Consider the following 51,917-nt stretch of genomic DNA (forward strand, 5'->3'; position numbering starts at 1 on the left):
CGTGACGCATGGCGCGCAAGGCGGCAGCCGCTTCGCCGTCGATGGCCGACAGCGCGACGCCCGCCTCCGCCGCCGCTTCGACACGCGCTTCGACGTGCCGCCGCGCCGTTGCCGCGATCGACACCTGCGCCTGGCCGTCCTCGCCGGTCTGCACCGACCAGTCCACGGCAAGTGCCGCGCGCTCGACGCCTGTCGCACGTTCGGCCTCCGCGAGCACAGCCGGCTCCAGCACGCCGTGCGGGTCGCTGCCGGCGCCCGCGGGCAAGGGTTCACGCGCTTCCATCAGACGCGCCAGCGGCACCTGCGTGGTGACCGTGGCCGACGCGGGCAAACCCATCGCGCAACGCAGCGCCCGCCACGCGCCGCCGCTCGGCAAGCACGTGAAGGCCTCGCGCAAGGCCGAGACGATTGCCGCGCGGTCGATGAAATCCCCGTCGATCACCGCGCCCGAGGGCAGCGGCACGAACGCCAACTGCTCCACGCACACCGCCGCATTCGCCCGCAACCGTTTGCTCATGACCACGAGACGCACGCCGTCCTCGCCTACGTCGATACCCGCCGCATAGCGCCGCGTCACCGTCAACATCGTGCCGCGCAGCGCACTTTCCTTGCCCATGTCCTGCTCCTTCCATTCACTTGCGCGCCCGAACCGTTCGAGCGCCTGAGGTGGAAGAATTGTCGCGAGCAGGGACGACGGCGAACATTCAGCCGAACGGCCAGCGTGCACGATAAGAAGGTGCTTCCGCGCGTGATCGCGCGTATTGTCGAAACAGCAGCGGGCGAGCGTCACGGCCGGCGGCGCTGTAAGCGTCCAGAAAAGTCCCGAATGCGGGCGGCTATAATCGCGTCACTGTTTCTGGTGGTGCCATGCAATCCTCTTCCCCGAACAACCCTTCATCCACGCCGCCCGAGGGGCACAAGAAAGCCAGGCGCCCATGGTGGGCGCGGCTGCTGCTGGGCTTCGGCGTCAGCATGTTCGCGCTCGTCGTCTGCGCGGGTCTGGTGCTCGGTTACGCGCTCGTCGTCGCGCTGCCGAACCTGCCCTCGCTCGAAGCCCTGACGGACTACAAGCCCAAGGTGCCGCTGCGGATCTATACGGCGGATCACGTGCTGATCGGCGAATTCGGCGAGGAGCGGCGCCGCGTCGTGCGCATCCAGGATGTGCCCGACTACATGAAGAAAGCCGTGCTCGCCATCGAGGACGCGCGCTTCTACGATCACGGCGGCGTCGATCTCACCGGCATCCTGCGCGCGGGCACGGTCGCGCTGACCAACGGCCATGCCTCGCAGGGCGCGAGCACCATCACCATGCAGGTCGCGCGCAATTTCTTCCTGTCGAGCGAAAAGACCTACACCCGCAAGATCTACGAGATGCTGCTCGCGTACAAGATCGAGCGCGCGCTGACGAAGGATCAGATTCTCGAGGTCTATATGAATCAGATCTATCTCGGGCAGCGCGCCTATGGTTTCGCCAGCGCGGCGCGGGTGTACTTCGGCAAGGACCTGAAGGACGTCTCGCTCGCCGAGGCCGCGATGCTCGCGGGTCTGCCGAAGGCGCCGTCGGCCTACAACCCGGTCGTCAATCCGAAGCGCGCCAAGGTGCGTCAGGAATACATCCTGCAGCGCATGCTGGAGCTGGGCTTCATCACGCGCGACCAGTACGAGCAGGCCATCGCCCAGCCGCTCGTGGTCAAGGGGCAAGGCCGTGAATTCAGCGTGCATGCCGAATACGTCGCGGAAATGGTGCGCCAGATGATGTACGCGCAATACCGCGAGGAAGCCTATACGCGCGGCCTGAATGTCGTGACCACGATCGACTCCGCCGACCAGGACGCCGCCTATCGCGCGGTGCGCCGCGGCCTGATGGACTATGAGCATCGGCACGGCTATCGCGGGCCGGAAGGCTATATCGACCTGCCGGCCAATCCGGACGATCGCGAACAGGCCATCGACGACGCCCTCGCCGAGCATCCGGACAACGGTGAAATTGTCGCGGCGGTGGTGACGTCGGCAAGTCCGAAGGAAGTGAAGGCGAGCTTCCTCGACGGCAACACGGTGACCATCAGCGGCGCCGACCTGCGCTTCGTGCAGTTCGCGCTCAGCACGCGCGCGCAGCCGAACGCGCGCATCCGTCCGGGCGCGATCGTGCGCCTCATGAAGAACGACGACGGCGACTGGACCATCACGCAACTGCCGCAGGTGGAAGGCGCACTGATCTCGATGGTGCCGCAGGACGGCGCGATCCGCGCGCTGGTCGGCGGCTTCGACTTCAACAAGAACAAGTTCAACCACGTGACGCAGGCCTGGCGTCAGCCGGGTTCGAGCTTCAAGCCGTTCATCTATTCGGCCTCGCTCGAAAAGGGCCTGTCGCCCGCGACCATCATCAACGACGGTCCGCTCTTCTTCAGCGCCGCCGAAACCGGCGGCCAGGCGTGGGAGCCGAAAAACTACGGCGGCGGCTTCGACGGCCCGATGACCATGCGCTCGGCATTGCAGCGCTCGAAGAACATGGTGTCGATCCGCATCCTCAATCACATCGGCACGAAGTACGCGCAGAACTACATCACGCGCTTCGGCTTCGACGCCGACCGCAATCCCGCCTATCTGCCGATGGCGCTCGGCGCCGGGCTCGTCACGCCCTTGCAGATGGCCGCCGGCTACGCGGTCTTCGCGAACGGCGGCTATCGCGTGAATCCGTATCTGATCGCGGACATCACGGACCCATACGGCCGCGTGGTCTCGCACCCGCAGCCGCTCATCGCGCAGCAGAGCGCGCCGCTCGCCATCACGCCGCGCAATGCGTACGTGATGAACAGCCTGTTGCAGAGCGTCGCGCAGCGCGGCACCGGCGCGAAGACGAATCAGCTGAAGCGCACCGATCTTGCCGGCAAGACCGGCACGACCAACGATTCGCGCGACGCCTGGTTCGCCGGCTATCAACGCTCGCTGGTGGCGATCGCGTGGATCGGCTATGACAACCCGCGCAGCCTCGGCGACAAGGAAACCGGCGGCGGCCTCGCGCTGCCGGTCTGGATGGACTACATGGGCCGTGCGTTGAAGGGCGTGCCCGAGTACAAGCCGATGATGCCGCCCGATGTCACGTCGCTCGGCGGCGAACTGTACTTCGACGACATGACGCCGGGCCACGGCTTTATCGCGACGGTTGGCGTGAGCCAGGCGCCGCCGCAGGACGGCGTGTCCGGCGTGACTGCGCCCGCGCCCGAAGTGGGCGAGCAGGAGAAGCAGGACATCATGAATCTGTTCAAGGGGCAATAGAGGCAGCAGGCGCGCCCTTTCAATCGATGAAGCGAGCGGATCGCACGACCCGCTCGCTTTTTTTTACGCCTTGAAGCGGACGGGTTCGCCGGCTTGCTCGGTCGAATACTTGCTCAGGGTCTCGAAGAATTCACTGTTGTCGCGGGTGTCGCGCCACGCGCCATCGACGTATTTGTAGTGAAAGCCGCCCGCTTTCGCAGCGAGCCAGATCTCGTGTTTCGGCGGCTGCAAATTGACGATGACCTTCGTGCGGTTCTCGAATTCGAGCGTCAGCACATTGCCGCTGCGTTCGAATTCGATGTCGGCGTCGGCCTCGTCCACCGCGCGCTCGATGGCGCTCAGCGCGGCCTCCGCCAAGGTCAGGTATTCCTGGTCTGTCATGCTAAACTCCGGCGATTAATCGTATAGGGACGGTCATGCGAGTCGTATTCAGGATGAGCGCGATTGTAGCGGCTTTGAGCATGAGCGCCGCTGCCACATTGGCGCTCGGCGGGTGTGGTCAACGCGGTCCGCTGTATCTGCCAACCGTGCCGCCGCTGCCGCAACGTCCCGGCGATCTCCAGAATACCCCGCCTTCGGACACGACTCCGGACAGTGAAAGCGCAGCGCGTCGCGGCACCGTGCCGGACACGTCGGGCGAGCCGCTCTCGCTCTCGCCCGAAACGGATCTCAAGTCCGGCGGCAGCAACGCTGCCTCGGCGCCGAAAGCCGCATCGTCCGCTTACTGAACACCCGCCTGAAACACGCGCCATTCGGCTTCGGGCGCATTTTCGATTCCACGCATGAGTGATTCCGCATTCCATTACGTCGACGGCGTGTTGCACGCCGAAGGCGTCTCAGCCGCGTCGCTCGCGGAACAGTTCGGCACGCCGCTGTATGTCTATTCGCGCGACGCCCTGACGCAAGCCTATCGCGCCTACGCCGATGCCTGCGCGGGACGCAACGCAACGGTCCACGTCGCCGTGAAGGCCAACAGCAATCTCGCCGTGTTGAACGTGTTCGCGCGCATGGGCGCGGGCTTCGACATCGTGTCGTCGGGCGAGCTCGCGCGCGTGATCGCGGCAGGCGGCCGCGCGGAGCACACCGTGTTTTCGGGCGTCGGCAAATCGGCGGCGGAGATGCGCGAAGGGCTGGAAGCCGGCGTGAAGTGCTTCAACGTCGAATCGATTCCCGAACTGCATGCGCTGAACGAAGTGGCGAAGTCGCTCGGCAAGAAGGCGCCGGTGTCGCTGCGCGTGAATCCGGATGTCGATGCCAAGACGCATCCGTACATCTCCACCGGTCTCAAGTCGAACAAGTTCGGCGTGGCCTTCAGCGACGCCCGCGCCACCTACGCGCAGGCGCAAGCGATGGATCATCTCGATGTCGTCGGCATCGACTGCCATATCGGCTCGCAGATCACCGAGATCAGCCCGTATCTCGACGCGCTCGACAAGCTGCTCGAACTCGTCGGGCAGATCGAAGCCGACGGCATGCGCATCCGCCACATCGACGTCGGCGGCGGCCTCGGCATCACCTACGACGACGAAACCCCGCCGGCCATCGGCGACTTCGTGACGACGCTGCTCGATCACATCGGGAAGCGCGGTCATGGCGCCCGCGAAGTGTATTTCGAACCGGGGCGCTCGCTCGTCGGCAATGCCGGCGTGCTGCTCACGCGGGTCGAATATCTGAAGCCGGGCGAGGAAAAGAACTTCGCCATCGTCGACGCCGCCATGAACGATCTCGCGCGCCCCGCCATGTACGAGGCGTTTCACCGCATCGTGCCGGTCGTGAAGCGCGACGCCGCCGCGCAGACCTACGACGTCGTCGGTCCGGTCTGCGAAAGCGGCGACTGGCTCGGGCGCGACCGCGAACTGGCGCTCGTGCCGGGCGACCTGCTCGCGATCTGCTCGGCGGGTGCGTATGGCTTCGTGATGAGCTCGAACTACAACACGCGTCCGCGCGCCGCCGAAATCATGGTCGATGGCGAGCGCGCGCGTCTCGTGCGCGAGCGTGAAGAGGTGAAGCAGTTGTTCGCCGGGGAATCGATTCTGCCGGACTGATGAGCTCCAAGACCCGATGAAAAATGCGATGCCTCGGCATCGCTTTTTTCATGCGCGCCGGTAACGCGTCCCGAGCGACGCGATCACGCGCCAGCCGAGCAGCACGATCACGATCGCGCCATAGATCTTCGGCAATTCGAGGTCGTGCTTGCCCGCCTTCATCCACCAGAAATGCAGGATGGCGAGCGTGGCGACCAGATAGATGATCCGGTGCAGTGCCTGCCAGCGCCGCCCGAGCTTGCGCACCATCGCTTTCGGCGACGTCACCGCGAGCGGGATCAACAGCACGAACGCTGCGAATCCCACCGTGATGAACGGCCGCTTGCCGATGTCCTTCAGCATCTCGGCGACATCGAACCATTTGTCGAACCAGATGTACGTCGTGAAGTGCAGCACGGCAAAGAAGAACGCGTACAGCCCGATCATGCGCCGGAAACGCAGCAGCGCCGCGACGCCGGTGAGCCGCCGCAGCGGCGTGACCGCCAGCGTGATGCACAGATACACGAGCGTCCAGAGTCCGGTCGAACGCGTGATGAATTCGATCGGATTCGCGCCCAGTCCGCCGGTCACGCCGAGCAGGATCAGGCGCGCCAGCGGAAACAGCATCGCGACGAACACCACGACCTTGACCGGCACGATCCATCTCGGACCGGCCGCGGCGCGCGTGCTCTTGATCTGGGAAGCCGACGACATCGTTCAGAAGTTCTTCTTCAGGTCCATGCCCGTGTACAGCGAGGCGACCTGATCGCCGTAGCCGTTGAACATGAGCGTCTTGCGCTTGGGCGTGAAGAACCCGTCTTCGCCGATGCGCCGCTCGGTGGCCTGGCTCCAGCGCGGATGATCGACGTTCGGATTCACGTTCGAGTAGAAGCCATATTCGCTCGATGCGTAAAGATTCCAGCTCGTGGGCGGCTGCTTCTCGACGAAGCGGATTTTCACCAGCGACTTCGCACTCTTGAAGCCGTACTTCCACGGCACGACCACGCGCACCGGCGCGCCGTTCTGGTTCGGCAAGACCTGTCCATACAGGCCGACGGTCAGCAGGGTGAGCGGGTTCATCGCCTCGTCCATGCGCAGGCCCTCGGAGTAGGGCCATTCGAGGATCGGCGTCGAGAGGCCCGGCATCTGCGACGGATCCGCCAGCGTGATGAACTGCACGTACTTCGCGTTGCCCGTCGGCTCGGCGCGCTTGATGAGTTCCGAGAGCGACACGCCGATCCACGGAATCACCATCGACCAGCCTTCGACGCAGCGCAGCCGGTACACGCGCTCTTCGAGCGGCGCGAGCTTGAGCAGGTCATCGATGTCGTACACCTTCGGGTTCTTGATCGCCCCCTCCACCGACACCTTCCACGGCCGCGGACGCAGCGTGCCCGCATGTTCGGCGGGATCGCCCTTGTCGGTGCCGAACTCGTAGAAGTTGTTGTAGCTCGTGATGTCCTTGAACGGGGTGGCCTTGTCGAGCGCGACGAACTTCGGAATGGTCGTCGCGGCGAGCTTCTGGCCGCGCGCATCGGGCGATGTGAGCGTCGCGTGCGCGGTGCTGCTCACGCCACTCATGCCGGCGAGGCCCGTCGCGGCGAATGCGCCGATCGAGCGCAGCGCGCGCCGCCGGTTCTCGAACACCGCTTGCGGCGTGATTTCATGCCGCGCGATGTCGTCGCCATAAAGACTGCGGTTTCGTTTGATCCACATCCCGATTGCTCCTGAACGGCCGCGCAGACATCGCAGCCCATGCATTCATATACGGTGAAACAGCAGTTTGGATGCCCGTATTCCAGCGTCGCATAAAAAAACCGCCAGCGAAATGCATGGCGGTTTTCTTCTCGCTTCACGGCCCGACGGATCAGAGCTTGCCGTAGCTGTGCAGGCCGGACAGGAACATGTTCACGCCGAGGAACGCGAACGTCGTGACGACCAGACCCGTCAGCGCCCACCATGCGGCGGCGGCGCCGCGCAGGCCCTTCATCAGGCGCATGTGCAGCCAGGCCGCGTAGTTCAGCCAGACGATCAGCGCCCAGGTTTCCTTCGGATCCCAGCTCCAGTAGCCGCCCCAGGCTTCCGCGGCCCACAGCGCGCCGAGAATCGTCGCGATGGTGAAGAACGCGAAGCCGACGGCGATCGACTTGTACATCACGTCGTCGAGCACTTCGAGCGGCGGCAGGCGGTCCGCCAGGAAGCCGCGCTGCTTGGCGAGATAGGCCACCGAGACCATCGCCGACAGCGCGAAGCTGCCGTAGCCGATGAAGTTCGCCGGCACGTGGATCTTCATCCACCAGCTTTGCAGCGCGGGCACGAGCGGCTGGATCTGCTGCGCGTCGCGGGCGATCGAATACCACATCAGGAAGCCCACCGCCGCGCTGATCACGAGCAGCACGAATGCGCCCATTTGCCGCGTCGAATAATGCTGCTCGTAGTAGAGATAGAACAGCGCCGTGATCAAGCAGAACAGCACGAACACTTCGTACAGGTTCGAGATGGGAATATGACCGACATCCGTGCCAATCAGGTACGACTCGTACCAGCGCACCATCAGCCCGGTGAAGCCCATCAGCACCGCGAACCAGGTCATGCGCGAACCGATCGCGCCGCCCGTCTGCGAGCGCGTCACGAGGCCGATCCAGTAGAACAGCGTCGCCAGCACGAACAGTGCGCTCATCCACAGGATCGCCGACTGGCTCGACAGGAAATACTTGAGGAAGAAGTTGGTGTCGGCGCGCGCGAGATCGTGCTGGTAGAGCTGGATCGAGAACAGCGCCAGCACGGCGATCATCGCGATCAGCAGTCGCACCGGTTTCCAGCGCCAGCCGAGCGTAACGAAGGTCGGCACGGCGGCCACCAGCACCGCCATGTCATACACGTCCATGTGCGCGTGATAGCGGTTCAGCGCGAAACCCGCGCCCGCGACCATGGCGAGCGCAAACAGCCAGTCGATGACGGTGAGCCTGCGGAGAAACGGGCGATCGTCGAAAGCGGCGACGTCGGGGAGACCCGAAGCCGGACGATCGGTCTTGAGAGGAGCGTGGGAGGAAGACTGTGTGAGGTCCATGATCTTACCGTGTTGAAACTTCCGAGCTCGATGTCTCGGATTGCGAATGCCCGGACGCATCCGATGGCGGGGCCGCGTCAGCCGGCGCGGCGGGTTGGGCGTCGAGCGCTGCGGCAATGCGCGCGCGGGTGCGCACGAATTCCTTCTCGAAATCGAACGTGCGGCGCGCCGTGGACATCGCCATCAGCACGCTAGCGCCGCCCTGGCCTGAGTCTTTGAGCCAGAACCACAGGCGCCGTTCGCGCACGTAAAACATCGAGAAAATGCCGACTACCAGCAGAAGGCTGCCAAGATACACCAGATTTTTACCCGGCGCGCGCGTCAACTGGAATACCGAAGCTTGCACCTGCTTGAAGGTGTCCAGTTGCAGGAAGACCGGAGAACCGTACAGAAAGCTGTCGGAAAGCGCATTGATCGACGACTGTATGAATGCGCTGTTCTTCTCGTCTACCTTGGCGGCCGGTTCACCGTTCTGCTCGCGGGAGATCTGCCAGACGTCCCACATCGCGCCTTCGAGCATGCGCATCAGCAGGCCCGCGGCTTTCTCTTGTTCAGCCTTCGGCACCGATTTGTCGATGAAGCCCGCGATGCTCTGGAAACCGCCAACCATCTGCGGATTCGGAGCAGCCTTGCCGGATTCATCCGCACCCGCGAACAGGTTCAGCACGCGAATCGCGCTTTCCTCGAGATGCTTCTGCAACTCGACATTTTCCTGCGGCACCGAACGCTGCGCGAAGCGGTGCGCCGCCTCGGTGCGCGTCGCCGGATTCGCGAGCGCCGCGCGCAAGTCCATCCATTGCTTGACGGTGCCCTGCTCGTCGGCGGGAATGCGCAGGTAGCGGAACGGGTCGTTCGGGCTCAGGCGCATGCCGGCAAGAAACATCTGCTGGCCGCTGACATCGACCGGCAGCATGTAGTTGCTGTACTCGCGCGCCTGGCCATCCGTGCCGCGCACCTTGTACTGCACCGACGGACCGATGTTGCGCAGGTCGGTCGGCCGGGACGTCTTTGCGCCGGAGCCCAGGCGTTCGTCGAAGGCATCGCGCAGCGTTTCCTTCTTGCCGACACCGCGCGCGTCCGGAGCGCCGTTGCCGTCCGTCATGTTCTCGACGTTGATGGCGCGGAAATCCGTGAACTCGACCGTTTCACCCTGCGCGCCCTTGAACTGCGTGCCGATGGGCGCCGTGCCGCCGATCGTGCCCGTGAACGGCTCGGTCTTCGCGCTGCTGCCGGTCATCGGCCACGCGGTCATGTCGAGCTTCGAGCCGCCGTCCTGGAAGCTCGACTGGTAGATCGAGATGCCGTCGTAGGTGAAGGGCTTGTTCACCTCGACGCGCGCCGGGATGCGCTTGCCCGTCTTGTGATCGATCACGACGATGTCGCTCGCGAACAGCTTCGGCATGCCGGTCGAGTAGTAATCGACGATGAACTTGTTCAGCTGGATGGAGAACGGCAGGTCCTGGATGACCGAGCCTTCCGGCTGGTTCAGGATGGCCGTGCCGACATACTGCCCTTCCGGCACCCACGCGTAGCCGCGGAAGGTCGGGTTCGACGTGGACAGGCGATGTTCGGGGGGAATGTCGTTGATGACTGCGTTGCTGTTGATCGGCGACTTGTTGAACATCCACATTTGCAGGCGGATGGGCAGGTTGCTGTCGAGCAGGCCGCCGAGACAGATCACCACGATCGCGAGGTGCGCTGAAATGTAGCCGATCTTCGTCATCGCGCCGCGCTTGCCGGCGATGAGCGTGGCGCCCGTGTCGGTCTGGCGCGTGACGGTGCGGTAGCCCATCTTCGCCGCGAGGCGTTCGAGCGTGGCCGCCGTGTGCACGCGATCCGCCCGCACCGTGAATTCGCCCTTGTGATGGAACGCGCGCAGGCCGCCTTCGTGCACGCGGTCCTTCCAGCTCTTGATGTCCGCGATCATCTTCGGGCCGTTGCGGATCACGCACAGCGACACCGAGATCACGAGGAAGATCAGGATCAGCATGAACCACCATGCGCTGTACACGGTATAGATGCTGAGGCCGCGGAAGATGTCCGCCCAGAACGGGCCGAACTGATTGACGTAGTTGGGATACGGGTCGTCCTGCGTGAGCACCGTGCCGATGATGCTCGCAATGGCCAGGATGACCAGCAAGGCGATGGCGAAGCGCATCGAACTCACGAGTTCGACGAAATGCCTGACGGCGCGGCGACTCGACTTCGACTGCATTCCCGATGTGGTGACGCTCATTCAAACTCCGGCTGGACAGCAAAAAAGGGTGGAGACGCTGACGGTCTGTCAGACCGACGTCCCACCCTTTTTCTTGTTTTCGCGCCGGTCTTCTCGGACGTGTCCGGGACCGGCTTCGTAGTATGGGCGATTCCCGTGTTGCGCGCTGGGAACCGCTGGACGCTGACTGCTGCGCGTTCAGTGGCGATCGCGTCTCGCGATCAATGCAATCCGGCGATGTAGTCCGCCACCGCCTTCATCTCCGCTTCATTCAGGCGCGAGGAGATCTGATGCATGGGCTCGCTGTTGTTGCGTTGTCCCGATGCGAACGCGTTCAACTGCGCGACCGTGTAATCGCCCCACTGCCACGACAGCCGCGGATACTGCACCGGAATGCCCATGCCCGTGGCGCCATGACACGCGGCGCAGGCCGGTACGCCCTTGTCCGCAATGCCGCCGCGATAGATCTTCTGACCCAGCGCGACGTCGTTCTTGTCGCGAGCGTAATTGGGCTTGGCCTTCTGTTGCGAGAAGTAGGCTGCGACGTTCAACATGTCCTGATCCGACAGCGCGCCTGCAATGCCTGCCATGATCGGGTTGTTACGCGCCGGCGCCTTCGCGCCCGGCTGCGTCTTGTAATCCTTCAACTGCTTGACGATGTACTCGGCGTGCTGCCCCGCGAGCTTCGGGAACGCCGCGCCGGCGCTGTTGCCGTCAGCTCCGTGACATGCCGCGCACACCTGCGTGGCGATGGCCTGCCCCCTCGTGACATCCGGCTTGGCCGGCTGCGCGGGCTCCGCCGCGTTCACTGACATCGATACCGCCAGACCACTCAAACCTGCACCGAAAGCCGCCGCTGCCCGAATCACCACCAGAGACCTGTACAGTCGGTTCATTCGCGTACCCTGTTTTTCGTCTTGTGAGAATGTGAGGTTCTGCAAAAAACGACGGCGATCAATGGTCGCCGCAAGAGTCCCGAACTCGCCGAACGATGAGGCGCCAGAACGCCTCCAGTGTGTCTCGCTCCGATCCCATGAAAGCTGTGGGTGCCGCTTGCGGCTTGGGTCTTGCGTGCCCGTGCTGATCTTCAAAAATCCGTCGTATTGTACAATAACCCGCTGCACGCAAAGACGCCAGTCGGGGCATGCCCAGTATTTGCCGGGTTCTCAAGGCTTTGGTTTTCGCAGCTTCTTCGATGGAACCCGCCCATGTCATTCCTGCTTCACCAATCCCGCTTCTTTACCACCGTCAATCATCTGCGCGATCTGCCGCCCACGCCGCAGCCTGAAATCGCGTTCGGCGGACGCTCGAACGCCGGTAAATCGACGGCCATCAACATCCTGTGCAACCAGAAGCGGCTCGCCTTCGCGAGCAAGACCCCAGGGCGCACGCAGCATATCAACTACTTCGCCATCGGGCCGCAGGCCGAGCCGGTCGCCTATCTGGTCGATCTCCCCGGCTACGGCTATGCCGAAGTGCCCGGCGCCGCGAAGGAACACTGGCAACGCCTGCTTTCCACCTATCTGCAAAGCCGCGCGCAGCTGCGCGGCATGATCCTGATGATGGACTCGCGCCGTCCGCTGACCGAGCTGGACCGCATCATGATCGACTGGTTTGCACCCACTGGAAAGCCGATCCACGCCCTGCTCACGAAATGCGACAAATTGACGCGACAGGAGATGACCAATACGCTGCGCGCCACCAAGAAGGCGTTTGCGGAGTATCGGGACGCGGGCTATCGCGGCGAGTTGAGCGTCCAGCTTTTCTCCGCGCTCAAGCGCACCGGCCTCGATGAAGCGCATGAACTGATCGAAAGCTGGCTGATGCCCGATGAAGCGGGTGAGAACGCGCAGGACAGCACCCCTGAATGATGGAACGGGCGCCGCCCGAACATAAAAAAACCCGCCGCATGACGGCGGGTTAACAGCCTGATCGAATCTCGACAGGCGCCCGCTCAGGGAGGAGAAGCGGGGAGTCCAGCGACAAGCGCCTCGCTCGATCGGTATGATATACCATTGACCGGCGACGGTTTCAGACGTGCCCAAGTGCTTGTTTGACAAGGATTTACACGTTTTCGAAGCCGCTTTTTGGCATCCTCTGCAGATCACTCACTCGAGTCAAGACATGAGCTTCTATCCCCATCATCGCCCGCGCCGCATGCGCCGCGATGACTTCTCGCGCCGCATGATGCGCGAGAACATCCTCACCACGAACGACCTCATCTATCCCGTATTCATCGTCGAAGGCGCGAACGAGCGTCAGGCCGTGCCGTCGATGCCCGGCGTCGAACGCACATCCGTCGATCTGCTGATGAAGGTCGCGGAGCAATGCGTCGAACTGGGCGTGCCGGTGCTGTCGCTGTTTCCGGCGATCGAGCCATCGCTCAAGACGCCCGACGGCCGCGAGGCCACCAATCCCCAAGGCCTGATCCCGCGCGCCGTCCGTGAACTGAAGAAGAACTTCCCGATGCTCGGCGTGCTCACCGACGTCGCGCTGGACCCGTACACGAGCCACGGCCAGGACGGCGTGCTCGACGAAGAAGGCTATGTGAAGAACGACGAGACCAGCGAGATTCTCGTCGAGCAGGCGCGCACGCAGGCTGAGGCAGGCGTGGACATCGTGGCGCCGTCGGACATGATGGACGGCCGCATCGGCGCGATTCGCGAGATGCTCGAAAGCGATGGCCACATTCACACGCGCATCATGGCCTACGCCGCGAAGTACGCGTCGGCGTTCTATGGTCCGTTCCGCGACGCGGTGGGCTCCGCCGCGAATCTCGGCAAGAGCAACAAGATGACGTATCAGATGGATCCGGCCAACACCGACGAAGCCATGCGCGAAGTGCGCATGGACATCGAGGAAGGCGCGGACATGGTGATGGTCAAGCCGGGCATGCCGTATCTGGATATCGTGCGTCGCGTGAAAGACGAGTTCCGCTTCCCGACGTATGCGTATCAGGTGAGCGGCGAGTACGCGATGATCAAGGCCGCCGCGCAGAACGGCTGGATCGATCACGACAAGGTCATGATGGAAGCGCTGCTCGCGTTCAAGCGCGCCGGCGCCGATGGCGTGCTGACCTACTTCGCGCTCGATGCTGCGAGGATTCTGCGGGCGTCGAAGTAACGCCGTGCTGACGCGATGAAAGAAGGGCGATGCTTGATGGCATCGCCCTTCTTTTTTATCCGTTCGCCGGACCGAGCTTGTCGAGGCTCTTCAGGAACGTGTCCGCCGATTCGTAGCCCACTACACGCGCGACTTCGTTGCCTTGTGCGTCGAAGAAGATGATGCCCGGCGGCCCGAACAAGCCGAAGCGCTTGAGCAAGGTCTGATCGTCGGCGTTGTTGGCGGTCACGTCGGCCCGCAGCAGGTTGAGTTGTGCGAGGCGCGCCTGCACGCGGGCATCGGAGAAGGTCAGCTTCTCCATTTCCTTGCAGGACACGCACCAGTCGGCATAGAAATCGAGCATGGCAGGCCGCGCCGCCGCTTTCACTGCCGTATCCAGTTGCGCCGACGAACGCACGGGCGCGAAGATCGGTCCCGGCGTTTGCGCGCTCGTGGCGGCGGAAGCGTCGCCGCGCGCGGCCAGTATGGCGAGCGGGCGCAGCGGATCGGTCGAACCGGCGGCGAGGCCGACGATCAACGTCGCTGCCCAGATCGCCAACGCTGCGCCCAGGCCGCGTCCAAGCCGCTTCCAGATGCCGGACGGGACATTGCCGCCCGGTGAGAACAGTCCAAGCGCCGCCGCGGCGATCAACAGCCACAGCGCGGCCAGCAACATCTGCACGGCACCGCCGAGCACCGGCCAGACGATCCACAGCGCAGCCGCCAGCAGCACGACGCCGAAGAACACCTTCACGCCGTCCATCCAGACGCCGGCGCGCGGCAGGATCGAACCCGCGCCGAGCCCGATGACGAGCAAGGGCACGCCGAGCCCGATGCCCATCGCGAACAGCGCCGCGCCGCCGAGCAGCGCGTTGCCCGTATGCGCGATGAAGGCGAGCACGGCGAACAGCGGCGCCGTCATGCACGCGCCGACGACCAGCGCGGACAGCGCGCCCATCACGGCCACGGCTGCGAACTTGCCGCCGCTGCGCTTCTGCGACGCCTGGTTCACGCCGCTCTGCCAGCGTTCGGGCAGCGCGATGTCCATTCCGGAGATGAGCGCCAATGCAAATGCTGCGAGCAGCACACCGAACGCGCCGAGCACCCACGGATTCTGCAGCCACGCACCCAGACTCTGACCGACCAGCGCGGCCGCGATGCCGAGCACGGTATAGACGAGCGCCATGCCGATCACATACGACACCGACAGCGCGAAGCCGCGTCCCCGCGTCACGCGCGCGCCCTCGCCGACAATGATGGCCGAGAGAATCGGGATCATCGGATACGAGCACGGCAGGAGGCTCAGCACCATGCCCGCCAGGAAGTACAAGCCAACGACCATGAAAAAGCCACCGCCCTCCAGCATCGACTGCGCATAGTCGGCGCTCGTCGCGCGTTCGAACCAGGAGGTGTGGGTGTCCGTGGACGGTGCGTTGGCGGTTGCGGCCGGCTGGAGCGCTTCGCCTTTCACGCGATACGTTTTCTCCATCGGCGGATAGCAGATGCCCTGGTCCGCGCATCCCTGCGAGGTCACCGCGAGCTCGAATGGCCCTTTCGCCTGCGTGACGGGAATGCGGATCGACAGCTCGCCGCGATACGTCTCGACGTCCTTGTTGAACGTCTGGTCGAAGTGGACTTTTCCAGGCGGGAGTTGCGCAGTGCCGATCGTCGCGTCGCCGCTCTTCACGGCGAACGCGAACCGCTCGCGGTACATGTAGTAGCCGTCCGCGATCTTGTAGCGCACGTCGACCTCACCGGGCTTCTCGGAAGCGCTGAACTTGAAGGCGACGGAGGGATCGAGGAAGTCGTCAGCGGCGTGAGCACCTGCCGACAGCAGCACGAACGCGGTGAGAAGCATGAACGCGGCGAGGATCCGGCGCGCGACGAAACGAGGAAACTCAAACATGAATAGGGCGCTGCGTTTCTGCGTTGACCCATCGGCCATAATCCGGCGATGCATCGACCTGCCAGACCAGGATTTCGGGTGTTTCATAAGGATGATGGGCGCTCACGAAGCGCTGCAGTTCATCTGCCCGCGCGACGCTCGTCTTGAACAGCAACTGAACCTCGTGCGCGGTTTCCAGCGCATTCTTCCAGTGATAGTGCGAGACCACGACGCCGAGATTCGTTACGCACGCTGCGAGACGCGCCCCAAGTACTGCTTGCGCCAGCGTGTCCGCGGCGGCGGCATCGGGCAGCGTCGACAGCATCAAGACGACGGGAACGTTCACTCGGCAACTCCAGGACGGCGGCGCGGCATCTTGCGTATCGTAGCATCGGGAGGAAAGGCTCACCTCGAACGTCCGGCGCGCCGAAAAGCCGCAGCCGGGACGAACCAGCCAGGGGGAAGCAGCCGAAAAGCAAAAAGGCCAAGCTGCGAGCCTGGCCTTTTCGTGTGACTACGTGCTGCAGCGAAACTTACTCCGCTTCTTGCACGTCGTCCGCTTCTTCGACTTCCGGACGATCCATCAGCTGGATCAGTGCCATCGGTGCGTTGTCGCCGACGCGGAAACCGAACTTCAGGATGCTGAGGTAGCCGCCCGGACGGTTTGCGTAGCGCGGACCGAGGACGTCGAACAGCTTCGTGACCGAATCGCGATCGCGCAGGCGGTTGAACGCCAGGCGACGGTTCGCGAGCGACGGCTTCTTGCCCAGCGTGATGAGGGGCTCGACGACCTTGCGCAGTTCCTTGGCCTTCGGGAGCGTCGTCTTGATGACTTCGTGCTCGATGAGCGAGTTCGACATATTGCGGAGCATTGCCAGACGATGGCTGCTCGTGCGGTTCAGTTTCCGCAGACCATGCTTATGACGCATTTGAGTTCCTTAACGAGTTTAGAGCCAGCTCTTCTATTGCGCCCCGATAGATCGAATGGGGTGCACGGGCCGGTCGGACAAAAAAGCAAGACGCGGATTTTAAAGGAAAATCCGCGTCCTTGCCAGTAACGCTTGAGACTTCGTACTTACTTGTCGAGACCAGCCGGCGGCCAGTTTTCGAGCTTCATGCCGAGCGTCAGACCACGCGAAGCCAGAACTTCCTTGATTTCGTTCAGCGACTTGCGGCCCAGGTTCGGCGTCTTCAGCAGCTCGTTTTCCGTGCGCTGGATCAGGTCGCCGATGTAGTAGATGTTCTCGGCCTTCAGGCAGTTCGCCGAGCGGACCGTGAGTTCGAGGTCGTCCACCGGACGCAGCAGGATCGGATCGATCTGCGGTGCACGCGACGGCGCTTCCGCAGCCGCTTCCGTGCCTTCCAGCGCCGCGAACACCGACAGCTGATCGACCAGAATGCGCGCCGACTGGCGGATCGCTTCTTCCGGCGAGATCACGCCATTGGTTTCGATGTTCATGACGAGCTTGTCGAGGTCGGTACGCTGCTCGACACGCGCGCTTTCCACTGCGTAGCTCACGCGGCGAACCGGCGAGAACGAAGCATCCAGCACGATACGGCCGATGATCTTGGCCGACTCTTCGCCGTAGCGGCGCACGTTGCCCGGCACATAGCCGCGACCTTTCTCGATCTTGATCTGAACGTCGAGCTTGCCGCCCTTCGACAGGTGAGCGATCACGTGCCCGGGATTGATGACCTCGCAGTCGTGCGCGAGCTCGATGTCCCCGGCCGTAACAACGCCTTCGCCTTCCTTGCGCAGCGTCACCGTGACTTCGTCGCGGTTATGCAGCTTGAAGACCACACCCTTCAGGTTCAACAGCAGGTTGACCACATCCTCTTGCACACCGTCGAGCGTCGAGTATTCGTGCACGACGCCTGCGATCGTCACTTCGGTCGGCGCGTAGCCGATCATCGACGACAGCAGCACACGCCGAAGCGCATTACCCAAGGTGTGGCCATAGCCGCGTTCGAACGGCTCCATAACCACTTTCGCGTGGTTCTCACCAAGCGATTCAACTGCAATGATCTTGGGCTTCAACAAACTGGTTTGCATAGGTTTTCCTTTTCAATACCCTCGGCTCGTTACACCGATAAGGCTGACCGGTGACAACCTGAAAATAAACAGCCGAGGCCACCTCTTGCCACGAGCAATCAGGCTCCCCGGCTGTCCATCCGTTACCGCCGCGATTAACGCGAATACAATTCGACGATCAGGCTTTCGTTGATGTCACCGGCGATGTCGCTACGCTCGGGCATCGACTTGAACGTGCCTTCGAACTTCTTTGCATCGACCGAGACCCAGCTCGCCATGCCGCCTTGCTCTGCCAGCGACAGGGCTTCGACGATGCGAGCCTGCTTGCGCGACTGTTCGCGCACGGACACGACGTCGCCCGACTTCACTTGCAGCGACGGGATGTTCGCGACCTGGCCGTTCACCATGATCGACTTGTGGCTGACCAGCTGACGTGCTTCTGCGCGCGTCGAGCCGAAGCCCATGCGATACACCACGTTGTCGAGACGCGACTCGAGCAACTGCAGCAGGTTTTCGCCCGTCGGGCCCTTGCGGCGGTCGGCTTCAGCGAAGTAGCGGCGGAACTGACGTTCCAGCACGCCGTAGATACGCTTCACTTTCTGCTTTTCGCGCAACTGGGTGCCGTAGTCGGACGTACGTGCGCCCGAGGTGCGGCCGTGCTGGCCGGGCTTGCTGTCGAGCTTGCACTTGTCGGCGAGCGAACGGCGTGCGCTCTTCAGGAACAGATCGGTGCCTTCACGGCGGGAGAGCTTGGCTTTGGGACCGGTATAGCGTGCCACTTTGCATCCTTAAAATTTGATCACGCAGATGTCACTGCAACGTCCATCTGCGCTAGTCCGAACCCTTTGGGTCGAACGGTGGGCTTAGTCAAACTTCATAACGCACGAAACCCGCCGATACTCGCGCATCGACAGGAAACATGCGGTCGCGTCGTCGACTTAGATACGACGGCGCTTCGGCGGACGGCAACCGTTGTGCGGGACCGGCGTCACGTCGGAGATCGCGGTGATCTTGATGCCAAGACCATGCAACGCGCGCACCGCCGATTCACGGCCAGGACCGGGGCCCTTGATCCGCACTTCGAGGTTCTTCACGCCGTATTCCATTGCCACACGGCCTGCCGATTCGGCTGCGACCTGGGCTGCAAACGGGGTCGACTTGCGCGAGCCCTTGAAGCCCTGACCACCGGAGGTTGCCCATGCAAGCGCATTACCTTGACGGTCGGTGATCGTGATAATGGTGTTGTTGAACGACGCGTGAACGTGAACCACGCCCTCGGCGACGTTCTTCTTGACCTTCTTGCGAACGCGTTGCGCCGCGGAGTTGTTCGAAGCCTTAGCCATTACGTTTTCCTGTAACTGTCAGTTCCGCTTACTTCTTCAGCGATTGCGCTGCACGACGCGGACCCTTGCGGGTACGGGCATTCGTGCGCGTACGCTGGCCACGCAGGGGCAGACCCTTGCGATGGCGCATGCCGCGGTAGCAACCCAAGTCCATCAGGCGCTTGATGTTCATCGTCACTTCACGGCGGAGGTCGCCTTCGACGATGAACTTGCCCACTTCGTCACGCAGCTTTTCGAGGTCTGCGTCAGTGAGGTCCTTGACCTTCTTCGAAAATTCAACACCAGCGGCGGTGCAGATGCCGCGCGAACGCGTGCGACCGATGCCGAAGATTGCCGTCAGGCCGATCTCGGTATGCTGGTGATTCGGGATGTTAACCCCTGCGATACGAGCCATTGTTTTTCCTCAAACAAAAAGCGCAAGCAAAAGCGCGGCGTTCAGCCTTGACGCTGTTTGTGGCGCGGATCAGAGCTGCAAATCACGCGCACAACGCCCTTGCGCTTGATGATCTTGCAATTGCGGCAAATGCGCTTAACCGATGCCATCACTTTCATGATATTACCCTTTTTTCAAATCACTTCGCCCGGAACACGATCCGCGCACGAGACAGATCGTAAGGCGTCAATTCAACCGTAACCTTGTCGCCCGGCAGGATGCGGATGTAGTGCATCCGCATCTTTCCGGAAATATGACCCAGGACGACATGGCCATTTTCCAATTTCACCCGGAAAGTAGCGTTGGGAAGGTTTTCGATGACCTCACCCTGCATCTGGATAACATCGTCTTTGGCCATGGTCCTAATCAACGCATCGGGACGTTGCCACCCTTGAAGTTGGCCTTCTTGAGCAGCGATTCATATTGTTGCGACATAACGTACGACTGCACCTGAGCCATGAAGTCCATCGTGACGACGACAATGATCAGCAGCGACGTTCCACCAAAATAAAACGGCACGTTCCAGCGCAACACCAGAAACTCAGGCAGCAGGCACACGAATACGATGTAGATCGCCCCCGCCAGCGTCAGACGCGTGAGGATGCGGTCGATATATCGTGCAGTCTGATCGCCCGGACGGATACCCGGAACGAAAGCACCGCTCTTCTTCAAGTTGTCGGCGGTCTCCCGGCTGTTGAACACCAGTGCGGTGTAGAAGAAGCAGAAGAAGACGATCGCCAACGCATACAGCAGCACGTACACAGGCTGACCAGGCTTCAGGGCCTCGGCCACGTTGTGCAGCGTGTTCGCGAACCAGTTGGTGCGCGAACCCGAACTGAACCAGTTCAGGATGGTTGCCGGGAAGAGGATGATCGACGACGCGAAGATCGGCGGAATCACACCCGACATGTTCAACTTCAGCGGCAGATGAGACGACTGTCCGCCGTAAATCTTGTTACCGACCTGGCGCTTCGCATAGTTCACGAGGATCTTGCGCTGACCGCGTTCAATGAACACGACCAGATACGTGACCGCCGCGATCAGCACGACGATGATGATCGCCGAGATGATGCTCATCGAACCGGTGCGAACCAGCTCGAACAAACCACCGATTGCGTTCGGGAAACCCGCCGCGATACCGCCGAAGATGATGATCGAAATGCCGTTGCCAAGACCGCGTTCCGTGATCTGCTCACCGAGCCACATCAGGAACATCGTGCCCGTCACCAGCGTAACGACCGTCGTCAACCTGAACACCATGCCGGGGTCGAGTACCAGGCCGGGCTGATTTTCCAGCGCAACCGCGATACCGAACGCCTGGAAGGTCGCGAGCACCACGGTGAAGATCCGCGTGTATTGCGTGATCTTCCGTTGCCCCGCCTGCCCTTCCTTCTTCAGCGCCTCCATCTGCGGCGACACGATCGACAGCAACTGCATGATGATCGACGACGAGATGTAGGGCATGATGCCCAACGCAAAGATCGTGAACCGTGAAAGCGCGCCACCCGAAAACATGTTGAACATGCCAAGGATGCCGCCTGACTGGCTTTGGAACAGCTTCGCCAGTTGGTCCGGATCGATGCCGGGAACCGGAATATGCGCACCAATGCGGTAGACGATCAACGCCAGCAGCAGGAACACTGCCCGCCGGCGCAAATCGCCAAATTTCGCCGCGCTTCGACCGGTTTTTGCGAGACTCGGGCTGTTAGCCAAGAACCTTCTCCGATGCTAGTGCTAGTAACGGCGAAAGCGCGTTACTCGGCGAACGAGCCGCCAGCGGCTTCGATTGCAGCGCGGGCGCCCTTCGTTGCCGTCAGACCCTTCACCGTAACCTTGCGGGTGATCTCGCCGGTCTTGATGATCTTCGCGCTCTTGATGAGCTCGCCGACCAGACCTGCTTGCTTCAGCGCCAGAAGATCGATTTCGTCAACCGGCAGCTTTTCGAGATCGGCCAGGCGCACTTCACCAACGAATTCCTTCGTCAGCGACGTGAAGCCGCGCTTCGGCAGACGGCGCTGCAGAGGCATCTGACCGCCTTCGAAGCCGACCTTGTGAAAGCCGCCCGAACGCGATTTCTGACCCTTGTGGCCGCGACCTGCAGTCTTGCCCAGGCCCGAACCGATGCCGCGACCGACGCGACGCTTTGCGTGCTTCGCGCCTTCTGCCGGCTTCAGGTTATTCAATTCCATGTTCAACTCCTTGGATCCGTAGGTCGCGCTCAGGCGATGACCTTAACGAGGTACGAAACCTTGTTGATCATCCCGCGCACTGCCGGCGTGTCCTGCAACTCGGAAACCGAGTTCAGGCGACGCAGGCCGAGACCACGCACCGTAGCACGGTGCGTTTCGCGGGTCCCGATCAGGCTCTTCACGAGCTGAACCTTGACAGTTTTTTCAGACATGGTGACCACCTTAGCCCAGAATGTCTTCGACGGACTTACCACGCTTCGCCGCGATATCAGCCGGCGTCGACTGCTTGCGCAGACCGTCCAGCGTGGCACGAACGAGGTTGTACGGGTTCGTCGAACCGTGGCTCTTGGCCACGACGTTTTGCACGCCCATCACGTCGAACACGGCGCGCATCGGGCCGCCGGCGATCACGCCAGTACCATCCTTCGCCGGAGCGAGGAGGACTGCCGAGGCGCCGTGCTTGCCGTGCACTTCGTGTTGCAGCGTGCCGTTCTTCAGGGGCACCTTGAACATGTTGCGGCGGGCTTGTTCCATTGCCTTCTGAACGGCAACCGGAACTTCCTTTGCCTTGCCCTTGCCCATGCCGACGCGGCCATCACCGTCGCCAACCACGGTCAGTGCGGCGAAGCCGAGAATCCGGCCACCCTTCACGACCTTGGTCACGCGGTTGACCGAAATCATCTTTTCGCGCAGGCCGTCGTCGCGTTCGTCAGCCTGAACTTTCGCTTGCATCTTTGCCATGACGAATTCTTCCCTTAGAACTTGAGCCCGGCTTCACGCGCCGCATCAGCCAGCGCCTTCACGCGGCCGTGGTAGCGGAAACCCGAGCGGTCAAAGGCGACGGATTCGATGCCGGCTGCCTTGGCCTTTTCGGCGATACGCTTGCCGATCAGGGTCGCGGCGTTGACGTTGCCGCCCTTGCCCGACTTGTCGGCCAGTTCGGCACGCACTTCAGCTTCCAGCGTCGAGGCGCTTGCCACGACCTTCGTGCCGCATGCCGAGAACACTTGCGCGTAGATATGCGTATTCGTGCGATGCACGGCCAGACGCGGAACCTGCAGCTCAGCGATCTTGATACGCGTCTGACGAGCGCGGCGCAGGCGAGATTGAGTCTTATCCATGATTGCGCACCCTTACTTCTTCTTCGTTTCTTTGAGGATCACGACCTCGTCGGAATAGCGCACGCCCTTGCCCTTGTAAGGCTCCGGCGGACGATAGCCGCGCACTTCCGCCGCGGTCTGTCCGACTTTCTGCTTGTCGATCCCCTTGATCACGATTTCGGTCTGCGACGGGGTTTCAGCCTTGATGCCTTCCGGCATCTGGTGCACCACGGGGTGCGAGAAACCCAGCGACAGGTTCAGCTTGTCGCCTTGCGCTTGCGCACGATAACCAACGCCAACCAGCGTCAGCTTGCGCTCGAAACCCTTGGTGACGCCTTGCACCATGTTCGCCACCAGGGCGCGCATCGTGCCGGACATCGCGTTTGCTTCGCGGCTTTCATCCGTCGGAGCGAGTTGCAGCGTGCCGTTCTCGTTCGTCAGGCTCACCAGCTTGTTGGCCGGCTGCGAGATCGTACCGAGCGGGCCCTTGACGGTGATGACGTCGCCCTTGACGGCCACTTCGGTGCCTTGCGGCAGCGCGATCGGGCTCTTACCTACTCGAGACATGTTTCTTCTCCTTAGGCGTTAAGCGACGTAGCAGATGACTTCGCCGCCGACGCCGTTCTGGCGCGCCTTGCGGTCGGTCATCACACCCTTCGGCGTCGACACGATTGCAACGCCGAGGCCATTCATGACCTGCGGAATGTCGTTGCGACCGCGGTACACGCGCAGGCCAGGCTTCGAAACGCGCTCGAGGCGTTCGATGACCGGACGGCCGGCGTAGTACTTCAACGCGATATTCAACTCGATCTTCGCGCCTTCAGCCTTCACCGCGAAATCGTCGATATAACCTTCGTCCTTCAAAACCTGCGCAATCGCAACCTTGACTTTCGACGAGGGCATAGTCACCGAAACCTTCTCGACCATCTGCGCATTGCGGATGCGAGTCAGCATATCGGCGATAGGATCACTCATGCTCATTTATGTTTCTCCTATTACCAGCTCGCCTTGGTGAGGCCAGGGATTTCGCCGCGGAAAGCGATTTCACGAATCTTGCCGCGTGCGAGTCCGAACTTGCGGAACGTGCCACGCGGACGACCCGTGATCGCGCAGCGGTTACGCTTGCGAGTGGGGTTCGAGTTACGCGGCAGTTGTTGCAGCGCCAGACGCGCGAGGTAGCGCTCTTCGTCCGACTTGCTTGCGTCGTCGATCACAGCCTTCAGCTCAGCACGCTTCGGAGCGTACTTGGCTGCCAGGCGCGCGCGCTTCTTTTCACGTTCGATCAGTGCCAGTTTAGCCACGGTAACCTCAGTTTCTGAACGGGAACTTGAAGCCGGCGAGCAGCGCCTTTGCTTCATCGTCAGTCTTCGCGGTAGTCGTGATGCTGATGTTCAGCCCACGCAGCGCGTCGATCTTGTCGTAGTCGATTTCGGGGAAAATGATCTGCTCTTTCACACCGATGTTGTAGTTGCCACGACCGTCGAATGCACGGCCCGACACGCCACGGAAGTCGCGCACACGGGGGAGCGCAACGGTCACGAAACGGTCGAGGAATTCGTACATCGCTTGGCCGCGCAGCGTGACCATCGCGCCGATCGGGTAGCCCTGACGAATCTTGAAGCCTGCGATTGCCTTGCGCGCCTTCGTGATGACCGGCTTCTGGCCGGCGATCTTCGTCAGGTCGCCCACGGCGTTTTCGATGATCTTCTTGTCAGCGACGGCTTCGCCAAGGCCCATGTTCAGGGTGATCTTGGTGATGCGCGGCACTTCCATGATGGACTTGTAGCCGAACTTTTCCACCAGTTGCGGCACAACCTTTTCTTTGTAAATCTCTTGCAGACGAGCCATTTTTTAACTCCGCGTCAGGCGTTGAGCGTGGCGCCGGTCGACTTCAAGAAGCGAACCTTCTTGCCGTCTTCGACCTTGATGCCTACGCGTGACGCCTTGCCATTCGCGTCGATCAAAGCGACGTTCGAAATATGCAGCGGCATCGACTTGGCTTCCACGCCGCCTGTCGTTCCCTTCATCGGGTTCGGCTTCACGTGCTTCTTGACGAGGTTGATGCCCTCGACGGTGACACGGTCTTCCGCAACGACGAGCACGGTACCGCGCTTGCCCTTGTCTTTGCCGGCCGTGACGATGACTTCGTCACCCTTGCGAATCTTGTTCATCGCGGCTCCTTACAGCACTTCCGGCGCGAGCGAAACGATCTTCATGAATCGTTCGCTACGCAGTTCACGCGTAACCGGCCCGAAAATACGCGTGCCGATCGGCTCGAGCTTCGTGTTCAGCAGAACGGCGGCATTGCCGTCGAACTTGATGAGCGAGCCATCCTGGCGACGCACGCCTTTGGCCGTACGAACGACCACGGCGTTGTAGATTTCGCCCTTTTTCACGCGTCCGCGCGGCGTCGCTTCCTTGACGGTCACCTTGATGATGTCGCCAATGCTTGCGTAACGACGCTTCGAGCCGCCGAGCACCTTGATGCACATGACTTCACGCGCACCCGTGTTGTCGGCCACTTCAAGCCGAGTTTCGGTCTGGATCATGGTTTATCTTTCCCAACTTAATCCGATTGCACCACCATGGCGCAGCCGGTCAGTCTTGGTCCCGTCAGCCAAATGGCTGCTTGGGTTAGAACAGGCAGCAACGGCAGACGAAACCCGCCATCGCAATCCGGTGAATCTGTCGACTCAGGCTGGCGCCCAAGCCGGCTTCCCCCACCAATTTCGCCCGCGACGGGGCTCCCACAAAGAGGGAAGACCGAGATTATAACAAACAATCTCGGTCTTGCAAGCGAAACTTACTGCGATACAACTACTTACAGCATCGCCGAGAATCGGCTTCAGATCACGCGAGCGGCTTCAACCAGCTTCGACACAACCCAGGCCTTCGTCTTCGAAATCGGACGGGTTTCCTGGATTTCGACGAGATCGCCTTCGTTGTACGTGTTCGCGTCATCATGCGCGTGGTACTTCTTGGAGCGCACGACGTACTTGCCGTAGATCGGATGCTTCACGCGGTGCTCGACCAGCACGGTGACCGTCTTGTCCATCTTGTTGCTGACGACCTTGCCGACCAGAGTCCGCTTGAGCGAGGTTTTTACGCTTTCGTTCATTTCTGGTTCGCCTTCTCAGTCATGACGGTGCGCACACGCGCGATGTCGCGACGGACCTTCTTCAGCTGGCTCGTGTTGGTGAGCTGCTGGGTCGCGAGTTGCATGCGCAGGCCGAATTGCGCCTTCAGCAGGTCCGACAGCTCTTTGTTGAGCGCGGCCTGGTCTTTCTGGTGAAGTTCAGATGCCTTCATCATTTACTCCTTAGGCGCCGAGCTGACGCACGACGAAGTACGTCTTCAGCGGCAGCTTGGCTGCAGCCAGACGGAACGCTTCGCGCGCCAGTTCTTCGGTGACACCGTCCATTTCGTACAGCATCTTGCCCGGTTGAATTTCAGCGACGTAGTACTCCGGGTTACCCTTACCGTTACCCATACGCACTTCGGCCGGCTTTTGCGAAATCGGCTTGTCCGGGAAAATACGGATCCAGATCCGGCCACCACGCTTGATGTGACGCGTCATCGCACGACGCGCGGCTTCGATCTGACGGGCGGTCAAACGGCCGCGACCGATAGCCTTCAGGCCGAATTCACCAAACGACACCGCGTTGCCGCGCGTCGCCTTGCCGGTGTTACGACCCTTCTGCTCTTTGCGATACTTTCTGCGTTTCGGTTGCAGCATCGTTATTCTCCAGTCTTCGCGTCACCGCCAGCGCGACGGGGTGCACCGCGACGCGCGCCAGCCGGAGCACCTTCACCGTCACGGCGCGGACGGCGATCGCCACCCGGACGTGCGTTGCGGCGCGGACGCTTTTCTTCCGCCACTTCTTCCACGACCGGCGCTTCGTTGCGGCCCAGGGTGTCGCCCTTGTAGACCCACACCTTCACGCCGATGATGCCGTACGTGGTCTTCGCTTCCGACGTTGCGTAGTCGATATCCGCACGCAGCGTATGGAGGGGCACGCGACCTTCGCGATACCACTCGGTACGAGCGATTTCGATACCGTTCAGACGACCCGCGCTCATGATCTTGATGCCCTGGGCACCGAGACGCATCGCGTTCTGCATCGCGCGCTTCATCGCGCGGCGGAACATGATCCGGCGCTCGAGCTGTTGCGTGATCGAATCAGCGATGAGCTGAGCATCCGTTTCCGGCTTGCGGATTTCTTCGATGTTGACGTGAACCGGAACGCCCATGCGCTTTTGCAGCTCGGACTTCAGCAGTTCGATGTCTTCACCCTTCTTGCCGATGACGACGCCCGGACGCGAGCTGTAAATCGTGATGCGCGCGTTCTTCGCCGGACGCTCGATGACGACGCGGCCGACCGAAGCGTTCTTCAGCTTCTTTTTCAGATATTCACGAACACCGATGTCTTCCTGCAACATCGCCGCGAAATTGTTGTTGTTCGCGTACCAGCGCGAAGCCCAATTGCGGCTGACGGCCAAACGGAAGCCAGTCGGATGAATTTTCTGTCCCATCGTATGGCTCCTTAATTCCCGACCGTCACAGTGATGTGACAGGATTGCTTCTCGATGCGGTTACCGCGACCCTTAGCGCGTGCGGTGAAACGCTTCAGCGAAGCAGCCTTGTCGACGTAGATGCTCGTGATCTTGAGCTCGTCGATATCGGCGCCTTCGTTGTGTTCCGCATTCGCGATCGCAGACAGCACGACCTTCTTGACGATACCCGCCGCCTTCTTCGGCGAGAACGTCAGAACGTTCAGCGCCTTGTCGACCGGCAGACCACGGATCTGGTCAGCCACAAGGCGCGTTTTCTGCGCCGAGATGCGGGCACCGCGATGAATTGCCTTCACTTCCATCTTGATAGCCCCTTATTTCTTGGCCTTCTTGTCGGCTGCGTGACCCTTGAACGTACGGGTCAGTGCGAACTCGCCAAGCTTGTGGCCGACCATGTTTTCCGTGACATACACCGGAACGTGTTGACGGCCGTTGTGAACAGCGATCGTCAGACCGATGAAGTCCGGCAGAATCGTCGAACGACGCGACCAGGTCTTGATCGGCTTCTTGTCACGCGTCGATGCAGCCGACTCAACCTTCTTCAGCAAATGAGCGTCGCAGAACGGACCTTTTTTAGCAGAACGTGTCATTGCCTACTCCTTAACGCTTGTGACGGCGCTGGACGATCATCGTCGTCGTGCGCTTGTTGCTACGGGTGCGATAGCCCTTCGTCGGCGTACCCCACGGGCTCACCGGATCGCGACCTGCAGCCGTCTTGCCTTCACCACCGCCGTGCGGGTGATCGACCGGGTTCATTGCAACGCCGCGCACCGTCGGACGGATACCGCGCCAGCGGTTCGCGCCTGCCTTGCCGATCTGGCGGAGGCTGTGCTCTTCGTTGCCCACTTCACCGATCGTCGCGCGGCACTCGACGTGCACGCGGCGGATTTCGCCCGAGCGCAGACGCACTTGTGCGTACACGCCTTCACGAGCCAGCAGCATGGCCGACGTACCAGCCGAACGCGCCATCTGCGCGCCCTTGCCCGGCAGCATCTCGATGCAGTGGATCGTCGTACCGACCGGGATGTTGCGGATCGGCAGGGTGTTACCCGCGCGGATCGGCGCTTCCGAACCGGACATCAGCTGCGTGCCGACCGTCACGCCCTTCGGCGCGATGATGTAACGGCGCTCGCCGTCTGCGTACAGAACCAGCGCGATGTTCGCGCTACGGTTCGGGTCGTACTCGAGACGCTCGACCTTCGCTGCGATGCCGTCCTTGTTGCGACGGAAATCGACGATACGGTAATGCTGCTTGTGACCACCGCCCTGGTGACGCGTGGTGATACGGCCGTTGTTGTTACGGCCCGCCGACTTGGATTGCGTGTCGAGCAGCGCTGCGTGCGGCTTGCCCTTGTGCAGATCCTTGTTGACGATCTTGACCATCGCGCGGCGACCCGGCGAGGTCGGCTTAACTTTCACGATTGCCATGATTACTTGGCCTCCGCTTCAAAGTTGATTTCCTGGCCGGGCTTCAGGCAGACGTACGCCTTCTTCACGTCCTTGCGCTTGCCGTTGAAGCGGCCAAAGCGCTTTGCCTTGCCCTTCGTGACGAGCACGTTGACGGAATTGACTTCGACCTTGAACAGCAGCTCGACAGCAGCCTTGACTTCCTGCTTCGTGGCGTCCGGTGCGACTTCGAACACGACTTGTTCGTTCTTGTCGGCAACCAGCGTCGCCTTTTCGGAGATCACCGGCGCGAGCAGAACTTGCATCAAACGATGATCGTTTTTGCGAACTTCGCTCATGACAGCAACTCCTCGATCTGAGCGACCGCAGCCTTCGTGATCAGGATCTTCTTGAAGTAGATCAGCGAGAGCGGGTCGGCGTAACGCGGCTCGACAACGGCCACATGGGCCAGGTTGCGCGACGCGAGGTACAGGTTCTCGTCGACCGTATCGGTGATGACCAACACGGAATCGAGACCCATGGCCTTGAATTTTTCGGCCAGCAGCTTGGTCTTCGGGGCTTCGAGCGTCAGCTCTTCAACCACCGAGATACGGCCTTCGCGAGCCAACTGCGAGAAGATCGAGCGCAGACCTGCGCGATGCATCTTCTTGTTGACCTTGTGCGAGAAATTCTCTTCCGGCGAATTCGGGAAGATACGGCCACCGCCGCGCCACAACGGGCTCGACGACATACCGGCACGAGCGCGGCCCGTACCCTTCTGACGCCACGGCTTCTTGGTGGTGTGCTTGACCTGCTCGCGATCCTTCTGCGCGCGGTTGCCGCTGCGTGCATTCGCCTGATAGGCGATGACGACCTGGTGAATCAGGGCTTCGTTGTAATCGCGACCGAACACGACGTCCGATGCGTTCACGCCAGCGCCTTCCTGACCATTGGCATTCAGGAGCTTAAGTTCCATTATTTCGCTCCTTTCACAGCACGCGTCTTGACGGCCGGGGTCACGAAGACCTTGCCGCCCTTCGCACCCGGAACAGCGCCGCGGACGAGCAGCAGGCTGCGCTCGGCGTCGATGCGGGCGATTTCGAGATTCTGGACCGTGACGGTCTCGTCACCGAGGTGACCCGTCATGCGCTTGCCCGGGAACACACGACCCGGATCCTGCGCCATACCGATCGAACCCGGAACGTTGTGCGAACGCGAGTTACCGTGCGATGCACGGCCCGATGCGAAGTTGTAGCGCTTGATCGTGCCGGCGTAGCCCTTACCGATCGACGTGCCTTGCACATCAACCTTCTGGCCGACTTCGAAGATATCCGCTGCGATGACAGCGCCGTTCGACAGTTCACCTGCCTTGGCTGCATCGACGGGGAATTCCTTGAGGATTTCACCGGCTTGAACGCCGGCTTTGGCGAGGTGACCCGCCAACGGCTTCGTCACGCGCGATGCGCGGCGAGTACCGAATGCAACCTGAACGGCGGTATAACCATCCGTTTCAACGGTCTTGATCTGCGTCACGCGGTTGTCCGACACGTCCAGCACGGTGACGGGGATCGAGTCCCCCTCAGGCGTGAAGATACGGGTCATACCAACCTTGCGACCTACGAGTCCAAGGCTCATCGTTTTCTCCATTCCCAACTGCGATTGGTCGGGGCTGATTTACAAGTGCCGCCTGCGTCACGGAAGACTGGAGCGGCTTTACAAACGCATTTTTCGTGCGGATAGGCGCGAAAAGCCTTGGAGTATAACAAGGCTTTTCGATTCCCGCAAGCAATTCAAAGACTTAGCTCCGTCACGGCGGCTGCTTGCCGCGATCGGAGTTTTTTGAGACTTACTGCAGCTTGATTTCGACGTCGACGCCGGCCGGCAGGTCGAGCTTCATCAGCGCGTCGACGGTCTTGTCCGTCGGATCGACGATGTCCATCAGGCGCTGGTGCGTACGGATTTCGAGCTGGTCGCGCGACGTCTTGTTGACGTGCGGCGAACGCAGGATGTCAAAACGCTGAATGCGCGTCGGCAGCGGGACCGGGCCACGGACGATTGCGCCAGTCCGCTTCGCCGTATCGACGATTTCGGCTGCCGATTGATCGATCAGACGATAGTCGAAAGCCTTCAGACGGATGCGGATTTTTTGGTTCTGCATGACAATTCCTTGGAAAGAGCGAGGCGGTCTTGCACCGCCGATTGGCAAAAGAGCGTAGAACCGGACACACGTGGAGGACGCGCATCCGGTCCCGGTCTGTTACTGCTTTACTACGAGTTCAAATCAGGCAAGCTCGCAAGCAAGCCCGACATATTACTCGATAATCTTCGCCACGACACCGGCGCCGACGGTACGACCGCCTTCACGGATAGCGAAACGCAGACCTTCTTCCATGGCGATCGGGGCGATCAGCTTGACCGTGATCGACACGTTGTCGCCCGGCATCACCATTTCCTTGTCCTTCGGCAGCTCGATCGAGCCCGTCACGTCCGTCGTACGGAAGTAGAACTGCGGACGGTAGTTGTTGAAGAACGGCGTGTGGCGGCCGCCTTCGTCCTTGCTCAGCACGTACACTTCAGCCGTGAAGTGCGTGTGCGGCGTGATCGAACCCGGCTTGGCCAGAACCTGGCCACGCTCCACGTCTTCACGCTTCGTGCCACGCAGCAGGATACCGACGTTGTCGCCTGCCTGACCCTGGTCGAGCAGTTTGCGGAACATTTCCACGCCCGTGCAGGTCGTCTTCACCGTCGTCTTGATACCGACGATTTCGATTTCCTCGCCAACCTTCACCACGCCACGCTCGATACGGCCCGTCACCACCGTGCCGCGACCCGAGATCGAGAACACGTCTTCCACCGGCATCAGGAACGAACCGTCAACCGCGCGTTCCGGCGTCGGGATGTACGTGTCCAGCGCGTCGGCCAGGCTCATGATCGCCACTTCGCCCAGCTCGCCCGTGTCGCCTTCCAGCGCCAGCTTGGCCGAACCCTTCACGATCGGCGTGTCGTCGCCCGGGAAGTCGTACTTCGAGAGAAGCTCGCGCACTTCCATTTCGACCAGCTCGAGCAGCTCGGCGTCGTCGACCATGTCGCACTTGTTCAGGAACACGATGATGTACGGCACGCCGACCTGACGGGCCAGCAGGATGTGCTCGCGCGTTTGCGGCATCGGGCCGTCAGCGGCCGAGCACACCAGAATTGCGCCGTCCATCTGCGCGGCGCCCGTGATCATGTTCTTCACGTAGTCGGCGTGGCCCGGGCAGTCGACGTGTGCGTAGTGGCGGTTAGCCGTTTCGTACTCGACGTGCGCGGTGTTGATCGTGATGCCGCGCGCCTTTTCTTCCGGTGCCGCGTCGATCTGGTCGTATGCCTTCGCTTCGCCGCCGAACTTCTTGGTCAGCACCGTGGTGATCGCTGCCGTCAGCGTGGTCTTGCCGTGGTCAACGTGACCGATCGTACCGACGTTCACGTGCGGCTTGGTCCGCTCGAATTTACCTTTTGCCATGATTACCTTCTTTCAGAGATTGTTTGTCGGTTAAAGCTTGTGGCTTGCGCCGAATGACTTGCGGGTATTACTTACCCTTGGCGTTGATGATCGCTTCGGCGACGTTACGCGGAGCTTCAGCATAGTGCTTGAACTCCATCGTGTACGTTGCACGGCCTTGCGTCAGCGAACGCAGCGAAGTGGAGTAGCCGAACATTTCCGACAGCGGCACTTCGGCGCGAACGATCTTGCCGCCGCCAATCATGTCTTCCATACCCTGGACGATACCGCGACGGCCCGACAGGTCGCCCATCACGTTGCCCATGTAGTCTTCCGGCGTTTCGACTTCGACGGCCATCATCGGTTCGAGGATGACCGGGCTTGCCTTGCGCATCGCTTCCTTGAAGGCCATCGAGCCGGCCATGCGGAACGCGTTTTCGTTCGAGTCCACGTCGTGGTACGAACCGAACGTCAGGTGCACCTTCACGTCCACGACCGGGAAGCCAGCCAGCACGCCCGACTTCAGCGTTTCCTGGATACCCTTGTCCACGGCCGGGATGTATTCGCGCGGAATCACGCCGCCCTTGATCTCGTCCAGGAACTCGTAGCCCTTGCCCTGCTCGTTCGGCTCGAGCGTGATGACCGCGTGACCGTACTGGCCGCGACCACCCGACTGCTTGACGAACTTGCCGTCGACGTCTTCGGCCTTGCTGCGGATCGTTTCGCGGTAAGCCACCTGCGGCTTGCCGACGGTCGCTTCCACGCCGAACTCACGACGCATGCGGTCGACCAGAATTTCGAGGTGGAGCTCGCCCATGCCCGAAATGATGGTCTGGCCCGATTCCTCGTCCGTCTGAACGCGGAACGACGGATCTTCCTGTGCCAGGCGGTTCAGCGCCAGACCCATTTTTTCCTGGTCGGGCTTCGTCTTCGGCTCGACGGCCTGGGAGATCACCGGCTCCGGGAAAATCATGCGTTCGAGCACGATGGGGTGCTGCGGATCGCACAGCGTGTCGCCCGTGGTCGCTTCCTTCAGGCCGACGGCCGCCGCGATGTCGCCCGCGCGCACTTCCTTGATTTCTTCGCGCTGGTTCGCGTGCATCTGCAGAATACGGCCAAGGCGTTCCTTCTTGTCCTTGGTCGCGTTCAGCACGGTGTCACCCGAGTTCACGATGCCCGAATACACGCGGAAGAAGATCAGCTGACCGACGAACGGGTCCGTCATGATCTTGAACGCGAGTGCCGAGAACTTCTCGTCGTCGGCTGCACGGCGCTCTGCCTTCTCGCCGCTTTCGAGTTCGCCCGTGACCGGGGGAATGTCCACCGGCGACGGCAGGAAGTCGATCACGGCGTCCAGCATGCGCTGCACGCCCTTGTTCTTGAACGCGGTGCCGCACAGCATCGGCTGGATTTCGCACGCGATGGTCCGGTCGCGGATTGCCTTGACGATTTCCGCCTCGCTCAGCTCTTCGCCGCCGAGATACTTTTCCATCAGTTCTTCGGTGGCTTCGGCAGCCGACTCGATCATCTTCTCGCGCCACTCGTTGCACGTGTCGACGAGTTCAGCCGGGATGTCGACGTAGTCGAACTTCGTGCCTTGGGACGCTTCGTCCCAAATGATCGCCTTCATCTTGATCAGGTCGACCACGCCCGTGAACGTGTCTTCCGCGCCGATCGGCACGACGACGGGAACCGGGTTCGCCTTCAGGCGGGTCTTCAGCTGGTCATAGACCTTGAAGAAGTTCGCGCCGGTACGGTCCATCTTGTTGACGAACGCGAGACGGGGAACCTTGTACTTGTTCGCCTGGCGCCACACGGTTTCCGACTGCGGCTGCACGCCGCCCACTGCGCAGTAGACCATGCACGCGCCGTCGAGGACGCGCATCGAGCGTTCCACTTCGATCGTGAAGTCGACGTGACCCGGGGTGTCGATGATGTTGATACGGTGCTCGGGATAGTTGCCGCCCATGCCCTTCCAGAAGGCGGTGGTGGCAGCGGACGTGATCGTGATGCCGCGTTCCTGCTCCTGCTCCATCCAGTCCATCGTTGCGGCGCCGTCGTGAACTTCACCAATCTTGTGGTTCACGCCCGTGTAGAACAGGATGCGCTCGGTCGTCGTCGTTTTGCCGGCGTCGATGTGAGCGCTAATACCGATATTGCGGTAGCGCTCGATAGGTGTCTTGCGAGCCACTTTGGATCCTTTTTCGGGTCGACGCGACGGCCAATTGCCGACCGCGTCCTAAGACAAACGGGCGAGGCGCCTGGAATAGCGCACCCGCCCTGATTTTCCGTTATGCCCTGGAGCGGGAGCTTAGAAACGGAAGTGCGAGAATGCCTTGTTGGCCTCTGCCATGCGGTGAACTTCGTCGCGCTTCTTCATTGCGCCGCCACGGCCTTCGGCCGCTTCCGAGAGTTCGCCTGCAAGACGCAGGGCCATCGACTTTTCGCTGCGCTTCTTCGCGGCTTCACGCAACCAACGCATCGCCAATGCCATACGACGCGAGGGACGCACTTCGACCGGAACCTGATAGTTGGCACCACCAACGCGACGGCTCTTCACTTCGACCACCGGCTTCACGTTGTTGAGCGCAACCGTGAACACTTCCAGCGGGTCCTTGCCACCCTTGGTCTGGATCTGTTCAAAAGCGCCGTACACGATACGCTCGGCAACCGACTTCTTGCCGGAGAGCATCAGCACGTTCATGAACTTGGCTACATCTACGTTGCCGAACTTCGGATCCGGCAACACTTCCCGCTTGGGGACTTCGCGACGACGCGGCATGATTCTTCCTTTACTTTTTCAGTTGGAGCAGTTCCCCGCTCCGCGGCCACCAACAAACCCGATCCATCTCTTCGACTAAACCAGCTTGGCCGGGTGACCACTTACTCGACAGCACCGGCATTTCCGGCACCACCGCCTTAACCGCCTTGCGGCGACCTGATTGTCCTGCAGCAGACCAGCAGCTTACTTGCCGGCCTTGGCACGCTTCGCGCCGTACTTCGAGCGAGCTTGCTTACGATCCTTGACGCCCTGGGTATCCAGCGAGCCGCGAACCATGTGGTAACGCACACCCGGCAAGTCCTTCACACGGCCGCCGCGAATCAGCACGACCGAGTGCTCTTGCAGGTTGTGGCCTTCACCGCCGATGTACGAGATAACTTCGAAACCGTTCGTCAGACGAACCTTGGCAACTTTACGAAGTGCCGAGTTCGGCTTCTTCGGCGTGGTGGTGTACACGCGGGTGCACACGCCACGACGTTGCGGGCAGTCCTGCAGGGCCGGCGACTTGCTCTTCGTCGTTTCCGACGTGCGGCCTTTGCGAACCAGTTGATTGATGGTTGGCATTGTTTAATCCTAAAAATGAACAGAATCAGCGCAATTCGGGTCGGGCAAAGCGAACAAATTGCGCATTTTGTGCTCCCGCCGATGGTTTTCACTCCCAACGCACGTTCAGCAAGCGCAGTCGAGAAATTCCAAAAACGAGAACCAAGCATGATATTCCGAAAATCCCAATCGGGTCAATACGTTGCACCGAAATCAGGGGGCTTTCAGAGAAGGGAACTCAGGCAGAGCCGACCACATCGAGCAGTTCGTCGCCGAAGCGCTCCAGCTTGCGAACGCCGATGCCGGGAATATGCCGAAGATCGTCGATCGTATCGGGGTCGCTGCGAGCGATTTCCGCCAGCGTGGCGTCATGAAAAATGACATAGGCCGGCACGCCGTCGCTCTTGGCCGTCTCGGCCCGCCAGGCCCGCAGGCGCTCCCAGCGCGTCTTCTCGCGCGGCGACATGCCGGCCGTGGGATCGGCGCGTTCGCCGGTCCGCGCGGAGCCTTGACGGCTGCGCGCAGGCTTCACGTACTTGCGCAGCGTGACGCTCTCCTCACCCTTGAGCACCGGCTTGCTGGCATCGGTCAGGACGAGCGCGCCGAAACCGTCGTGGTCGACGGCCAGATAGCCGAACGCCACCAGTTGCCGGAACACCGCACGCCATTCGGCATCGGCAAGCGCCTCGCCGACACCGAAAGTAGACAGCTTCTCGTGCCCGCGCTGCAGCACCTTCTCGCTGCGCACGCCCCGCAGAATGTCGATCAGATGCCCCGCGCCGAAGTGAAAACCGCTCGCCTTCTGCGCGCGATAGACACACGACAGCGCCATCTGCGCCTCGCGCGTGGCGTCGAAGGACGCGGGCGGTTCGAGACAGGTATCGCAATTGCCGCACGGCGTGCTGTGCTCGCCGAAATACGCCAGCAACCGCACGCGCCGGCAGGATGCGACCTCACAGAGGCCGAGCAACGCGTCGAGCTTGCCGGTCTGCACGCGTTTGTGAGCGTCGTCAGCCTCTGATTCGTCGATCATCTTGCGCTGCTGCACGACGTCGCCGAGACCGTACGCCATCCACGCATTCGCGGGCATGCCGTCGCGACCGGCGCGTCCGGTCTCCTGATAGTAGCCTTCGACGCTCTTCGGCAGATCCAGATGCGCCACGAAGCGCACGTCCGGTTTGTCGATACCCATGCCGAAGGCGATCGTCGCGCACATGACGACGCCTTCTTCGCGCTGGAACATCTCCTGATGACGCTGACGCTTCTCGAACTCCATGCCCGCGTGATACGGCAACGCATGAAGGCCCTGCCCCTTCAGCCATTCCGCGGTTTCTTCCACCTTGCGGCGCGACAGGCAATACACGACACCAGCATCCGTGGTGCCGTCCTTGTTCGTGTGCTCGGCGCGGATGAAATCCAGCAGTTGCGAGCGGGCATTGTCCTTCTCGACGATCCGGTAGCGGATATTCGGCCGGTCGAAGCTCGAAACAAAGATGCGCGCTTCATCCAGAGCCAGACGATGCACGATCTCGTCGCGCGTGATGGCGTCCGCCGTTGCCGTGAGCGCGATGCGCGGCACGTTCGGGAAGCGCTCGTGCAGCACGGACAGCTGGATGTACTCGGGCCGGAAATCATGCCCCCACTGCGACACGCAGTGCGCTTCATCAATGGCGAACAGGCCGACCGGCGCGCTGTCGAGCAGGTCGAGAAAGCGCGACGTCATCAGCCGTTCCGGCGCCACGTACAAGAGGTCGATCTCGCCGTTGCGCAGTGCGCGTTCGGTGGCCGCGGCTTCGGCGCCCGACAAGGTGGAATTGAGATACGCGGCGCGCACACCGAGTTCGGTCAGCGCGGCCACCTGATCCTGCATCAGCGCGATCAGCGGCGACACGACGATGCCCGCGCCGAAGCCCGCCTCGCGGCGCACCAGCGACGGAATCTGATAGCACAATGATTTGCCGCCGCCCGTGGGCATCAGCACGAGTGAGTCGCCGCCGTTCGCGACATGCTCGACGATCTCCGCCTGTTGGCCGCGAAAAGCGGGATAGCCGAAGATTTCGTTGAGTATTTCGAGCGACCGGGACATGGGGAAAGCGCGCACGGCGAGACAGAGATAACGAATTCTACCAATGCAGGACCGCGCATCGACGCCGTTCGGGCATCGCTGGCCGAATGGACGAGGGCAGCAGGAATCGCAGGACGAAAAAAAACCGCCCGGCACAAACCGGGCGGTTTCATGAAGCAAACGAGCCAGCAGCTTACTCGTTGGTATGCGGCTGCTGTTCCGCCGCCGGGGTTTCCGGCGTGCCGAAGTCGAACGACTCTTCGGCTGCGATCTGGTCGAAACGCTCGCGATCCGACGACTCCTTCGCACGGCGCGCCTTGTGGAACGCGAGACCCGTACCCGCCGGAATCAGACGGCCGACGATCACGTTTTCCTTCAGGCCGCGCAGGTCATCACGCTTGCCCATGATCGCCGCTTCGGTCAGCACGCGGGTCGTTTCCTGGAACGACGCCGCCGAGATGAACGAATCGGTCGACAGAGAAGCCTTCGTGATACCGAGCAGCACGTTGTCGTACGTGGCCGGGCGCTTGTCGTCGGCGATCATGCTGTCGTTTTCGTCCAGCATGTCCGAACGCTCGACCTGCTCGCCCGGGATGAAGCGCGTATCGCCGTTGTCGACGATCTGCACACGACGCAGCATCTGACGCACGATCACTTCAATGTGCTTGTCGTTGATCTTCACGCCCTGCAGACGGTACACGTCCTGCACTTCGTCCACGATGTAGCGCGACAGCGCCTCGATACCCTGCAGACGCAGGATGTCGTGCGGATCGGCAGGACCGTCGACGATCATTTCGCCCTTGTTGACGACCTGACCATCGTGCACCAGCACCTGCTTTTCCTTCGCGATCAGGAACTCGTGCTGATTGCCCTCGAGGTCCGTGATGACGAGACGCTGCTTGCCCTTCGTGTCCTTGCCGAACGACGTCGTGCCCGTGACTTCCGCCAGAATGCCGGCGTCCTTCGGCGAGCGCGCTTCGAACAGTTCGGCCACGCGCGGCAGACCACCGGTAATGTCACGCGTCTTCTGCGCTTCAACCGGGATACGCGCCAGCACTTCACCAACCTGCACTTGCTGACCATCCTTCACGGTGATCAGTGCGCCGACCTGGAAGCCGATCTGCACCGAATGCTCGGTGTTCGGGATCTTCACTTCCTCGCCGTTCGCGTCGAGCAGCTTCACCTGCGGACGCACGCTCTTCGAAGCCTGCGAACCGCGACGCTTCACGTCGATCACGACCAGGGTCGAAAGACCGGTCACGTCGTCGATCTGCTTCGCCACGGTCACGCCTTCCTCGACGTTCTCGAACTTCACCGTACCGCCCCACTCGGTGATGATCGGACGCGTCAGCGGGTCCCATTGAGCCAGTTGCGCACCGGCCTTGATGGTTGCGCCGTCGAGTTGCAGCAACGTTGCGCCGTACGGGATCTTGTGACGCTCACGCTCGCGACCGAGGTCGTCCGCGATGATCGCCTCGCCCGAACGCGAAATGACGACCTGCTCGCCCTTCGCGTTGGTGACGTAACGCATGGTGGCCGTGAAGCGCACCGTACCGTTCGACTTCGCTTCCACCGTTGAAGCAACCGCCGCACGCGATGCCGCGCCACCGATGTGGAACGTACGCATGGTCAGCTGCGTGCCCGGCTCGCCGATCGACTGTGCCGCGATCACGCCGACAGCCTCGCCGACGTTCACGCGCGAACCGCGGCCGAGGTCGCGGCCGTAGCACGCGGCGCACAGGCCATAACGCGTTTCGCAGGTCAGCGGCGTGCGCACGCGCACTTCGTCGATACCCAGGCGCTCGATTTCTTCCACTGCGTCTTCGTCGAGCAGATCGCCCGATGCATACAGCGTCTCTTGCGTTTCCGGATTGACGACGTCCGCCACCGCGACGCGGCCGAGAATCCGGTCACGCAGCGCTTCAACCACTTCACCGCCTTCGACCAGCGCCTTCATGGCCACGCCGTTCGAGGTGCCGCAATCGTCTTCGACCACGACCAGATCCTGCGTCACGTCGACCAGACGACGCGTCAGGTAACCCGAATTCGCCGTCTTCAGTGCCGTATCAGCCAGACCCTTACGTGCACCGTGGGTCGAGATGAAGTACTGCAACACGTTCAAGCCTTCGCGGAAGTTCGCGGTAATCGGCGTCTCGATAATGGAGCCGTCCGGCTTCGCCATCAGGCCGCGCATACCGGCCAGCTGACGAATCTGCGTCGCCGAACCGCGCGCGCCCGAGTCGGCCATCATGTAGATCGAGTTGAACGATTCCTGACGCGTGTCCTTGCCGTCGCGATCGACCACCGGTTCCGTCGAGAGCTGCTCCATCATCGCCTTGCCGACCGCTTCCGACGTGTTCGACCAGATGTCGACCACGTTGTTGTAGCGTTCCTGCGCGGTGACGAGACCCGACATGTACTGACGGTCGTATTCCTTCACCTTCTTCGCGGCGTCGCCGACGATGGTCTCTTTCTGCGGCGGCACGAGCATGTCGTCCACGCAGATCGAGATACCGGCACGCGTGGCCAGCCGGAAGCCCATCTGCATCAGCTGGTCGGCGAAGATCACCGTTTCGCGCAGACCGCACTTGCGGAATGCCGTGTTGATCAGCTGCGAAATCTGCTTCTTCTTCAGCGGCTTGTTCAGCACCGTGAACGGCAGGCCCGGCGGCAGGATTTCCGACAGGATCGAACGGCCGACCGTGGTCGCGTACAGCGAGATCTTCGGCACGAACTTCGGTGCGCCTTCGCTCGTGTCTTCGTTTGCCACCATTTCGGTGATACGCACGTTGACGCGCGAAGCCAGTTCGACTTCCTTGTTCTCGTACGCGCGGATGGCTTCCGACACGTCCGTGAACGTCAGGCCTTCGCCCTTGCCGTTGATCGCTTCACGCGACGCGTAGTACAGGCCGAGCACGATATCCTGCGACGGCACGATCGACGGATCGCCGTTGGCCGGGAACAGGACGTTGTTCGACGCCAGCATCAGCGTGCGCGCTTCCATCTGCGCTTCCAGCGACAGCGGCACGTGCACGGCCATCTGGTCACCGTCGAAGTCGGCGTTGAACGCCGCGCAGACGAGCGGATGCAACTGGATGGCCTTGCCTTCGATCAGCACCGGCTCGAACGCCTGGATGCCCAGACGGTGCAGCGTCGGCGCGCGGTTCAGCATGACCGGATGCTCGCGGATCACCTCTTCGAGGATGTCCCACACCACCGGCGTCTGGTTCTCGACTTCCTTCTTCGCAGCCTTGATGGTCGTCGCGACGCCCATCACTTCCAGCTTGTTGAAGATGAACGGCTTGAACAGTTCGAGCGCCATCAGCTTCGGCAGACCGCACTGATGCAGCTTGAGCGTCGGGCCGACCACGATCACCGAACGGCCCGAGTAGTCGACGCGCTTGCCCAACAGGTTCTGACGGAAACGACCGCCCTTACCCTTGATCATGTCGGCGAGCGACTTCAGCGGACGCTTGTTCGCGCCGGTCATCGCCTTGCCGCGACGGCCGTTGTCGAGCAGCGAGTCGACCGCTTCCTGCAGCATCCGCTTTTCGTTGCGGACGATGATTTCAGGCGCCTTCAGCTCGAGCAGACGCTTCAACCGGTTGTTACGGTTGATCACGCGGCGATACAGGTCGTTCAGGTCCGACGTCGCGAAACGGCCGCCGTCCAGCGGCACGAGCGGACGCAGTTCCGGCGGCAGCACCGGCAGCACTTCGAGGACCATCCAGTCCGGCTTGATGCCCGAACGCTGGAAAGCCTCGAGCACCTTGAGGCGCTTCGCGTACTTCTTGATCTTCGCTTCGGAACCGGTGTTCTTCAGTTCCGTGCGCAGCATCTCGACCTGTTCGTCGATGTTGATCGCGCGCAGCAGCTCACGCACGCCTTCCGCGCCCATTTCGGCACGGAATTCGTCGCCGTATTCCTCGACCTTGTTGTAGTAATCCTCTTCCGTCATGATCTGCCGCGCTTTCAGCGGCGTCATGCCCGGATCGATCACCACATACGCTTCGAAGTACAGCACGCGTTCGATGTCGCGCAGCGTCATGTCGAGCACCATGCCCAGACGCGACGGCAGCGATTTCAGGAACCAGATGTGCGCGACCGGCGAGGCCAGTTCGATGTGGCCCATCCGTTCGCGACGCACCTTCGCCAGCGTCACTTCGACGCCGCACTTCTCGCAGATCACGCCGCGATGCTTGAGGCGCTTGTACTTGCCGCACAGGCACTCGTAGTCCTTGATCGGACCAAAGATCTTCGCGCAGAACAGACCATCCCGTTCCGGCTTGAAGGTGCGGTAGTTGATGGTCTCCGGCTTCTTGACTTCGCCGAACGACCACGAGCGGATCTTGTCGGGCGACGCGAGGCCGATCTTGATCGCATCAAAAACTTCTTCTTGTTGGACTTGCTTGAATAGATCGAGCAGAGCTTTCATTGCTTTCTCTCCGTAGTCCGATTAGTTGCGGTCGAGATCGATGTCGATGCCGAGCGAGCGGATTTCCTTCACCAACACGTTGAAGGATTCCGGCATGCCCGCGTCGATCACGTGATCGCCCTTGACGAGGTTCTCATAAACCTTCGTCCGGCCCGTCACGTCGTCCGACTTGACCGTCAGCATTTCCTGCAGCACGTACGACGCGCCATACGCCTCGAGTGCCCACACTTCCATTTCACCGAAGCGCTGGCCACCGAACTGCGCCTTACCACCCAGCGGCTGCTGCGTGACGAGCGAGTACGGACCGGTCGAACGCGCGTGCATCTTGTCGTCGACCAAGTGGTGCAGCTTCAGGTAGTGCATGTAACCGACCGTGACCGTGCGCTCGAATGCTTCGCCCGTGCGGCCGTCGTACAGCGTGACCTGGTTCTTCGAGGGCGTCATGCCGAGGTTCGTGGCGATGTCGTCCGGGTAAGCCAGATCCAGCGCGCGCGACATTTCGTCTTCCGTGGCGCCGTCGAACACCGGCGTCGCGAACGGCACGCCTTCGCGCAGGTTCTTCGCCAGTTCGAGGATCTCGTCGTCGGAGAAGCTTTCCAGCTCTTCCTTGCGGCCCGACTCGTTGTAGATCTTCGTCAGGAACTGACGCATCTCTTCGATCTTCGCCTGACGCTGCATCATCTCGCCGATACGCCAGCCCAGACCCTTCGCGGCCCAGCCCAGATGCACTTCGAGAATCTGACCCACGTTCATCCGCGACGGCACGCCGAGCGGATTCAGCACCACGTCTGCCGGACGGCCATCGGCCATGTACGGCATGTCTTCGATCGGCACGATCTTCGACACGACACCCTTGTTGCCGTGACGGCCCGCCATCTTGTCGCCCGGCTGCAGGCGACGCTTCACGGCGAGATAGACCTTGACCATCTTCAGCACGCCCGGCGGCAGTTCGTCGCCTTGCGTGAGCTTCTTGCGCTTCTCTTCGAACGCGAGGTCGAACTGGTGACGCTTCTGCTCGATCGAGTCCTTGATCGCTTCCAGCTGTGCCGCTGCGTCTTCGTCCGCGAGGCGGATGTCGAACCAGTGGTAGTGGTCGAGATCTTCGAGGTACGCGAGGTCGATCTTCGTGCCCTTCGCGAGCTTCTTCGGACCACCGTTCGCGACCTTGCCGTTCAGCATGCGGGCGAGACGCGAGAACGCGTCGCCTTCCACGATGCGCAGCTGGTCGTTCAAATCGAGGCGATAGCGCTTCAGTTCATCGTCGATGATCTGTTGCGCGCGCTTGTCACGCGTGATGCCTTCGCGCGTGAACACCTGCACGTCGATCACCGTGCCGCTCATGCCCGACGGCACGCGCAGCGACGTGTCCTTCACGTCCGAGGCCTTCTCGCCGAAGATCGCGCGCAGCAGCTTTTCTTCCGGCGTCAGTTGGGTCTCGCCCTTCGGCGTGACCTTGCCGACCAGCACGTCGCCTGCTTCGACTTCCGCGCCGATGTACACGATGCCCGACTCGTCGAGACGGCCAAGCTGCACTTCGGCCAGGTTCGAGATGTCGCGCGTGATTTCTTCCGGTCCGAGCTTCGTGTCGCGTGCAACGACGTTCAGTTCTTCGATGTGGATCGACGTGTAACGGTCATCCGCGACGACCTTTTCCGAGATCAGGATCGAGTCTTCGAAGTTGTAGCCGTTCCACGGCATGAACGCGACCAGCATGTTCTGGCCGAGCGCGAGCTCGCCCAGATCGGTCGAGGCGCCGTCGGCCAGCACGTCGCCGCGCGCCACCTTGTCGCCGACCTTCGCGATCGGACGCTGGTTGATGTTCGTGTTCTGGTTCGAACGCGTGTACTTGATCAGGTTGTAGATGTCCACGCCGACGTCGCCGGCGACGGCTTCATCGTCGTTCACGCGGATCACGATACGGCCCGCGTCGACGTAATCCACCACGCCGCCACGCAGTGCCTGGACCGTCGTACCCGAGTCGACCGCCACCGTGCGCTCGATGCCCGTACCGACGACCGGCTTTTCCGGACGCAGGCAAGGCACGGCCTGACGCTGCATGTTCGAACCCATCAACGCGCGGTTCGCGTCATCGTGCTCGAGGAACGGAATCAGCGATGCCGCCACCGACACGATCTGCGACGGCGCCACGTCCATGTACTGGATGCGGTCCGGCGTGACCATCAGCGTTTCGCCGGCTTCACGCGACGACACGAGTTCGTCGGTCAGCGTGCCGTCTTCGGCCACCGCGGCGTTCGCCTGGGCGATCACGTAACGACCTTCTTCGATCGCCGACAGATAGTCGATCTGATCCGTCACCTTGCTGTCCGTGACCTTGCGATACGGCGTTTCGAGGAAGCCGTATTCGTTCAGGTGCGCGTACAGCGCGAGCGAGTTGATCAGGCCGATGTTCGGACCTTCCGGCGTTTCGATCGGGCACACGCGGCCATAGTGCGTGGGGTGCACGTCGCGGACTTCGAAGCCTGCGCGCTCACGCGTCAGACCGCCCGGGCCCAGTGCGGAAACACGGCGCTTGTGCGTGATTTCCGAGAGCGGGTTGGTCTGGTCCATGAACTGCGACAGCTGCGACGAACCGAAGAACTCGCGAATCGCCGACGAAATCGGCTTCGAGTTGATCAGGTCGTGCGGCATCAGGTTTTCGCTTTCTGCCTGGCCGAGACGTTCCTTCACGGCGCGCTCGACACGCACGAGACCCGCGCGGAACTGGTTCTCCGCGAGTTCGCCGACGCAACGCACGCGACGATTGCCCAAGTGGTCGATATCGTCCACTTCGCCCTTGCCGTTGCGCAGCTCGACGAGAATCTTGATGGTCGCGAGGATGTCGTCGTCCTGCAGCGTCATCGGGCCGATGATTTCATCGCGGCCCACGCGGCGGTTGAACTTCATGCGGCCGACCTTCGACAGGTCGTACGCGTCTTCGCTGTAGAACAGACGGTTGAACAGCGCCTCGACCGCTTCTTCGGTCGGCGGCTCGCCCGGACGCATCATGCGGTAGATCGCGATGCGCGCGGCCATGCGGTCGGCGGTTTCGTCGATACGCAGCGTCGACGAGATGTACGGGCCTTGGTCCAGGTCGTTCGTGTAGAGCGTCTGGATGTCCTTGACCTTCGCTTCGCGCAGCTTCTCGAGCACCGTCTCGGTGATTTCCTCGTTGGCGTTCGCGATCACTTCGCCCGTTTCCGGATCGATCACGTTCTTCGCCAGCACGCGGCCGAGCAGATAGTCCTCGGGCACCGAGATGAACTTCGTCTTGGCGTTTTCGAGGTCGCGAATGTGCTTCGCGTTGATCCGCTTGTCCTTCGTGACGATGACGCTGCCTTCGCGATCCTGGATGTCGAAGCGCGCGACTTCACCGCGCAGGCGCTCGGGAACGAATTCCATTTGCGCGCCTTCGCTCATCAACTGGAAGTTGTCGAACACGAAGAAGTTCGCGAGGATCTGTTCCGGCGACAGGCCGATGGCCTTCAGCAGGATCGTGACCGGCATCTTGCGGCGACGGTCGACGCGGAAGTACAGCACGTCCTTCGGATCGAATTCGAAGTCGAGCCACGAACCACGGTAAGGGATGATGCGTGCCGAGAACAGCAGCTTGCCGGAGCTGTGCGTCTTGCCCTTGTCGTGCTCGAAGAACACGCCAGGCGAACGGTGGAGCTGCGACACGATCACGCGCTCGGTACCGTTGATGACGAACGAGCCGGTCGGCGTCATGAGCGGAATTTCGCCCATGTAGACTTCCTGCTCCTTCACTTCCTTGACGACCGGCTTGCTCGGGGATTCCTTGTCGAGCAGAACCAGGCGCACTTTCGCGCGCAGGGCCGAGCAGTACGTCAGGCCGCGCTGCTGGCATTCCTTGATGTTGAATGCGGGCGGCGACAGCATGTAGCTGACGAATTCGAGCCGCGCGAAACCGTTGTGCGAAACGATCGGGAAAACAGAGCTGAACGCAGCCTGCAAGCCTTCTGCCTTGCGCTGCGACGAGGACGTATCCGCTTGCAGAAACGTCTGGAATGATTCAAGCTGGGTTGCCAGCAAGAAGGGAACTTGGTGAACGATGGGGCGCTTCGCGAAACTCTTGCGAATACGCTTCTTCTCGGTGAAGGAATATTGCATACGATCTCCGAATCACGGCGGGCGTTGCCGAGGCGGGATACCTCGGCGTCACCGCCCGGTGTTCACCGACTGAGACCCGCGCAGCTGTCCGGGGAGGACGCGCGAATCTAGAAGCTTGGTGGTTGGCCGCTACCAACCGCTGGCTGACGGCAGCGGATGCCTGTGTTTCCCGCTACCCGACCAAACTTGCCTTCTGCAGTCGCTTCAGAAGACAAAGAAAACTGCCGGAAAAGTCTGCCGATCCGACCGTCATCTTTGGCCTCTATGAGGACTTTCGTACCTGTTGGCAAGCACGAAAACTGCGTCCCCACAAAGCACAAAAAGGCCGGCGGTGAAAAACCGCCAGCCTTCGCATAGCGCGCTGAAACTTACTTGATTTCAGCCTTCGCGCCAGCTTCTTCCAGCTTCTTCTTCGCTTCTTCAGCGGCTGCCTTCGGAACTGCTTCCTTGACAGGCTTCGGTGCGCCGTCGACCAGGTCCTTCGCTTCCTTCAGGCCGAGACCCGTCAGTTCGCGAACAGCCTTGATGACGGAAACCTTGTTCGCGCCCACTTCGACCAGGTTCACGGTGAACTCGGTTTGCTCTTCAGCAGCAGCAGCGCCGCCGCCAGCACCTGCGGGGCCAGCGACTGCAACAGCAGCTGCCGACACGCCAAACTTCTCTTCGAACGCCTTGACCAGCTCGTTCAGTTCCAGAACGGACATCGAGCCAACGGCTTCGAGGATGTCTTCTTTTGCGATTGCCATGTGAAATACTCCTAGATTGAATTCGGATCGAGCTAGCGATCTAGCTTTGCCTAACTTAAGCGACTAGCGCCCAAGCGTGATCGTTACGCAGCTTCGCTCTGCTTCTTTTCAGCCAGCGCGGCGAGAGCGCGCGCAAAGCCGGAAACAGGTGCCTGCATGACGAACAGCAGCTTGGAGAGCAGTTCTTCGCGGCTCGGGATGCTGGCCAGCGCTTGCACGCCTGCCTTGTCCATCACCTTGCCTTCGTAGGAACCAGCCTTGATGATCAACTTGTCATTGCTCTTGCCGAAGTCATTGACGACCTTGGCAGCGGCAATGGCATCTTCCGAGATGCCGTAGATCAGAGGACCGGTCATCTGCTCAGCCAGCGGAGCGAACGGGGTACCTTCGACGGCGCGACGCGCCAACGTGTTCTTCAACACGCGGAGATACACCTGTTGCTCACGCGCTTTCGCGCGCAGCTTGGTCAGATCGCCAACCGTGATCCCACGATACTCAGCGAGCACCATCGTCTGAGCCTTCGCGACTTCCGCGGCGACTTCAGCGACAACTGCCTGCTTATCTTCTTTGTTCAGTGGCACGGTTAAACCTCCAGATTCGATGCATTCGGGCCACAAACCCTGGTGCACCACGTTCAAAACGGCGTCCGACTGTTAGGAGTATCTCGATCGATCGGTGACCATCCTGTTAGACGATCGACAACCGACTTCAACCACTGCAAAACTGTTTCGGGTTCGCCATCTGCGTTGGCTCGAATTAAGGCGATGCCTGCCTGCTGCATCACCGCCAACGGTCTTTGACAACCGGTCACACGATTCGGAACTGCAATCCTGCGACCGCCCAAAGCCCTTTATCAGCGCGATCGTCCGATCGCGCTCGACATTCTTACTGTTGCGCCAGCGTGCCTTGATCCACGCGAACGCCGACACCCATCGTGCTCGACACAGCGATCTTGCGCAGGTAGACACCCTTGCTCGTTGCCGGCTTCGCCTTTTGCAGCGCTTCGATCAGCGCAGCCAGGTTCTGACGCAGCGACGCGGATTCGAACGACGCGCGACCAATCGTGCCATGGATGATACCGGCCTTGTCGACGCGGAACTGGACTTGACCAGCCTTTGCGTTCTTGACGGCTTGCGCCACGTCCGGCGTGACCGTACCGACCTTCGGGTTCGGCATCAGGCCGCGCGGGCCGAGGATCTGACCCAGCGTACCGACGACACGCATCGTGTCCGGCGAAGCGATCACGATGTCGAAATTCAGGTTACCGGCCTTGACTTGCTCGGCCAGGTCTTCCATGCCGACGATGTCAGCGCCAGCAGCGCGAGCCTGCTCGGCCTTTTCGCCCTGCGCGAACACCGCGACGCGGACCGACTTGCCCGTACCGGCCGGCAGAACGACCGAACCGCGAACCACCTGGTCCGACTTCTTCGCGTCGATGCCGAGCTGCACGGCGACGTCGATCGACTCGTCGAACTTGGCGCTCGCGCATTCCTTCACGAGAGCCAGTGCGTCGTCGATCGCGTACAGCTTCTGACGATCAACCTTGCTTGCGAATGCCTGAAGGCGCTTAGAAAGCTTAGCCATTTACACGCCCTCCACAGTGATGCCCATCGAACGCGCGCTGCCGGCGATCGTGCGCACGGCTGCGTCCAGATCAGCTGCCGTAAGATCCGGCATCTTCGTCTTTGCGATTTCTTCCGCTTGAGCGCGGGTGATGTTGCCGACCTTGTCGGTGTGCGGCTTCGCCGAGCCCTTCTGCACTGCCGCTGCCTTCTTGATCAGAACAGTAGCCGGCGGCGTCTTCATGATGAAGGTGAAGCTCTTGTCCGCGAATGCCGTGATGACGACCGGCACCGGCAGACCCGGCTCCATACCTTGAGTCTGCGCGTTGAACGCCTTGCAGAACTCCATGATGTTCAGGCCACGCTGGCCCAGTGCCGGACCGACCGGCGGCGACGGGTTGGCTTTACCTGCAGGAATCTGCAGCTTGATAAAGCCGATGATTTTCTTTGCCATGTTGAAAACCTCTGCTGAACGCGCGAGCGTTCGGTGAGTGATAGCGCGCGTTCGGCTTGATGCCTACTGACGCTCCTCAACAGCCATGACGCGGGCTGTAAGCGCGAATCGCGCGATGACCGTGAGGTCACGCGCGAGAATCAGATTCAAGTCTTCTCGACCTGGCCGAACTCGAGTTCGACTGGCGTCGATCGTCCAAAAATGGTCACTGAGACACGCACCTTGGACTTTTCGTAGTTGACTTCCTCGACGTTGCCGTTGAAGTCGGTGAAAGGACCTTCCTTCACCCGAACCATTTCGCCTACTTCGAAGAGCGTCTTCGGCCGCGGCTTCTCGACACCTTCCTGCATCTGCGACATGATCTTTTCGACTTCACGCGGCGAAATCGGGCTGGGCCGATTCCGCGCTCCGCCGACGAACCCTGTGACCTTCGCCGTATTCTTGACGAGATGCCACGTTTCGTCCGTCATTTCCATCTCGACCAGGACGTAGCCCGGGAAGAAACGACGCTCGGTGACCGACTTGTGGCCACCCTTGACTTCTACCACTTCCTCAGTCGGCACCAGAATCTGGCCAAACTGGTCCTGCATACCTGCCCGATCGATGCGCTCCTGAAGCGCACGTTGCACGCTCTTCTCCATGCCGGAGTAGGCGTGCACCACGTACCAACGCTTTCCGCTCGGGGATGTCGGAGTATCGCTCATATCATTTCCATCCCAGAATCGCCGAGAAAATCACCCATTCGATTGACTTGTCGCTAAGCCAAAGGAATATGGCCATGATCAGTACAAACGCGAAGACCACCAAGGTTGTTTGCGTAGCCTCTTTGCGAGTAGGCCACACGACCTTGCGGACTTCCTTGTACGAGTCCTTGGCAAAGGCGATGAACCCTTTCCCCGGCGCAGAGAAAAGACCGACCGCGACACCCGCGATGACGCCGACAACAAGGGCCGCTCCGCGGAAGTACCATTCTTGGCCAGAAAGCCAGAAGAAACCCACGAACCCGGCCAAGACCAACAATACGCCAGCCACCAACATCAACTTGTCGCCGGAAGTATTTACAGTTTCGACGGAAGGATTCGCCATAACACCTTAAACACAGCGCCACGAGGCGCAAGAATTTGGCAGGGGCAGAGGGAATCGAACCCCCAACCTTCGGTTTTGGAGACCGACGCTCTGCCAGTTGAGCTATACCCCTAAACCATTTGGAGTCGCCGAAAGCCGACGACTCCGAAACCACAAACTACCGAGAAGATTTCTGGCTCTTACTCGATAATCTTCGCCACGACACCGGCGCCGACGGTACGACCGCCTTCACGGATAGCGAAACGCAGACCTTCTTCCATGGCGATCGGGGCGATCAGCTTGACCGTGATCGACACGTTGTCGCCCGGCATCACCATTTCCTTGTCCTTCGGCAGCTCGATCGAGCCCGTCACGTCCGTCGTACGGAAGTAGAACTGCGGACGGTAGTTGTTGAAGAACGGCGTGTGGCGGCCGCCTTCGTCCTTGCTCAGCACGTACACTTCAGCCGTGAAGTGCGTGTGCGGCGTGATCGAACCCGGCTTGGCCAGAACCTGGCCACGCTCCACGTCTTCACGCTTCGTGCCACGCAGCAGGATACCGACGTTGTCGCCTGCCTGACCCTGGTCGAGCAGTTTGCGGAACATTTCCACGCCCGTGCAGGTCGTCTTCACCGTCGTCTTGATACCGACGATTTCGATTTCCTCGCCAACCTTCACCACGCCACGCTCGATACGGCCCGTCACCACCGTGCCGCGACCCGAGATCGAGAACACGTCTTCCACCGGCATCAGGAACGAACCGTCAACCGCGCGTTCCGGCGTCGGGATGTACGTGTCCAGCGCGTCGGCCAGGCTCATGATCGCCACTTCGCCCAGCTCGCCCGTGTCGCCTTCCAGCGCCAGCTTGGCCGAACCCTTCACGATCGGCGTGTCGTCGCCCGGGAAGTCGTACTTCGAGAGAAGCTCGCGCACTTCCATTTCGACCAGCTCGAGCAGCTCGGCGTCGTCGACCATGTCGCACTTGTTCAGGAACACGATGATGTACGGCACGCCGACCTGACGGGCCAGCAGGATGTGCTCGCGCGTTTGCGGCATCGGGCCGTCAGCGGCCGAGCACACCAGAATTGCGCCGTCCATCTGCGCGGCGCCCGTGATCATGTTCTTCACGTAGTCGGCGTGGCCCGGGCAGTCGACGTGTGCGTAGTGGCGGTTAGCCGTTTCGTACTCGACGTGCGCGGTGTTGATCGTGATGCCGCGCGCCTTTTCTTCCGGTGCCGCGTCGATCTGGTCGTATGCCTTCGCTTCGCCGCCGAACTTCTTGGTCAGCACCGTGGTGATCGCTGCCGTCAGCGTGGTCTTGCCGTGGTCAACGTGACCGATCGTACCGACGTTCACGTGCGGCTTGGTCCGCTCGAATTTACCTTTGGCCATTTTCGACTCCTAACAGGATTTTCGCACCTTGCGCCGCGCGCAACTTACTGGACAAATACTGCTGGTGCCCATGGGCAGGATCGAACTGCCGACCTCTCCCTTACCAAGGGAGTGCTCTACCACTGAGCCACATGGGCACTGCTAACCGACACTGGAGCGGGTGAAGGGAATCGAACCCTCGTCATAAGCTTGGAAGGCTTCTGCTCTACCATTGAGCTACACCCGCGAGGGTTGGATTCCCTTACCGCTTGAATTCTGGTGGAGGAGGTTGGATTCGAACCAACGTAGGCGTAAGCCAACAGATTTACAGTCTGCCCCCTTTAGCCACTCGGGCACCCCTCCGCAGAGAACTATCGATTATGGGGTAACAACACGCCCTTGTCAAGCGTTTCTTACGACCCGAGCACGACGCTCTTACTTATAGGTATGACGAAACGCAAAAACCCCACCTTTGTGGGGTGGGGTTTTTGTTTTGAGCATGAGGAGCCTGACGATTACCTACTTTCACACGGGTGATCCGCACTATCATCGGCGTGGAGTCGTTTCACGGTCCTGTTCGGGATGGGAAGGGGTGGTACCGACTCGCTATGGTCATCAGGCATGACTTGTTGTTGTGTCGTCGGGGACGGCACAACCAA

57 protein-coding genes, 4 tRNA genes and 1 rRNA gene are annotated in these 51,917 nt (G+C 61.4%); 5 read left to right on the forward strand and 57 right to left on the reverse strand.

Annotated features, from left to right (window positions below; all coding sequences use genetic code 11):
- Positions 1-616 (reverse strand): pilus assembly protein PilM (pilM, locus tag QCE64_RS11590; RefSeq protein WP_310003861.1); only part of this gene is annotated, 616 nt, incomplete at its 3' end.
- Between the two features lie 251 nt (positions 617-867).
- Here pilM and QCE64_RS11595 point away from each other — a divergent pair.
- Complete coding sequence (locus tag QCE64_RS11595) at positions 868-3,276, forward strand: penicillin-binding protein 1A (RefSeq protein ID WP_309918815.1); 2,409 nt, start codon at positions 868-870, stop codon at positions 3,274-3,276.
- A gap of 63 nt (positions 3,277-3,339) precedes the next feature.
- Here QCE64_RS11595 and cyaY read toward each other — a convergent pair whose 3' ends face one another.
- Complete coding sequence (gene cyaY / locus QCE64_RS11600; protein WP_309931149.1) at positions 3,340-3,657, reverse strand: iron donor protein CyaY; 318 nt, start codon at positions 3,655-3,657, stop codon at positions 3,340-3,342.
- A 35-nt stretch (positions 3,658-3,692) separates the two neighbouring features.
- On the opposite strand from cyaY, the gene QCE64_RS11605 reads away from it, so the two are divergent.
- Both QCE64_RS11605 and lysA read left to right on the forward strand, forming a co-directional pair.
- A complete protein-coding gene (locus QCE64_RS11605; RefSeq protein ID WP_309810319.1) occupies positions 3,693-4,004 on the forward strand; it encodes an LPS translocon maturation chaperone LptM in 312 nt (103 codons plus the stop codon).
- Positions 4,005-4,058: 54 nt separating this feature from the next.
- Complete coding sequence (gene lysA / locus QCE64_RS11610) at positions 4,059-5,321, forward strand: diaminopimelate decarboxylase (RefSeq protein WP_310003863.1); 1,263 nt, start codon at positions 4,059-4,061, stop codon at positions 5,319-5,321.
- A gap of 48 nt (positions 5,322-5,369) precedes the next feature.
- On the opposite strand, the gene msrQ is transcribed toward lysA, so the two are convergent.
- The 5 genes from msrQ to QCE64_RS11635 all read right to left on the reverse strand — a co-directional run bounded on the left by msrQ (position 5,370) and on the right by QCE64_RS11635 (position 11,481).
- Positions 5,370-6,014, reverse strand: coding sequence for a protein-methionine-sulfoxide reductase heme-binding subunit MsrQ (gene msrQ / locus QCE64_RS11615; protein WP_310003864.1), 645 nt, complete (start codon positions 6,012-6,014; stop codon positions 5,370-5,372).
- A gap of 3 nt (positions 6,015-6,017) precedes the next feature.
- Positions 6,018-7,016 carry a protein-methionine-sulfoxide reductase catalytic subunit MsrP gene (gene msrP / locus QCE64_RS11620; RefSeq protein ID WP_310003866.1) on the reverse strand — a complete coding sequence of 333 codons (999 nt, stop codon included), beginning with the start codon at positions 7,014-7,016 and terminating at the stop codon, positions 6,018-6,020.
- A gap of 151 nt (positions 7,017-7,167) precedes the next feature.
- Positions 7,168-8,370, reverse strand: coding sequence for a c-type cytochrome biogenesis protein CcsB (gene ccsB / locus QCE64_RS11625; protein WP_309918826.1), 1,203 nt, complete (start codon positions 8,368-8,370; stop codon positions 7,168-7,170).
- Between the two features lie 4 nt (positions 8,371-8,374).
- Positions 8,375-10,606: a cytochrome c biogenesis protein ResB gene (locus QCE64_RS11630; RefSeq protein WP_309918829.1), complete on the reverse strand. Its 2,232-nt coding sequence runs from the start codon at positions 10,604-10,606 to the stop codon at positions 8,375-8,377.
- Between the two features lie 200 nt (positions 10,607-10,806).
- On the reverse strand, positions 10,807-11,481 hold the full coding sequence (locus tag QCE64_RS11635; protein WP_309918832.1) for a c-type cytochrome: 675 nt from the start codon (positions 11,479-11,481) through the stop codon (positions 10,807-10,809).
- 312 nt (positions 11,482-11,793) lie between these two features.
- Between QCE64_RS11635 and yihA the strand changes: the two genes are divergently transcribed.
- On the forward strand, positions 11,794-12,456 hold the full coding sequence (gene yihA, locus QCE64_RS11640; protein WP_309931155.1) for a ribosome biogenesis GTP-binding protein YihA/YsxC: 663 nt from the start codon (positions 11,794-11,796) through the stop codon (positions 12,454-12,456).
- A gap of 253 nt (positions 12,457-12,709) precedes the next feature.
- Positions 12,710-13,708, forward strand: a complete 999-nt coding sequence (gene hemB / locus QCE64_RS11645) for a porphobilinogen synthase (protein ID WP_309918840.1) — start codon at positions 12,710-12,712, stop codon at positions 13,706-13,708.
- A gap of 55 nt (positions 13,709-13,763) precedes the next feature.
- On the opposite strand, the gene dsbD is transcribed toward hemB, so the two are convergent.
- The 50 genes from dsbD to rrf all read right to left on the reverse strand — a co-directional run bounded on the left by dsbD (position 13,764) and on the right by rrf (position 51,878).
- Positions 13,764-15,593, reverse strand: coding sequence for a protein-disulfide reductase DsbD (gene dsbD, locus QCE64_RS11650; protein ID WP_310003868.1), 1,830 nt, complete (start codon positions 15,591-15,593; stop codon positions 13,764-13,766).
- The gene (gene cutA / locus QCE64_RS11655; protein ID WP_310003870.1) at positions 15,586-15,897 is read right to left on the reverse strand and encodes a divalent-cation tolerance protein CutA; all 312 of its coding nucleotides are present in this window, start codon (positions 15,895-15,897) and stop codon (positions 15,586-15,588) included. The genes dsbD and cutA overlap by 8 nt, the downstream gene beginning before the upstream one ends.
- 208 nt (positions 15,898-16,105) lie before the next feature.
- Positions 16,106-16,501: a 50S ribosomal protein L17 gene (rplQ, locus tag QCE64_RS11660; protein ID WP_310003872.1), complete on the reverse strand. Its 396-nt coding sequence runs from the start codon at positions 16,499-16,501 to the stop codon at positions 16,106-16,108.
- Positions 16,502-16,647: 146 nt separating this feature from the next.
- Positions 16,648-17,625, reverse strand: coding sequence for a DNA-directed RNA polymerase subunit alpha (locus QCE64_RS11665; protein ID WP_309903245.1), 978 nt, complete (start codon positions 17,623-17,625; stop codon positions 16,648-16,650).
- 134 nt (positions 17,626-17,759) lie between these two features.
- Entirely contained in the window at positions 17,760-18,383 is a 624-nt protein-coding gene (gene rpsD, locus QCE64_RS11670) for a 30S ribosomal protein S4 (RefSeq protein WP_309810351.1), read from the reverse strand.
- 159 nt (positions 18,384-18,542) lie between these two features.
- Complete coding sequence (gene rpsK / locus QCE64_RS11675) at positions 18,543-18,947, reverse strand: 30S ribosomal protein S11 (RefSeq protein ID WP_006052224.1); 405 nt, start codon at positions 18,945-18,947, stop codon at positions 18,543-18,545.
- 28 nt (positions 18,948-18,975) lie between these two features.
- Positions 18,976-19,341 carry a 30S ribosomal protein S13 gene (gene rpsM / locus QCE64_RS11680; RefSeq protein WP_008344037.1) on the reverse strand — a complete coding sequence of 122 codons (366 nt, stop codon included), beginning with the start codon at positions 19,339-19,341 and terminating at the stop codon, positions 18,976-18,978.
- Between the two features lie 41 nt (positions 19,342-19,382).
- Positions 19,383-19,499 carry a 50S ribosomal protein L36 gene (rpmJ, locus tag QCE64_RS11685; RefSeq protein ID WP_004199844.1) on the reverse strand — a complete coding sequence of 39 codons (117 nt, stop codon included), beginning with the start codon at positions 19,497-19,499 and terminating at the stop codon, positions 19,383-19,385.
- Between the two features lie 20 nt (positions 19,500-19,519).
- A complete protein-coding gene (infA, locus tag QCE64_RS11690) occupies positions 19,520-19,738 on the reverse strand; it encodes a translation initiation factor IF-1 (RefSeq protein WP_004521905.1) in 219 nt (72 codons plus the stop codon).
- An 8-nt stretch (positions 19,739-19,746) separates the two neighbouring features.
- Positions 19,747-21,093, reverse strand: a complete 1,347-nt coding sequence (gene secY / locus QCE64_RS11695) for a preprotein translocase subunit SecY (RefSeq protein WP_309810356.1) — start codon at positions 21,091-21,093, stop codon at positions 19,747-19,749.
- A gap of 41 nt (positions 21,094-21,134) precedes the next feature.
- The gene (gene rplO, locus QCE64_RS11700; protein WP_087049863.1) at positions 21,135-21,569 is read right to left on the reverse strand and encodes a 50S ribosomal protein L15; all 435 of its coding nucleotides are present in this window, start codon (positions 21,567-21,569) and stop codon (positions 21,135-21,137) included.
- A gap of 29 nt (positions 21,570-21,598) precedes the next feature.
- The gene (gene rpmD / locus QCE64_RS11705) at positions 21,599-21,781 is read right to left on the reverse strand and encodes a 50S ribosomal protein L30 (RefSeq protein WP_050454145.1); all 183 of its coding nucleotides are present in this window, start codon (positions 21,779-21,781) and stop codon (positions 21,599-21,601) included.
- Positions 21,782-21,791: 10 nt separating this feature from the next.
- Positions 21,792-22,310 carry a 30S ribosomal protein S5 gene (gene rpsE / locus QCE64_RS11710; protein WP_061170928.1) on the reverse strand — a complete coding sequence of 173 codons (519 nt, stop codon included), beginning with the start codon at positions 22,308-22,310 and terminating at the stop codon, positions 21,792-21,794.
- Positions 22,311-22,324: 14 nt separating this feature from the next.
- Positions 22,325-22,690, reverse strand: coding sequence for a 50S ribosomal protein L18 (gene rplR / locus QCE64_RS11715; protein ID WP_008343872.1), 366 nt, complete (start codon positions 22,688-22,690; stop codon positions 22,325-22,327).
- Between the two features lie 12 nt (positions 22,691-22,702).
- The gene (gene rplF / locus QCE64_RS11720) at positions 22,703-23,236 is read right to left on the reverse strand and encodes a 50S ribosomal protein L6 (RefSeq protein WP_309810367.1); all 534 of its coding nucleotides are present in this window, start codon (positions 23,234-23,236) and stop codon (positions 22,703-22,705) included.
- A gap of 18 nt (positions 23,237-23,254) precedes the next feature.
- Positions 23,255-23,650: a 30S ribosomal protein S8 gene (gene rpsH / locus QCE64_RS11725; RefSeq protein ID WP_035506756.1), complete on the reverse strand. Its 396-nt coding sequence runs from the start codon at positions 23,648-23,650 to the stop codon at positions 23,255-23,257.
- 14 nt (positions 23,651-23,664) lie between these two features.
- Positions 23,665-23,970 carry a 30S ribosomal protein S14 gene (rpsN, locus tag QCE64_RS11730; RefSeq protein ID WP_008343864.1) on the reverse strand — a complete coding sequence of 102 codons (306 nt, stop codon included), beginning with the start codon at positions 23,968-23,970 and terminating at the stop codon, positions 23,665-23,667.
- A 7-nt stretch (positions 23,971-23,977) separates the two neighbouring features.
- Positions 23,978-24,517: a 50S ribosomal protein L5 gene (rplE, locus tag QCE64_RS11735; protein WP_087049859.1), complete on the reverse strand. Its 540-nt coding sequence runs from the start codon at positions 24,515-24,517 to the stop codon at positions 23,978-23,980.
- A gap of 14 nt (positions 24,518-24,531) precedes the next feature.
- Entirely contained in the window at positions 24,532-24,840 is a 309-nt protein-coding gene (gene rplX / locus QCE64_RS11740; protein ID WP_309810373.1) for a 50S ribosomal protein L24, read from the reverse strand.
- Positions 24,841-24,849: 9 nt separating this feature from the next.
- Entirely contained in the window at positions 24,850-25,218 is a 369-nt protein-coding gene (gene rplN, locus QCE64_RS11745) for a 50S ribosomal protein L14 (protein ID WP_006998478.1), read from the reverse strand.
- A 296-nt stretch (positions 25,219-25,514) separates the two neighbouring features.
- A complete protein-coding gene (gene rpsQ, locus QCE64_RS11750; RefSeq protein ID WP_309810376.1) occupies positions 25,515-25,787 on the reverse strand; it encodes a 30S ribosomal protein S17 in 273 nt (90 codons plus the stop codon).
- Positions 25,784-25,978 (reverse strand): 50S ribosomal protein L29, encoded by a 195-nt coding sequence (gene rpmC, locus QCE64_RS11755; protein WP_309811713.1) that lies wholly within the window; start codon positions 25,976-25,978, stop codon positions 25,784-25,786. Before rpmC ends, rpsQ begins: the two co-directional genes overlap by 4 nt.
- Positions 25,979-25,988: 10 nt before the next feature.
- The gene (rplP, locus tag QCE64_RS11760; protein WP_309810379.1) at positions 25,989-26,405 is read right to left on the reverse strand and encodes a 50S ribosomal protein L16; all 417 of its coding nucleotides are present in this window, start codon (positions 26,403-26,405) and stop codon (positions 25,989-25,991) included.
- 2 nt (positions 26,406-26,407) lie between these two features.
- Complete coding sequence (rpsC, locus tag QCE64_RS11765; protein WP_087049856.1) at positions 26,408-27,202, reverse strand: 30S ribosomal protein S3; 795 nt, start codon at positions 27,200-27,202, stop codon at positions 26,408-26,410.
- An 11-nt stretch (positions 27,203-27,213) separates the two neighbouring features.
- Positions 27,214-27,543: a 50S ribosomal protein L22 gene (gene rplV, locus QCE64_RS11770; protein ID WP_007730533.1), complete on the reverse strand. Its 330-nt coding sequence runs from the start codon at positions 27,541-27,543 to the stop codon at positions 27,214-27,216.
- A gap of 12 nt (positions 27,544-27,555) precedes the next feature.
- Complete coding sequence (gene rpsS / locus QCE64_RS11775) at positions 27,556-27,831, reverse strand: 30S ribosomal protein S19 (protein ID WP_035967602.1); 276 nt, start codon at positions 27,829-27,831, stop codon at positions 27,556-27,558.
- Positions 27,832-27,841: 10 nt separating this feature from the next.
- Complete coding sequence (gene rplB, locus QCE64_RS11780) at positions 27,842-28,669, reverse strand: 50S ribosomal protein L2 (RefSeq protein ID WP_309810383.1); 828 nt, start codon at positions 28,667-28,669, stop codon at positions 27,842-27,844.
- A 2-nt stretch (positions 28,670-28,671) separates the two neighbouring features.
- Complete coding sequence (gene rplW / locus QCE64_RS11785) at positions 28,672-28,986, reverse strand: 50S ribosomal protein L23 (RefSeq protein WP_035967599.1); 315 nt, start codon at positions 28,984-28,986, stop codon at positions 28,672-28,674.
- Entirely contained in the window at positions 28,983-29,603 is a 621-nt protein-coding gene (gene rplD, locus QCE64_RS11790) for a 50S ribosomal protein L4 (RefSeq protein ID WP_309810386.1), read from the reverse strand. Before rplD ends, rplW begins: the two co-directional genes overlap by 4 nt.
- The gene (rplC, locus tag QCE64_RS11795) at positions 29,603-30,262 is read right to left on the reverse strand and encodes a 50S ribosomal protein L3 (RefSeq protein ID WP_309810389.1); all 660 of its coding nucleotides are present in this window, start codon (positions 30,260-30,262) and stop codon (positions 29,603-29,605) included. The genes rplD and rplC overlap by 1 nt, the downstream gene beginning before the upstream one ends.
- A 211-nt stretch (positions 30,263-30,473) precedes the next feature.
- Positions 30,474-30,785 carry a 30S ribosomal protein S10 gene (rpsJ, locus tag QCE64_RS11800; protein ID WP_006998489.1) on the reverse strand — a complete coding sequence of 104 codons (312 nt, stop codon included), beginning with the start codon at positions 30,783-30,785 and terminating at the stop codon, positions 30,474-30,476.
- Positions 30,786-30,938: 153 nt separating this feature from the next.
- Positions 30,939-32,129 (reverse strand): elongation factor Tu, encoded by a 1,191-nt coding sequence (gene tuf / locus QCE64_RS11805; RefSeq protein ID WP_309918853.1) that lies wholly within the window; start codon positions 32,127-32,129, stop codon positions 30,939-30,941.
- A gap of 67 nt (positions 32,130-32,196) precedes the next feature.
- Entirely contained in the window at positions 32,197-34,299 is a 2,103-nt protein-coding gene (gene fusA, locus QCE64_RS11810; RefSeq protein WP_309810393.1) for an elongation factor G, read from the reverse strand.
- 120 nt (positions 34,300-34,419) lie between these two features.
- Positions 34,420-34,890: a 30S ribosomal protein S7 gene (gene rpsG, locus QCE64_RS11815; protein WP_006053291.1), complete on the reverse strand. Its 471-nt coding sequence runs from the start codon at positions 34,888-34,890 to the stop codon at positions 34,420-34,422.
- Positions 34,891-35,073: 183 nt separating this feature from the next.
- Positions 35,074-35,454: a 30S ribosomal protein S12 gene (rpsL, locus tag QCE64_RS11820; RefSeq protein ID WP_006053290.1), complete on the reverse strand. Its 381-nt coding sequence runs from the start codon at positions 35,452-35,454 to the stop codon at positions 35,074-35,076.
- Positions 35,455-35,671: 217 nt separating this feature from the next.
- Positions 35,672-37,519 carry a DNA helicase RecQ gene (recQ, locus tag QCE64_RS11825; protein ID WP_309931161.1) on the reverse strand — a complete coding sequence of 616 codons (1,848 nt, stop codon included), beginning with the start codon at positions 37,517-37,519 and terminating at the stop codon, positions 35,672-35,674.
- Positions 37,520-37,691: 172 nt separating this feature from the next.
- A complete protein-coding gene (gene rpoC, locus QCE64_RS11830; protein WP_309918859.1) occupies positions 37,692-41,933 on the reverse strand; it encodes a DNA-directed RNA polymerase subunit beta' in 4,242 nt (1,413 codons plus the stop codon).
- Positions 41,934-41,954: 21 nt separating this feature from the next.
- Entirely contained in the window at positions 41,955-46,061 is a 4,107-nt protein-coding gene (gene rpoB, locus QCE64_RS11835) for a DNA-directed RNA polymerase subunit beta (RefSeq protein ID WP_309931162.1), read from the reverse strand.
- A 368-nt stretch (positions 46,062-46,429) separates the two neighbouring features.
- A complete protein-coding gene (gene rplL / locus QCE64_RS11840) occupies positions 46,430-46,807 on the reverse strand; it encodes a 50S ribosomal protein L7/L12 (RefSeq protein WP_094781735.1) in 378 nt (125 codons plus the stop codon).
- Between the two features lie 83 nt (positions 46,808-46,890).
- Positions 46,891-47,388 carry a 50S ribosomal protein L10 gene (rplJ, locus tag QCE64_RS11845; RefSeq protein WP_309833617.1) on the reverse strand — a complete coding sequence of 166 codons (498 nt, stop codon included), beginning with the start codon at positions 47,386-47,388 and terminating at the stop codon, positions 46,891-46,893.
- Between the two features lie 304 nt (positions 47,389-47,692).
- On the reverse strand, positions 47,693-48,391 hold the full coding sequence (rplA, locus tag QCE64_RS11850; protein ID WP_309918864.1) for a 50S ribosomal protein L1: 699 nt from the start codon (positions 48,389-48,391) through the stop codon (positions 47,693-47,695).
- Positions 48,392-48,823: a 50S ribosomal protein L11 gene (rplK, locus tag QCE64_RS11855; protein WP_061163555.1), complete on the reverse strand. Its 432-nt coding sequence runs from the start codon at positions 48,821-48,823 to the stop codon at positions 48,392-48,394.
- A 146-nt stretch (positions 48,824-48,969) separates the two neighbouring features.
- Positions 48,970-49,527: a transcription termination/antitermination protein NusG gene (gene nusG, locus QCE64_RS11860; protein ID WP_050454953.1), complete on the reverse strand. Its 558-nt coding sequence runs from the start codon at positions 49,525-49,527 to the stop codon at positions 48,970-48,972.
- Between the two features lies 1 nt (position 49,528).
- Entirely contained in the window at positions 49,529-49,909 is a 381-nt protein-coding gene (secE, locus tag QCE64_RS11865) for a preprotein translocase subunit SecE (protein WP_309918867.1), read from the reverse strand.
- Between the two features lie 36 nt (positions 49,910-49,945).
- Positions 49,946-50,021: transfer RNA gene (locus QCE64_RS11870), tRNA-Trp, on the reverse strand.
- A gap of 67 nt (positions 50,022-50,088) precedes the next feature.
- Positions 50,089-51,279 (reverse strand): elongation factor Tu, encoded by a 1,191-nt coding sequence (gene tuf, locus QCE64_RS11875; protein WP_309918853.1) that lies wholly within the window; start codon positions 51,277-51,279, stop codon positions 50,089-50,091.
- Positions 51,280-51,341: 62 nt separating this feature from the next.
- Positions 51,342-51,416 (reverse strand) — tRNA-Thr (locus QCE64_RS11880).
- A 15-nt stretch (positions 51,417-51,431) separates the two neighbouring features.
- Positions 51,432-51,505: transfer RNA gene (locus tag QCE64_RS11885), tRNA-Gly, on the reverse strand.
- A 30-nt stretch (positions 51,506-51,535) separates the two neighbouring features.
- Positions 51,536-51,621 (reverse strand) — tRNA-Tyr (locus QCE64_RS11890).
- A 143-nt stretch (positions 51,622-51,764) separates the two neighbouring features.
- A 5S ribosomal RNA gene (gene rrf / locus QCE64_RS11895) occupies positions 51,765-51,878 on the reverse strand.
- Positions 51,879-51,917 lie beyond the last annotated feature (39 nt).

It is taken from the genome of Caballeronia sp. LZ043 (assembly GCF_031451075.1).
Lineage (GTDB): Bacteria > Pseudomonadota > Gammaproteobacteria > Burkholderiales > Burkholderiaceae > Caballeronia.

Coding starts and splice junctions, on each gene's coding strand:
- QCE64_RS11595 (WP_309918815.1), top strand. CDS start 868: ATGCAATCCTCTTCCCCGAACAACCCTTCATCCACGCCGCCCGAGGGG.
- cyaY (WP_309931149.1), bottom strand. CDS start 3,657: ATGACAGACCAGGAATACCTGACCTTGGCGGAGGCCGCGCTGAGCGCC.
- QCE64_RS11605 (WP_309810319.1), top strand. CDS start 3,693: ATGCGAGTCGTATTCAGGATGAGCGCGATTGTAGCGGCTTTGAGCATG.
- lysA (WP_310003863.1), top strand. CDS start 4,059: ATGAGTGATTCCGCATTCCATTACGTCGACGGCGTGTTGCACGCCGAA.
- msrQ (WP_310003864.1), bottom strand. CDS start 6,014: ATGTCGTCGGCTTCCCAGATCAAGAGCACGCGCGCCGCGGCCGGTCCG.
- msrP (WP_310003866.1), bottom strand. CDS start 7,016: ATGTGGATCAAACGAAACCGCAGTCTTTATGGCGACGACATCGCGCGG.
- ccsB (WP_309918826.1), bottom strand. CDS start 8,370: ATGGACCTCACACAGTCTTCCTCCCACGCTCCTCTCAAGACCGATCGT.
- QCE64_RS11630 (WP_309918829.1), bottom strand. CDS start 10,606: ATGAGCGTCACCACATCGGGAATGCAGTCGAAGTCGAGTCGCCGCGCC.
- QCE64_RS11635 (WP_309918832.1), bottom strand. CDS start 11,481: ATGAACCGACTGTACAGGTCTCTGGTGGTGATTCGGGCAGCGGCGGCT.
- yihA (WP_309931155.1), top strand. CDS start 11,794: ATGTCATTCCTGCTTCACCAATCCCGCTTCTTTACCACCGTCAATCAT.
- hemB (WP_309918840.1), top strand. CDS start 12,710: ATGAGCTTCTATCCCCATCATCGCCCGCGCCGCATGCGCCGCGATGAC.
- dsbD (WP_310003868.1), bottom strand. CDS start 15,593: ATGTTTGAGTTTCCTCGTTTCGTCGCGCGCCGGATCCTCGCCGCGTTC.
- cutA (WP_310003870.1), bottom strand. CDS start 15,897: ATGCTGTCGACGCTGCCCGATGCCGCCGCCGCGGACACGCTGGCGCAA.
- rplQ (WP_310003872.1), bottom strand. CDS start 16,501: ATGCGTCATAAGCATGGTCTGCGGAAACTGAACCGCACGAGCAGCCAT.
- QCE64_RS11665 (WP_309903245.1), bottom strand. CDS start 17,625: ATGCAAACCAGTTTGTTGAAGCCCAAGATCATTGCAGTTGAATCGCTT.
- rpsK (WP_006052224.1), bottom strand. CDS start 18,947: ATGGCTAAGGCTTCGAACAACTCCGCGGCGCAACGCGTTCGCAAGAAG.
- rpsM (WP_008344037.1), bottom strand. CDS start 19,341: ATGGCTCGTATCGCAGGGGTTAACATCCCGAATCACCAGCATACCGAG.
- rpmJ (WP_004199844.1), bottom strand. CDS start 19,499: ATGAAAGTGATGGCATCGGTTAAGCGCATTTGCCGCAATTGCAAGATC.
- infA (WP_004521905.1), bottom strand. CDS start 19,738: ATGGCCAAAGACGATGTTATCCAGATGCAGGGTGAGGTCATCGAAAAC.
- rplO (WP_087049863.1), bottom strand. CDS start 21,569: ATGGAATTGAATAACCTGAAGCCGGCAGAAGGCGCGAAGCACGCAAAG.
- rpmD (WP_050454145.1), bottom strand. CDS start 21,781: ATGTCTGAAAAAACTGTCAAGGTTCAGCTCGTGAAGAGCCTGATCGGG.
- rpsE (WP_061170928.1), bottom strand. CDS start 22,310: ATGGCAAAGATGCAAGCGAAAGTTCAGGCTGACGAACGCGACGACGGC.
- rplR (WP_008343872.1), bottom strand. CDS start 22,690: ATGGATAAGACTCAATCTCGCCTGCGCCGCGCTCGTCAGACGCGTATC.
- rplF (WP_309810367.1), bottom strand. CDS start 23,236: ATGTCTCGAGTAGGTAAGAGCCCGATCGCGCTGCCGCAAGGCACCGAA.
- rpsH (WP_035506756.1), bottom strand. CDS start 23,650: ATGAGCATGAGTGATCCTATCGCCGATATGCTGACTCGCATCCGCAAT.
- rplE (WP_087049859.1), bottom strand. CDS start 24,517: ATGGCTCGTCTGCAAGAGATTTACAAAGAAAAGGTTGTGCCGCAACTG.
- rplX (WP_309810373.1), bottom strand. CDS start 24,840: ATGAACAAGATTCGCAAGGGTGACGAAGTCATCGTCACGGCCGGCAAA.
- rplN (WP_006998478.1), bottom strand. CDS start 25,218: ATGATCCAGACCGAAACTCGGCTTGAAGTGGCCGACAACACGGGTGCG.
- rpsQ (WP_309810376.1), bottom strand. CDS start 25,787: ATGAACGAAAGCGTAAAAACCTCGCTCAAGCGGACTCTGGTCGGCAAG.
- rpmC (WP_309811713.1), bottom strand. CDS start 25,978: ATGAAGGCATCTGAACTTCACCAGAAAGACCAGGCCGCGCTCAACAAA.
- rplP (WP_309810379.1), bottom strand. CDS start 26,405: ATGCTGCAACCGAAACGCAGAAAGTATCGCAAAGAGCAGAAGGGTCGT.
- rpsC (WP_087049856.1), bottom strand. CDS start 27,202: ATGGGACAGAAAATTCATCCGACTGGCTTCCGTTTGGCCGTCAGCCGC.
- rplV (WP_007730533.1), bottom strand. CDS start 27,543: ATGGAAGTGAAGGCAATTCATCGCGGTGCCCGCATCTCGGCGCAGAAA.
- rpsS (WP_035967602.1), bottom strand. CDS start 27,831: ATGACACGTTCTGCTAAAAAAGGTCCGTTCTGCGACGCTCATTTGCTG.
- rplB (WP_309810383.1), bottom strand. CDS start 28,669: ATGGCAATCGTGAAAGTTAAGCCGACCTCGCCGGGTCGCCGCGCGATG.
- rplW (WP_035967599.1), bottom strand. CDS start 28,986: ATGAGCGAAGTTCGCAAAAACGATCATCGTTTGATGCAAGTTCTGCTC.
- rplD (WP_309810386.1), bottom strand. CDS start 29,603: ATGGAACTTAAGCTCCTGAATGCCAATGGTCAGGAAGGCGCTGGCGTG.
- rplC (WP_309810389.1), bottom strand. CDS start 30,262: ATGAGCCTTGGACTCGTAGGTCGCAAGGTTGGTATGACCCGTATCTTC.
- rpsJ (WP_006998489.1), bottom strand. CDS start 30,785: ATGCAGAACCAAAAAATCCGCATCCGTCTGAAGGCTTTCGACTATCGT.
- tuf (WP_309918853.1), bottom strand. CDS start 32,129: ATGGCAAAAGGTAAATTCGAGCGGACCAAGCCGCACGTGAACGTCGGT.
- rpsG (WP_006053291.1), bottom strand. CDS start 34,890: ATGCCGCGTCGTCGCGAAGTCCCCAAGCGGGAAGTGTTGCCGGATCCG.
- rpsL (WP_006053290.1), bottom strand. CDS start 35,454: ATGCCAACCATCAATCAACTGGTTCGCAAAGGCCGCACGTCGGAAACG.
- recQ (WP_309931161.1), bottom strand. CDS start 37,519: ATGTCCCGGTCGCTCGAAATACTCAACGAAATCTTCGGCTATCCCGCT.
- rpoC (WP_309918859.1), bottom strand. CDS start 41,933: ATGAAAGCTCTGCTCGATCTATTCAAGCAAGTCCAACAAGAAGAAGTT.
- rpoB (WP_309931162.1), bottom strand. CDS start 46,061: ATGCAATATTCCTTCACCGAGAAGAAGCGTATTCGCAAGAGTTTCGCG.
- rplL (WP_094781735.1), bottom strand. CDS start 46,807: ATGGCAATCGCAAAAGAAGACATCCTCGAAGCCGTTGGCTCGATGTCC.
- rplA (WP_309918864.1), bottom strand. CDS start 48,391: ATGGCTAAGCTTTCTAAGCGCCTTCAGGCATTCGCAAGCAAGGTTGAT.
- rplK (WP_061163555.1), bottom strand. CDS start 48,823: ATGGCAAAGAAAATCATCGGCTTTATCAAGCTGCAGATTCCTGCAGGT.
- nusG (WP_050454953.1), bottom strand. CDS start 49,527: ATGAGCGATACTCCGACATCCCCGAGCGGAAAGCGTTGGTACGTGGTG.
- secE (WP_309918867.1), bottom strand. CDS start 49,909: ATGGCGAATCCTTCCGTCGAAACTGTAAATACTTCCGGCGACAAGTTG.
- tuf (WP_309918853.1), bottom strand. CDS start 51,279: ATGGCCAAAGGTAAATTCGAGCGGACCAAGCCGCACGTGAACGTCGGT.